At 63.9% G+C, this 54,930-nt stretch carries 58 protein-coding genes, 1 tRNA gene and 1 pseudogene (2 of these 60 only partly in view); 31 read left to right on the top strand and 29 right to left on the bottom strand.

Going from position 1 to position 54,930, the window contains the following annotated elements:
• Together rplM and rpsI are read left to right on the top strand one after the other, a co-directional pair.
• On the top strand, window positions 1-314 hold the 3' portion of the coding sequence (rplM, locus tag FJ988_RS20715; protein WP_140820201.1) for a 50S ribosomal protein L13. The gene continues 151 nt to the left of window position 1, outside the view; only the last 314 of its 465 coding nucleotides appear in the window; the start codon falls outside the window, past its left edge; it ends in the stop codon at window positions 312-314.
• On the top strand, window positions 314-796 hold the full coding sequence (gene rpsI, locus FJ988_RS20710; RefSeq protein ID WP_140820200.1) for a 30S ribosomal protein S9: 483 nt from the start codon (window positions 314-316) through the stop codon (window positions 794-796). Before rplM ends, rpsI begins: the two co-directional genes overlap by 1 nt.
• A gap of 78 nt (window positions 797-874) precedes the next feature.
• Here the strand turns inward: rpsI and FJ988_RS20705 are convergent, their stop codons facing one another.
• Window positions 875-1,783 (bottom strand): LysR family transcriptional regulator, encoded by a 909-nt coding sequence (locus FJ988_RS20705; protein WP_140820199.1) that lies wholly within the window; start codon window positions 1,781-1,783, stop codon window positions 875-877.
• A 95-nt stretch (window positions 1,784-1,878) separates the two neighbouring features.
• On the opposite strand from FJ988_RS20705, the gene FJ988_RS20700 reads away from it, so the two are divergent.
• Entirely contained in the window at window positions 1,879-2,748 is an 870-nt protein-coding gene (locus FJ988_RS20700; protein ID WP_140820198.1) for an aldo/keto reductase family oxidoreductase, read from the top strand.
• A 323-nt stretch (window positions 2,749-3,071) separates the two neighbouring features.
• Here the strand turns inward: FJ988_RS20700 and FJ988_RS20695 are convergent, their stop codons facing one another.
• Both FJ988_RS20695 and FJ988_RS20690 read right to left on the bottom strand, forming a co-directional pair.
• Window positions 3,072-4,130, bottom strand: a complete 1,059-nt coding sequence (locus FJ988_RS20695) for a glycerophosphodiester phosphodiesterase family protein (RefSeq protein WP_140820197.1) — start codon at window positions 4,128-4,130, stop codon at window positions 3,072-3,074.
• Between the two features lie 141 nt (window positions 4,131-4,271).
• A complete protein-coding gene (locus FJ988_RS20690) occupies window positions 4,272-5,486 on the bottom strand; it encodes an acyltransferase (protein WP_140820196.1) in 1,215 nt (404 codons plus the stop codon).
• 124 nt (window positions 5,487-5,610) lie between these two features.
• Between FJ988_RS20690 and speB the strand changes: the two genes are divergently transcribed.
• From speB to FJ988_RS20675, 3 genes are all read left to right on the top strand, one after another.
• Window positions 5,611-6,612, top strand: a complete 1,002-nt coding sequence (speB, locus tag FJ988_RS20685; protein ID WP_140820195.1) for an agmatinase — start codon at window positions 5,611-5,613, stop codon at window positions 6,610-6,612.
• Window positions 6,613-6,641: 29 nt separating this feature from the next.
• Window positions 6,642-7,574 (top strand): N-acetyl-gamma-glutamyl-phosphate reductase, encoded by a 933-nt coding sequence (gene argC / locus FJ988_RS20680; protein WP_140820194.1) that lies wholly within the window; start codon window positions 6,642-6,644, stop codon window positions 7,572-7,574.
• A 152-nt stretch (window positions 7,575-7,726) separates the two neighbouring features.
• Window positions 7,727-8,062 carry a hypothetical protein gene (locus FJ988_RS20675; RefSeq protein ID WP_140820193.1) on the top strand — a complete coding sequence of 112 codons (336 nt, stop codon included), beginning with the start codon at window positions 7,727-7,729 and terminating at the stop codon, window positions 8,060-8,062.
• A gap of 44 nt (window positions 8,063-8,106) precedes the next feature.
• On the opposite strand, the gene FJ988_RS20670 is transcribed toward FJ988_RS20675, so the two are convergent.
• Window positions 8,107-9,213 (bottom strand): COX15/CtaA family protein, encoded by a 1,107-nt coding sequence (locus FJ988_RS20670; protein ID WP_140820192.1) that lies wholly within the window; start codon window positions 9,211-9,213, stop codon window positions 8,107-8,109.
• Window positions 9,214-9,364: 151 nt separating this feature from the next.
• Here FJ988_RS20670 and FJ988_RS20665 point away from each other — a divergent pair, with 151 nt between their 5' ends.
• Together FJ988_RS20665 and FJ988_RS20660 are read left to right on the top strand one after the other, a co-directional pair.
• Window positions 9,365-9,580 (top strand): DUF2842 domain-containing protein, encoded by a 216-nt coding sequence (locus FJ988_RS20665; protein ID WP_140820191.1) that lies wholly within the window; start codon window positions 9,365-9,367, stop codon window positions 9,578-9,580.
• A gap of 106 nt (window positions 9,581-9,686) precedes the next feature.
• Window positions 9,687-10,091 carry a hypothetical protein gene (locus FJ988_RS20660; RefSeq protein WP_140820190.1) on the top strand — a complete coding sequence of 135 codons (405 nt, stop codon included), beginning with the start codon at window positions 9,687-9,689 and terminating at the stop codon, window positions 10,089-10,091.
• Window positions 10,092-10,104: 13 nt separating this feature from the next.
• Here FJ988_RS20660 and FJ988_RS20655 read toward each other — a convergent pair whose 3' ends face one another.
• Window positions 10,105-11,163, bottom strand: a complete 1,059-nt coding sequence (locus FJ988_RS20655) for a polysaccharide deacetylase family protein (protein WP_140820189.1) — start codon at window positions 11,161-11,163, stop codon at window positions 10,105-10,107.
• Window positions 11,164-11,253: 90 nt separating this feature from the next.
• On the opposite strand from FJ988_RS20655, the gene FJ988_RS20650 reads away from it, so the two are divergent.
• The gene (locus tag FJ988_RS20650; protein ID WP_140820188.1) at window positions 11,254-12,489 is read left to right on the top strand and encodes a GNAT family N-acetyltransferase; all 1,236 of its coding nucleotides are present in this window, start codon (window positions 11,254-11,256) and stop codon (window positions 12,487-12,489) included.
• A gap of 30 nt (window positions 12,490-12,519) precedes the next feature.
• Here FJ988_RS20650 and FJ988_RS20645 read toward each other — a convergent pair whose 3' ends face one another.
• Window positions 12,520-14,775 carry an exopolysaccharide transport family protein gene (locus tag FJ988_RS20645; protein ID WP_140820187.1) on the bottom strand — a complete coding sequence of 752 codons (2,256 nt, stop codon included), beginning with the start codon at window positions 14,773-14,775 and terminating at the stop codon, window positions 12,520-12,522.
• Between the two features lie 264 nt (window positions 14,776-15,039).
• Between FJ988_RS20645 and FJ988_RS20640 the strand changes: the two genes are divergently transcribed.
• Both FJ988_RS20640 and FJ988_RS20635 read left to right on the top strand, forming a co-directional pair.
• On the top strand, window positions 15,040-15,603 hold the full coding sequence (locus tag FJ988_RS20640; RefSeq protein WP_140820186.1) for a polysaccharide biosynthesis/export family protein: 564 nt from the start codon (window positions 15,040-15,042) through the stop codon (window positions 15,601-15,603).
• Window positions 15,604-15,614: 11 nt separating this feature from the next.
• Window positions 15,615-16,745, top strand: a complete 1,131-nt coding sequence (locus FJ988_RS20635) for a glycosyltransferase family 4 protein (RefSeq protein ID WP_140820185.1) — start codon at window positions 15,615-15,617, stop codon at window positions 16,743-16,745.
• 33 nt (window positions 16,746-16,778) lie between these two features.
• On the opposite strand, the pseudogene FJ988_RS20630 reads toward FJ988_RS20635, so the two are convergent.
• A pseudogene (locus FJ988_RS20630) lies at window positions 16,779-17,602 on the bottom strand (3-keto-5-aminohexanoate cleavage protein).
• A gap of 270 nt (window positions 17,603-17,872) precedes the next feature.
• Between FJ988_RS20630 and FJ988_RS20625 the strand changes: the two are divergent.
• The 3 genes from FJ988_RS20625 (at window position 17,873) to FJ988_RS20615 (ending at window position 20,804) form a co-directional block, all read left to right on the top strand.
• A complete protein-coding gene (locus FJ988_RS20625; RefSeq protein ID WP_140820184.1) occupies window positions 17,873-19,408 on the top strand; it encodes an undecaprenyl-phosphate glucose phosphotransferase in 1,536 nt (511 codons plus the stop codon).
• A complete protein-coding gene (locus FJ988_RS20620) occupies window positions 19,405-20,673 on the top strand; it encodes an O-antigen ligase (RefSeq protein WP_140820183.1) in 1,269 nt (422 codons plus the stop codon). Before FJ988_RS20625 ends, FJ988_RS20620 begins: the two co-directional genes overlap by 4 nt.
• Before the next feature lie 54 nt (window positions 20,674-20,727).
• Window positions 20,728-20,804, top strand: a tRNA-Pro gene (locus tag FJ988_RS20615).
• Window positions 20,805-20,869: 65 nt separating this feature from the next.
• Here FJ988_RS20615 and FJ988_RS20610 read toward each other — a convergent pair.
• A complete protein-coding gene (locus FJ988_RS20610; protein ID WP_140820182.1) occupies window positions 20,870-21,877 on the bottom strand; it encodes a sugar-binding transcriptional regulator in 1,008 nt (335 codons plus the stop codon).
• A gap of 139 nt (window positions 21,878-22,016) precedes the next feature.
• On the opposite strand from FJ988_RS20610, the gene FJ988_RS20605 reads away from it, so the two are divergent.
• Window positions 22,017-22,781, top strand: coding sequence for a hypothetical protein (locus FJ988_RS20605; RefSeq protein ID WP_140820181.1), 765 nt, complete (start codon window positions 22,017-22,019; stop codon window positions 22,779-22,781).
• A gap of 18 nt (window positions 22,782-22,799) precedes the next feature.
• On the opposite strand, the gene ptsP is transcribed toward FJ988_RS20605, so the two are convergent.
• The 5 genes from ptsP to FJ988_RS20580 form a co-directional block, all read right to left on the bottom strand.
• Window positions 22,800-24,779, bottom strand: a complete 1,980-nt coding sequence (ptsP, locus tag FJ988_RS20600; RefSeq protein WP_140820180.1) for a phosphoenolpyruvate--protein phosphotransferase — start codon at window positions 24,777-24,779, stop codon at window positions 22,800-22,802.
• Window positions 24,780-24,827: 48 nt separating this feature from the next.
• Window positions 24,828-25,208: a PTS glucitol/sorbitol transporter subunit IIA gene (locus FJ988_RS20595; RefSeq protein ID WP_140820179.1), complete on the bottom strand. Its 381-nt coding sequence runs from the start codon at window positions 25,206-25,208 to the stop codon at window positions 24,828-24,830.
• A gap of 123 nt (window positions 25,209-25,331) precedes the next feature.
• The gene (locus FJ988_RS20590; RefSeq protein WP_140820178.1) at window positions 25,332-26,339 is read right to left on the bottom strand and encodes a PTS glucitol/sorbitol transporter subunit IIB; all 1,008 of its coding nucleotides are present in this window, start codon (window positions 26,337-26,339) and stop codon (window positions 25,332-25,334) included.
• A gap of 16 nt (window positions 26,340-26,355) precedes the next feature.
• Window positions 26,356-27,123 carry a PTS glucitol/sorbitol transporter subunit IIC gene (locus FJ988_RS20585; protein ID WP_140820177.1) on the bottom strand — a complete coding sequence of 256 codons (768 nt, stop codon included), beginning with the start codon at window positions 27,121-27,123 and terminating at the stop codon, window positions 26,356-26,358.
• A 52-nt stretch (window positions 27,124-27,175) separates the two neighbouring features.
• Window positions 27,176-27,613 carry a transcriptional regulator GutM gene (locus FJ988_RS20580; protein ID WP_140820176.1) on the bottom strand — a complete coding sequence of 146 codons (438 nt, stop codon included), beginning with the start codon at window positions 27,611-27,613 and terminating at the stop codon, window positions 27,176-27,178.
• A gap of 190 nt (window positions 27,614-27,803) precedes the next feature.
• Here FJ988_RS20580 and FJ988_RS20575 point away from each other — a divergent pair, with 190 nt between their 5' ends.
• A complete protein-coding gene (locus FJ988_RS20575) occupies window positions 27,804-28,442 on the top strand; it encodes a hypothetical protein (RefSeq protein ID WP_140820175.1) in 639 nt (212 codons plus the stop codon).
• A gap of 108 nt (window positions 28,443-28,550) precedes the next feature.
• A complete protein-coding gene (locus FJ988_RS20570; protein ID WP_407067748.1) occupies window positions 28,551-29,207 on the top strand; it encodes an HAD family hydrolase in 657 nt (218 codons plus the stop codon).
• Between the two features lie 190 nt (window positions 29,208-29,397).
• Here the strand turns inward: FJ988_RS20570 and FJ988_RS20565 are convergent, their stop codons facing one another.
• From FJ988_RS20565 to FJ988_RS20535, 7 genes are all read right to left on the bottom strand, one after another.
• Window positions 29,398-30,561 (bottom strand): DUF930 domain-containing protein, encoded by a 1,164-nt coding sequence (locus FJ988_RS20565; RefSeq protein WP_140820173.1) that lies wholly within the window; start codon window positions 30,559-30,561, stop codon window positions 29,398-29,400.
• A 126-nt stretch (window positions 30,562-30,687) separates the two neighbouring features.
• Window positions 30,688-32,043: a pyruvate dehydrogenase complex dihydrolipoamide acetyltransferase gene (locus FJ988_RS20560; RefSeq protein WP_140820172.1), complete on the bottom strand. Its 1,356-nt coding sequence runs from the start codon at window positions 32,041-32,043 to the stop codon at window positions 30,688-30,690.
• A 3-nt stretch (window positions 32,044-32,046) separates the two neighbouring features.
• Window positions 32,047-33,045 (bottom strand): alpha-ketoacid dehydrogenase subunit beta, encoded by a 999-nt coding sequence (locus FJ988_RS20555; protein WP_140820171.1) that lies wholly within the window; start codon window positions 33,043-33,045, stop codon window positions 32,047-32,049.
• Window positions 33,045-34,073, bottom strand: coding sequence for a thiamine pyrophosphate-dependent dehydrogenase E1 component subunit alpha (locus tag FJ988_RS20550; RefSeq protein WP_140820170.1), 1,029 nt, complete (start codon window positions 34,071-34,073; stop codon window positions 33,045-33,047). The genes FJ988_RS20555 and FJ988_RS20550 overlap by 1 nt, the downstream gene beginning before the upstream one ends.
• Before the next feature lie 2 nt (window positions 34,074-34,075).
• The gene (locus FJ988_RS20545) at window positions 34,076-35,404 is read right to left on the bottom strand and encodes an NAD(P)H-dependent oxidoreductase (protein ID WP_140820169.1); all 1,329 of its coding nucleotides are present in this window, start codon (window positions 35,402-35,404) and stop codon (window positions 34,076-34,078) included.
• A gap of 260 nt (window positions 35,405-35,664) precedes the next feature.
• The gene (locus FJ988_RS20540) at window positions 35,665-36,123 is read right to left on the bottom strand and encodes a YbaK/EbsC family protein (RefSeq protein ID WP_140820168.1); all 459 of its coding nucleotides are present in this window, start codon (window positions 36,121-36,123) and stop codon (window positions 35,665-35,667) included.
• A 148-nt stretch (window positions 36,124-36,271) separates the two neighbouring features.
• Entirely contained in the window at window positions 36,272-36,538 is a 267-nt protein-coding gene (locus tag FJ988_RS20535; RefSeq protein WP_140820167.1) for a helix-turn-helix domain-containing protein, read from the bottom strand.
• 293 nt (window positions 36,539-36,831) lie between these two features.
• On the opposite strand from FJ988_RS20535, the gene FJ988_RS20530 reads away from it, so the two are divergent.
• Window positions 36,832-37,440: a hypothetical protein gene (locus FJ988_RS20530; RefSeq protein WP_181183619.1), complete on the top strand. Its 609-nt coding sequence runs from the start codon at window positions 36,832-36,834 to the stop codon at window positions 37,438-37,440.
• Window positions 37,441-37,582: 142 nt separating this feature from the next.
• Here FJ988_RS20530 and FJ988_RS30900 read toward each other — a convergent pair whose 3' ends face one another.
• Window positions 37,583-37,921, bottom strand: a complete 339-nt coding sequence (locus FJ988_RS30900) for a hypothetical protein (RefSeq protein ID WP_181183618.1) — start codon at window positions 37,919-37,921, stop codon at window positions 37,583-37,585.
• Between the two features lie 57 nt (window positions 37,922-37,978).
• Here FJ988_RS30900 and FJ988_RS20520 point away from each other — a divergent pair, with 57 nt between their 5' ends.
• From FJ988_RS20520 to FJ988_RS31415, 4 genes are all read left to right on the top strand, one after another.
• Window positions 37,979-38,965 carry an ATP-grasp fold amidoligase family protein gene (locus tag FJ988_RS20520; RefSeq protein ID WP_140820165.1) on the top strand — a complete coding sequence of 329 codons (987 nt, stop codon included), beginning with the start codon at window positions 37,979-37,981 and terminating at the stop codon, window positions 38,963-38,965.
• Window positions 38,966-39,126: 161 nt separating this feature from the next.
• Window positions 39,127-39,387, top strand: a complete 261-nt coding sequence (locus FJ988_RS20515) for a hypothetical protein (protein WP_140820164.1) — start codon at window positions 39,127-39,129, stop codon at window positions 39,385-39,387.
• A gap of 217 nt (window positions 39,388-39,604) precedes the next feature.
• Window positions 39,605-40,327 (top strand): ATP-grasp fold amidoligase family protein, encoded by a 723-nt coding sequence (locus FJ988_RS31420; protein ID WP_140820163.1) that lies wholly within the window; start codon window positions 39,605-39,607, stop codon window positions 40,325-40,327.
• On the top strand, window positions 40,324-40,617 hold the full coding sequence (locus FJ988_RS31415) for a hypothetical protein (protein ID WP_181183617.1): 294 nt from the start codon (window positions 40,324-40,326) through the stop codon (window positions 40,615-40,617). Before FJ988_RS31420 ends, FJ988_RS31415 begins: the two co-directional genes overlap by 4 nt.
• 40 nt (window positions 40,618-40,657) lie before the next feature.
• Here FJ988_RS31415 and FJ988_RS20500 read toward each other — a convergent pair whose 3' ends face one another.
• The 7 genes from FJ988_RS20500 to FJ988_RS20470 form a co-directional block, all read right to left on the bottom strand.
• On the bottom strand, window positions 40,658-40,960 hold the full coding sequence (locus tag FJ988_RS20500; protein ID WP_140820161.1) for a DUF883 family protein: 303 nt from the start codon (window positions 40,958-40,960) through the stop codon (window positions 40,658-40,660).
• A 78-nt stretch (window positions 40,961-41,038) separates the two neighbouring features.
• Window positions 41,039-41,578, bottom strand: coding sequence for a MerR family transcriptional regulator (locus tag FJ988_RS20495; protein ID WP_140820160.1), 540 nt, complete (start codon window positions 41,576-41,578; stop codon window positions 41,039-41,041).
• Between the two features lie 132 nt (window positions 41,579-41,710).
• Window positions 41,711-42,034, bottom strand: coding sequence for an integration host factor subunit alpha (locus FJ988_RS20490; RefSeq protein WP_140820159.1), 324 nt, complete (start codon window positions 42,032-42,034; stop codon window positions 41,711-41,713).
• Between the two features lie 106 nt (window positions 42,035-42,140).
• Window positions 42,141-43,112, bottom strand: coding sequence for a beta-ketoacyl-ACP synthase III (locus tag FJ988_RS20485; protein WP_140820158.1), 972 nt, complete (start codon window positions 43,110-43,112; stop codon window positions 42,141-42,143).
• A 9-nt stretch (window positions 43,113-43,121) separates the two neighbouring features.
• Complete coding sequence (plsX, locus tag FJ988_RS20480; protein ID WP_140820157.1) at window positions 43,122-44,192, bottom strand: phosphate acyltransferase PlsX; 1,071 nt, start codon at window positions 44,190-44,192, stop codon at window positions 43,122-43,124.
• 131 nt (window positions 44,193-44,323) lie between these two features.
• A complete protein-coding gene (locus tag FJ988_RS20475; RefSeq protein WP_140820156.1) occupies window positions 44,324-44,872 on the bottom strand; it encodes a DUF177 domain-containing protein in 549 nt (182 codons plus the stop codon).
• On the bottom strand, window positions 44,869-45,423 hold the full coding sequence (locus FJ988_RS20470; RefSeq protein ID WP_140820155.1) for a ubiquinol-cytochrome C chaperone family protein: 555 nt from the start codon (window positions 45,421-45,423) through the stop codon (window positions 44,869-44,871). The genes FJ988_RS20475 and FJ988_RS20470 overlap by 4 nt, the downstream gene beginning before the upstream one ends.
• Before the next feature lie 117 nt (window positions 45,424-45,540).
• Between FJ988_RS20470 and FJ988_RS20465 the strand changes: the two genes are divergently transcribed.
• The 9 genes from FJ988_RS20465 (at window position 45,541) to FJ988_RS20425 (ending at window position 54,330) form a co-directional block, all read left to right on the top strand.
• A complete protein-coding gene (locus tag FJ988_RS20465) occupies window positions 45,541-46,047 on the top strand; it encodes an outer membrane protein assembly factor BamE (RefSeq protein WP_140820154.1) in 507 nt (168 codons plus the stop codon).
• Between the two features lie 151 nt (window positions 46,048-46,198).
• Window positions 46,199-46,744, top strand: a complete 546-nt coding sequence (locus tag FJ988_RS20460) for a dTDP-4-dehydrorhamnose 3,5-epimerase family protein (RefSeq protein ID WP_246688619.1) — start codon at window positions 46,199-46,201, stop codon at window positions 46,742-46,744.
• A gap of 1 nt (window position 46,745) precedes the next feature.
• Window positions 46,746-47,729, top strand: coding sequence for a glycosyltransferase family 2 protein (locus tag FJ988_RS20455; RefSeq protein ID WP_140820153.1), 984 nt, complete (start codon window positions 46,746-46,748; stop codon window positions 47,727-47,729).
• A gap of 172 nt (window positions 47,730-47,901) precedes the next feature.
• Window positions 47,902-49,308 (top strand): LLM class flavin-dependent oxidoreductase, encoded by a 1,407-nt coding sequence (locus FJ988_RS20450; RefSeq protein ID WP_140820152.1) that lies wholly within the window; start codon window positions 47,902-47,904, stop codon window positions 49,306-49,308.
• A gap of 92 nt (window positions 49,309-49,400) precedes the next feature.
• Window positions 49,401-50,195 (top strand): ABC transporter ATP-binding protein, encoded by a 795-nt coding sequence (locus tag FJ988_RS20445; RefSeq protein ID WP_140820151.1) that lies wholly within the window; start codon window positions 49,401-49,403, stop codon window positions 50,193-50,195.
• Window positions 50,192-51,073, top strand: coding sequence for a branched-chain amino acid ABC transporter permease (locus tag FJ988_RS20440; protein WP_140820150.1), 882 nt, complete (start codon window positions 50,192-50,194; stop codon window positions 51,071-51,073). The genes FJ988_RS20445 and FJ988_RS20440 overlap by 4 nt, the downstream gene beginning before the upstream one ends.
• A 2-nt stretch (window positions 51,074-51,075) precedes the next feature.
• On the top strand, window positions 51,076-52,131 hold the full coding sequence (locus FJ988_RS20435; protein ID WP_140820149.1) for a branched-chain amino acid ABC transporter permease: 1,056 nt from the start codon (window positions 51,076-51,078) through the stop codon (window positions 52,129-52,131).
• 13 nt (window positions 52,132-52,144) lie between these two features.
• Window positions 52,145-53,473, top strand: coding sequence for an ABC transporter substrate-binding protein (locus tag FJ988_RS20430; RefSeq protein WP_140820148.1), 1,329 nt, complete (start codon window positions 52,145-52,147; stop codon window positions 53,471-53,473).
• A gap of 53 nt (window positions 53,474-53,526) precedes the next feature.
• Window positions 53,527-54,330, top strand: a complete 804-nt coding sequence (locus tag FJ988_RS20425) for an ABC transporter ATP-binding protein (RefSeq protein ID WP_140820147.1) — start codon at window positions 53,527-53,529, stop codon at window positions 54,328-54,330.
• 72 nt (window positions 54,331-54,402) lie between these two features.
• On the opposite strand, the gene FJ988_RS20420 is transcribed toward FJ988_RS20425, so the two are convergent.
• A protein-coding gene (locus FJ988_RS20420) for a sodium-translocating pyrophosphatase (RefSeq protein ID WP_140820146.1) crosses the window boundary here: on the bottom strand, window positions 54,403-54,930 show its 3' portion. The gene runs 1,614 nt beyond the window's last position; 528 of the gene's 2,142 nt are visible here — the last part of the coding sequence; the start codon falls outside the window, past its right edge; it ends in the stop codon at window positions 54,403-54,405.

The raw sequence follows: 54,930 nt of genomic DNA, 5'->3' as shown, positions 1-54,930 counted from the left end.
GCGACAACGTCATCGTCATCAATGCCGACAAGGTGGTGTTCACCGGCAAGAAGTACACCGACAAGGTCTACTACTGGCACACCGGCCACCCCGGCGGCATCAAGGAGCGCACCGCGCGCCAGCTGCTCGAGGGCCGCTTCCCCGAGCGCGTCGTCGAGAAGGCCGTCGAGCGCATGATCCCGCGCGGCCCGCTTGGCCGTCGCCAGATGAAGAATCTCCGCGTCTATGCAGGCGCCGAGCATCCGCACACCGCCCAGCAGCCCGTCTCGCTCGACGTGGCCAAGCTGAACTCCAAGAACAAGAGGGCTTCGTAATGGCTGAGCTTTCCTCGCTCGCAGAACTGGGCGCCGCCACCGGCAACACCAATGCCCAGGCCGCCGCGCCCGTGCATGTCCAGAAGCTCGACAAGTCGGGCCGCGCCTATGCCACCGGCAAGCGCAAGAACGCCATCGCGCGCGTCTGGGTGAAGCCGGGCTCCGGCAAGATCACCGTCAACGACAAGGAATTCGCGAACTATTTCGCGCGTCCGGTGCTGCAGATGATCCTCAACCAGCCGATCGTCGCCGCCAATCGCGCCGGCCAGTACGACATCGTCGCCACCGTCATCGGCGGCGGCCTGTCGGGCCAGGCGGGCGCCGTGCGTCACGGCATCTCCAAGGCGCTGACCTACTATGAGCCGGGCCTGCGTTCGGTGCTCAAGAAGGGCGGCTTCCTGACCCGCGACAGCCGCGTCGTCGAGCGTAAGAAGTACGGTAAGGCCAAGGCCCGCCGCAGCTTCCAGTTCTCCAAGCGCTAAGCTCTACGGCTTACGGATTTCTCGAAAGGCCGCCTCCGGGCGGCCTTTTTTGTTCCTGGCGTCGCTTTGCCCGGATTGTCACCACCGACCCGCCGGTGTCTTGATGTAGTCGATGAAAGCGCGCAGCGGCGCGGGTACCAGACGGCGCCCGGGGTAGTAGAGGAACGGCCCGGAGAATTCCTGCCACCACGGCTCCAGCACAGGTTCCAGCACGCCGGTCTCGAAGTGCGGGCGCACCCAGTCCTCGAAAAGCCAGAGAATGCCGACGCCGGCGATTGCCGCGTCAATGGCGAGATCGACGCCACCACCGATGCTGACGACCAATGGCCCCGTGGTATCGACCCGCACCACCTCGCCGTCGCGCTCGAATTCCCAAGGCGTCATGACCCCGCTGGGAAAGCGACCGCGCACGCATACATGGCCAAGCAGGTCGCGCGGATGTTGCGGCCGGCCGTGCCGATCGAGATAGGCCGGAGACGCGGAGGTGGTGAAGCGTTGCGCGCGCGGTCCGATCGGCACGGCGATCATGTCCTGCTCCAGCCGCTCGTCGTAGCGGATGCCGGCATCGCAGCCGGCCACCAGCAGGTCGACGAAGTTTTCCTCCGCGATCACCTCCAGCCGGATGGCCGGATAGGCGGCTAGAAATCCGGGCACGATCCTGGGCAACACCAGCCGCGAGGCGCTGATCGGCACATTGAGGCGTAGGGTCCCGGCCGGCCGGTCGCGAAAGCCGTTCACGACATCGAGCGCGGCCTCCACCTCACCCAGCGCGGGGCCAAGACGCGCCAGCAGGCCGGCGCCCGCCTCGGTCAGCGCGACACTACGCGTAGTGCGGTTGAAGAGCCGTACACCAAGCTGGGTTTCCAGACGGCGAATGGCTTCGCTGAGCACGGACGCGCTGCCCGCCGTCACGCGGGCCGCTTCGCGAAAGCCGCCGGCGCGCGCCACGGCCATAAATGCCTGGAGATCGTTGAGATCAGCTGCCATTGTTCTTAATTCCGCACAGGTCGTGCTGGTTATACCTGGTTATCGGGACAGCGGCCATGCCCTATCTCACTCGCCGACAGCGAAGGAGAACCACGATGTCCAGCAATAAATCCGGTACTTACAAACTCGGCGAGCGCTCGGTTCGCCGCCTCGGCTATGGCGCCATGCAACTGGCGGGCAAAGGCGTCTTCGGGCCGCCGAAGGACCATGACGCGGCGATCTCCGTTCTGCGCGAAGCGGTGGCGCAAGGCGTCAACCATATCGACACCAGCGATTATTACGGACCCTATGTCACCAACAAGCTGATCCGCGAGGCGCTGTCGCCCTACCCCGACGACCTCACCATCGTCACCAAGATCGGCGCCCGCCGCGGCGAAGACGGCTCCTGGCTGCCGGCCTTCACGGCGGATGAGCTCGAGCAGGCCGTGTACGACAACCTTCGCAATCTTGGCCTCGAGGCGATGGAGGTCGTCAATCTGCGCATCATGTTCGGGGTGCATGGTCCGGCGGAAGGCTCGATCGAGGCGCAGGTCACCAAGCTTGCCGAGCTGCAACACAAGGGCCTGGTGCGCCATATCGGCTTGAGCAACGTCACCCGCACCCAGATCGCGGAAGGCCGCAAGATCTGCGACATCGTCTGCGTGCAGAACCAGTACAATCTGGCGCATCGGGAGGACGATACGCTGATCGACGAACTGGCGCGCGCCGGCATCGCCTATGTGCCGTTCTTCCCGCTCGGCGGCTTCAACCCGCTGCAGTCCTCGACGCTGTCGGGCGTGGCCGAAAGGCTCGGCGCGACGCCGATGCAGGTGGCGCTGGCCTGGCTGCTGCAGCGTTCGCCCAATGTGCTGCTGATCCCCGGCACGTCCTCGGTCGGCCATTTGCGGGAGAATTTGGCGGCAGCGGAGCTGGAGCTGTCGGCGGATGTTTTGCGGGAGTTGGATGGGGTCGCGAAGGCGGCGTGATTGGCTAATCTCCCCCCTCGTGGGGGAGATGGCCGGCAGGCCAGAGGGGGGCGCTGTCCCGCCAACCCATCGCGTTCGTCATCCTCGGGCTTGACCCGAGGATCCATGCCGTGACCTCTGGCGCAGAGTGCAACGGTTCAGAATTCTGTAAATGTTTCAACGCCTTAGCGTCACGGCATGGATCCTAGGGTCTGCGCGCGTCGCTTCGCTCCTTGCTCCGCCCTAGGATGACGACGGCGATATGTCGGCATTCCTTCGCGCCCCCCTCTGCCCTGCCGGGCATCTCCCCACGAGGGGGGAGATTGGCAGCTTTCGCGCCGACTCTAATTAATACTCGCCGTATGCGCCGGCTCAGCTTGCTTGATATCCGTCGCATACGGCACCCGAAACCCATTGGCCGTCAGCCAGTCGATCGCCGCTTTCGGCTCGTCGGTCTGGATAATGGTGGCGCCGCGGTCGACCCAGAAACCCCAGGCTTCTCGCGGCAGGCTAGCGGCGACGGCCAATTCGTCGCCGCGGCCGCCGGCAAGGAAGCCGCCCGGCTTGTTGACGATGGCGTAGGTGTCGGCCCAGAGGTGCCAGTCGTCGCGCGCGGCTTGCACCCGCATGCGGGTGCTGAACAGCGGACCGCCGGTCGCGGTCAGCGTCTCGGCGCCGTTGCGCCAATTGATCAGTTCGATGGCGCGCGGCGCGAAGGCCTTGTCGACCTCACCGGCGAAGGCGGCGTCATGCACGGCATCGTCGGCGAGGATCGGCATGAACTGGAAGCCGCCGCCGGCCTTGGCAAGCGCGGCCCTCGCCGCGTCGATACGCTGGCTGTTCCAGAGGTTCTCCTTGACGATGACCTGATCGGCCATACCGAGATCGCGAGCCTCGGCGATCATGCCTGGCAGGTCCGTCACCTCCAGCTTGTTGTCGAGATTGATGAGGATCCTGTCCCGGGTCGCCAGCAGCATTTCGCGCAGTGTCGACACCGTCTCGTTGGTGACGGCACCGGTGCCCTCGACCACCAGCCGGCATTTCTTCAGCTCGGCCTGCGTGTAGTCCAGCACCTCGCCTTTGCAGGTGGTGGTGCGGTCGAGCCAGCTGTCATGCATGATGATGAATTGACCGTCCTTCGAACGCCGGACGTCGACCTCGACGATCTCGGCGCCGATGGCGATCGAGCCCTCGACAGCGGCCAGCGAATTCTCGGCGTAGAGCGTCTTGCCGGCCTGCATGCTGCCGGCGCGGTGGGCCGCGATCATCACATGGACGCGCCATTGGTTGGCGTGCTCGAAGCGGTCGAGAATCTGGCTCGCTCGGCTTTCACCGGCTAAGCCTTGGCCCATCGAGCCGGCAAGGGCAGCGGAAAACAGCAGGCTCAGCCAGAGTGTTCGCATCGGGAATCGCTCCGTTCCGGGTCGTGCCCCAGTTAGGCGATGCCCATGACATGCCGGTGAACGAAGCCGGCTAGCTGTCTCTCTGTTTGGCGCAATTCCGGACGGAAAACCGCTTCACACTTTTCCTGGAATTGCTCGGGCCTAAACCCGCTTGGCGAGGCGCCGGAACCAGGCCAACGCCGGCATTTCGACGACGCGCCAGGTGAACCAGGAAGTGACGATGACGGCGATCACCATTGCCATCATTGCCGCGAGACCGAGCCATGGCGAGCCGACGCCGAATCCGGTAGCGGGATAGCCGCGCAAGGTGAATTCGCCGACAAGGCCGAGACCGAGCTTGCGCTCGATCAGCCCGCCGACATTGATCATGCGCGCTTGCACGAAGATGTGGACCATATAGATCGAATAGGAGAGCGAGCCGAGCAGCAGCATCGGCCGGCTGCGCAGGATCGCGCTGACCCAGCCGCCCTCATGGGCGAAGAGGTAAAGCGCCAGTGCGAAGACGACCGGCGCGGCGATGCCGGCATTGCTGGTTCCCGCGACCGAAACGAACACGGCGATGACGGCGATCATCGCCAGCTCCGCCAGCGTCCAGGCAAGGCGCCCTGCCCCGCGGCTAAGCGCCTGTCGCGCCTCTGCAATGGAATCGTGCTGAAACCAGGCAAGCAGCGCGCCGAGCGAGAAGCCGTAGAGACAGCGGATGAAGCCGAAATCGAAAGACACGTCCATATGACGCGTCGAGACCGCCAGCAGGAAGAATGGCGCGGTGACAGCCGCGGCGACGAACCATATCCAGGCGCGCTGGCCGGCAGTGAAGACGACGGCGGCAAAGAAGAGATAGGTGAAGAACTCGGCCGAAATGCTCCAGCTCGGCGCGTTCCAGCTCAGATGATCCTCCACGCCCATGCCCTGCAGAAGGAACAGATTGGCGACGAGGCTCCTCAGGTCGAAGCCGCCGGTGAAGGGCGCAGGCCCGGTTCCGTGCAGCGCCGGCAGGACCAGGCGCAGCGCTTCGAAGCCGACGAAAGCGGCGAGCATCAAGAGATGCAGCGGATAGATGCGGCCGAAGCGCACCAGGGCGAAGCGGGCAAGGTCGTCCGGCTCGTTCAGCCGGCTGGCGTAGGCGCCGGCGATGACGAAGCCGGACAGCACGAGGAAGAAGTCGACGAACAGATAGGCGCCGCCGACAAAGGCGCTCTGCGAAATCATCGACGTGGTCGGGAAATGGAACAACGCCACCAGAAGCGCGCAAATGCCGCGCCAGGAATCGAGGACCTGGAACCGCTCGCCGGCTGCCGAGCCGACACGGGTCGCGGCCTGGGCCGGAGCGAGATTGAGCAAAGCGGTCTCAGCCATAATGATACAGATCCTGTGTTGCCATGGCACTCGCCAAGCGCCATTCCCTCTCCACAAGCTGTGACTGGCATGTTGCGTGCCGGTTCTGTAGTTGTGGCTGCCCGATGAAAACCGAGGACCCGTAATGGCGAACCAAGAGATCGACCACGCGTTTACCGCCCGCTCCAAGACGGGTGCGTCGTTCGAGCCGACCTATGCCGGCGCGCTGTCGTTCATGCGGCGCAAATACACCAAGGACGTGAAGGGTGCGGACGCGGTCGTGTGGGGCATTCCCTTTGATGCCGCCGTCACCAACCGGCCCGGCGCGCGCTTCGGGCCGCAGGCGATCCGCCGCGCCTCGGCGATCCTCGACAACGATCCGCAATACCCATTCTCGCGCGACCTGTTCGAGCATCTCTCGGTGGTCGACTATGGCGACTGCCTGCTCGACAGCGGCAACCACCAGAAGACGCCCGGCACGATCGAGCGCGAAGCGGCCAAGATCCTGAAATCAGGCGCGTTCCTGCTGACGCTCGGCGGCGACCATTTCGTCACCTGGCCGCTCCTGAAGGCCCATGCGGCGATCCATGGGCCGCTGGCGCTGGTGCAGTTCGACGCGCATCAGGACACCTGGCCGGACGACGGCAAGCGCATCGACCATGGTTCGTTCGTCGCCCGCGCGGCGAAGGAAGGCATCATCGACCCGGACCGCTCGATCCAGATCGGCATCCGCACGCATGCGCCCGACACGTTCGGCATCAAGATCCTCTATGGCCACGAGGTCGAGGAAATGCGCGCCTCCGATATCGCCTATGCGATCGTCGAGCGCACCGGCGGCAAGAAGACTTACCTCACCTTCGACATCGACTGCCTCGACCCGGCCTTCGCGCCCGGAACCGGCACTCCGGTGGCCGGCGGCCCGTCCTCGGCAAAAATTCTGTCGACGCTGCGCCAGCTTGGTCAGATCGATATCGTCGGTGCCGACATCGTCGAGGTTGCGCCGGCCTATGATCATGCCGATATAACGGCGATCGCCGGCTCGATCATTGCCATGCACTATCTCGGCCTGCTGGCGGAGCGAAAGGCCCGGGCCGAGGACTTGAACAATGGCAACCATGCCGCGATAAATCATGCGCACGGCATATAGACTTGAAATCGCAGGGAATTTGGCAAGAGATGAAACCGAAGATCTTCATTGACGGCGAGCACGGCACGACAGGATTGCAGATCAGGGCGCTGCTTGCCGATCGCAGCGACCTGGAGATCATCTCGATCCCGACGGAGCGCCGCAAGGAAGCGGCGGCCCGGGCAGAATTCCTCAATGCCGCCGATGTCGCGATCCTGTGCCTGCCCGATGCCGCTTCCAAGGAAAGTGTTTCGCTGATTGCGAACGACACCACCAAGGTGATCGACGCCTCGACGGCGCATCGCGTGGCCGAGGGCTGGGAATACGGCTTTGCCGAGATGGACAAGGACCAGGCGAAGAAGATCGCCAACGCGAAGCGCGTCGCCAATCCCGGCTGCTGGCCGCAAGGGCCAATCGCGACGCTGCGGCCGCTGGTGTCGGCCGGGCTTTTGCCGGCGGATTTCCCGATCGCCGTCAACGGCATTTCCGGTTATTCCGGCGGCGGCCGGCCGATGATCGAGGACTATGTCGGCAAGGGCGAGGACGCGCCCGAATTCCTGCCCTACGGGCTGACCTTGCAGCACAAGCATGTGCCGGAACTCAGGACCTATGCGAAGCTGTCGCATGACCCGATCATGCAGCCGGCGGTCGGCAATTTCGCCCAAGGCATGATCACGGTGGTGCCGCTGCAGCTTGGCGGGCTCGACCGCGTGCCGAACGGCGCCGAGCTTCATGCCGCGCTTGCCGACCATTTCGCGGCGATCGACGGCGGCGTGGTCGAGGTCGCGCCGTACACGCATATGGAGCGCGTACCGGAGATCGATCCGGAGGTGTTCAACGGCACGAACCGGATGAAGGTCTATGTTTTCGCCAATGACGAGCGGGCGCAGGCGCTGTTGCTTGCGGTCTACGACAATCTCGGCAAGGGCGCGTCGGGCGCCGCGGTGCAGAACCTCGACCTGATGCTCGGCATCAAGCACTGATCATCGATGCAGGCTTTTCCCGAGCGTTGGAAACTCAGCGCTCGGGAACTGGTTTGACAGCTGCGCGCGACTCCGATCGCTGAATTGTTGGGTAACCAGCGATTCACCATGACAGGCTATTGATGGAGCCGGCCCTCCACAAAGGATTCTCCATGGTCAGCGCGATCTCGAGCTCCGTCCAGTCGGTGCAATATTCCTCATCCACGTCGTCCGACAACGCATCTCAGGAAGCGGCGCTCGAAAGCCAGATCCAGACCCAGCAGGATCAGGCCGATGCCGCCAAGGATCAGGTCGAGGCGGCCCAGTTGCAGCAACAGATCGCCGCGCTGCAGGCGCAGCTCGATGCGCTCAAGGCGGCCGACGCGCAGAAAGCCGCCGAAAAGGCCAAGCAGGCCGACCAGAACCAGTCGGTGTCGCCGGCTGCCGCCGCGCGTCAGGCGGAGTTCGACGGTTCGTCGTCGACGCAAAAAGAACTGTTTCGGATTTGACGCCAGGCTCTGTCTTCCGACGCAATTCCGGACGGAAAACCGCTCTACACTTTTCCTGGAATTGCTCTGACGACGATCCCTGTCGGCAGCGGATAAGCGCCTTTGGTGCCGCGCCAATGCGCAGCGGCGAAGCCGAGAAGGATCAGCGCGAACCCCTGATGCGTCAGCGCAAGGTGCAGCGGCACCTGCATCAGGAGCGTGCTGATGCCGATCGAGGCCTGCACGACGACCAGCAGGAATAGCAGCGTGGCGCGGCGGGAGTGCGTGGTGCCCGGCAAGCGTCGCCGTGTGGCGATCATCTGCCACAACGCCACCAGGAAGATCGTATAGGCGCCGATGCGGTGCACGAACTGCACCGTCTTCGGGTTCTCGAAAAAGTTGCGCCAGGCGGGTTCAAGCAACAGAAGGTCGGACGGGACGAGCTTGCCGTCCATCAGCGGCCAGGTGTTGTAGGACAACCCTGCATCCAGGCCGGCGACCAGCCCGCCGAGATAGATCTGGATCAGCGCCAGAAGCACGATAAAGCCGGCGAGCCGCTGCGTCGACCGGTCTCCCGTCGGCTCGGAGTGCGGCGCAAGGCCTCGTGCGACCACCATCGTGGCGGTGAAGATGACCGAGGCAAGCGTCAGATGCGTGGCCAGCCGGTACTGGCTGACCGAAACGCGATCGACGAGGCCCGAAGCCACCATCCACCAGCCAATGGCACCTTGCAGGCCGCCGAGCAGGAGGATGCCGACGAGTTTCGGGCCAAGGCCGCTTTCGATACGGCGTGTTACCCAGAAAAAGATGAGCGGCAAGGCGAAGACGACGCCGACGCCCCGCGCAAGCAGGCGATGTGCCCACTCCCACCAGAAGATCGACTTAAAGGCCTCGAGGCTCATGCCCTTGTTGAGCTCGGTATATTGCGGGATCTGCTGGTAGCGCTGGAACTCTTCCTGCCATTCGGCGGCATTGAGCGGCGGGATGACGCCATGGATCGGCTGCCACTCGGTGATCGACAAGCCGGACTCGGTCAATCGCGTGGCGCCGCCGACCAGCACCAGCGCGAACAGAACCAGCAGCACGACATAGAGCCAGCCGCGCACCAGGGCACGGTTGGTAAGGTCGCGGTCGCGTGCGGCGTAAGGGGCCGTGGCGGTCATGGCAGCCATTGCGCTTTCCCGGCGGTTGAGACGCTGACGTGGTGGACCAAGGCTCGCGCCGTGGCAAGGCCGGACAGCGCGGCACGCCGTCGCGCCGGCCCGCGACGGTTGCGCGCGCGTCCCGTTCGGCCTAAGCGAAAGGCGTCAACGGGACCGCGACATGCCCCTTCGCCTGAAAAAGCTGATCGGAACAATCCTGCTGGTGGCGCTGGTCATCATCTATGCGCTGATCGCCTCGGCCATCGCCGTCACCAGGCTGGTCGAATACGGCCCGGTGGTGCATCTGTTGTTCTTCCTGTTCAGCGGGCTGTTGTGGGTGCTGCCGGCCATGGGCATCATCAAATGGCTGATCCTGGAGCCACGCCCGAAAAGCTGAGCGCCGTCGCGCCTGCTGAAATCCCTCCAAACGCTAACGTGATTCATAAGTGATCGCGCATGAGTTTATTTTGCCCGGCTTCATGGCTTGGCAGGGAGGGCTTGGCATGCGGAAGGCGCTGTTCTCGGCAATCACCCTGATTATCGCATCGCTCACCGTTTCGGTCGCGGCCGCGGAAACCATCAACGTCTCGGACGCTCACGGCGGCAGCGTCGCTGCTTACAGTCAACGCTGGAAGGCGCTTGCGGCGCGCGGCGTCGATGTTCGCATCGTCGGCAAATGCCAGTCGGCCTGCACCGTTCTGCTCGGCTATATTCCACGCAACCGCATCTGCGTGACGCCCGCGGCGAGCTTCGGCTTCCATCTGGCACACCGCACAGACGCGACCGGCATGCTGTGGAATGCCTATGCCTCGGATATCCGCGGCTGGATCAACGCGCATGGCGGACTGTCGGCCAACTTCAAATGGATGAGTGCGCCGGACACCTACCGCTATTTCCACAAATGCTGACCAAAGCGCAGGGCTAGATAGTCACAACCATCTTGCCTGCATTGGCGAGCGGCGTCGTCACGCCCGACAGCATCGTGCGGATGTGGGCGACGCTCTGGTAGCGGCCGTTGATCGAGATGCGCGGCAGCGCATGCAGGAAACCGGCATGCTCGGCCCGCAGAACACCGTGCCGTGTCGTCACCGCCGAGGCATAACCGGCGTCGCGCGCAAAACCCACCTCGCGGCAACCGACGGCGCTGGCATAGCCGTAGGGGTAGGCGAAATGGCGCGGCTCCACGCCGAGCTTTTCTTTCAGGATGCGCCGGACGTCGCCGATCTCGTGACGCGCATCGGTCTCCGACAGCCGCTTCAGATTGCGATGGTTCACGGTATGCGCGCCAAGGGTCACCAGCGGATGCGCCGCCATGGCGCCGAGTTCGTTCCAGCTCATCAATTTGCATGTGCGGCCCGAGCCGAACTCGTAGCCATTCGAGCGCGCCAGTTCGCGCAGCGCCGCGCCTTGCTCCTGCTCCGGCACCTCGAGCGTCAGCCAGCCGTTCAGCCTCACGATGGCCTGGATCTTGCGGGCCGGCGTCGAGCAATCGATGACCATCGACCCGGCCGCGCTCTTGAGGGTCAGGCGCGAACTGGTGTCGACGATATCCTCGATCACGTCCCACCACAGATCGGCAGCACCGTCGATCAGGCCGGGCGCGACATAGATGGTGATCGGCGCCCCGTGCTTCGCCAGCACCGGTAGCGCTTCCGTCATGTTGTCGCGATAGGCGTCGTCGGCGGTGATGGTCGCGAATTGGCCGCCCTTGCCGCCGGTCTTGATGCGCTCGATCGCTTCATCAAGGGAAACAAAGGCATAGCCCCTTCCCTTCATGTCCGCGATCAGCTTGTCGAGGAAGGCCGGGGCGATGTTGAGGTGGCGGTTGACGCTGTTCGGTTTCTCCGGAGTCGCGGTGACGCGGTGCAGCATCAGGATGGCGCCGATACCGCCGACGAACGGCTTCGCCAGCGGGGCAAGGCCGGTGTAGCGCGCGACGTTGAGCGCGAGCTTACGGATTGCCTCCCCCCCGTCGATCATTCCTTCACCTTTTGCGCCTAGGCTCATCCAAGCACGAAAAGCGCCCATGCGAACCCCAAGTTGCAACCAATACGTCTTAAGGATTGAGGTATGGTTGACGCCGCCGCGTCATTTGACGGCAACCGGATCGCGGCCAACGAGCCACCCACGGCGCGGACATTGCGGGCCGGCCACGGCCGGCTGACTGCCTCAGTGAGCGACAGTGCCGGTCTTGCGAATTACACGGAATTCTGCGGCTCGGCCTTGTTTGCGCCGGCGCAAAGCGCCTCCTGGGTGCGCAACTGGGACGCCAAGACGGTCGCCGATATGGTCGTCGCAACGCTGAGCGCCGAAGGCCGCCCGGCGCTTTCGCTGGCGCTGGAAGTGGTTCGCCGCGGTCCGTTCAAAACTGCCCGCTTCGCCGGCGGGCGCCACGCCAACGGCAATTTCGCCGCCGCCGATGCGCGGCTGCTGCCGGCAATCGACGCCGCGGCGATCGGCTCGCTGTTCGCCGCGATCCGCAAGGCGCGGCCGGATATCGACCTCATCGCATTGGAAAGGCTGCTGCCCGATCTCGACGGCGTCGCCAACCCGTTCGCAACGATGGTCAATTCGCCAAGTCCCAATCTTGCGCTAGCGGTCGATCTCGACGGCGGGTTCGACGCGTTGCTGTCGCGCTCGAGCGGCAAGCGCAAGCGCAAGAAGCACCGCTCGCAGACCCGCAAATTCGAGGCGGTCGGCCCCTTCCGCCGCATCGAGGCCCGCACCCGCGAGGAGGTCGATAGCTTGCTCGACGCCTTCTTCGAGATGAAGCAAGCGCGTTTTGCCAAGATGGGCATCGCCGACGTGTTCGGCGCGGCCGATATCCGTGCGTTCTTCCGTGCGCTGTTTGCCGATGCGCTCGCCGAGGAAAGACCGTCCTTCCTGCTGCACGGGCTGGAGGTGGCCGGCAAATTGCGCGCCGTCACCGGCTCCAGTTGCTCAGGCAAGCGGCTGATCTGCGAATTCGGAGCGATTGCGGAAGACGATCTGGCCTTCACCAGTCCCGGCGACTTCCTCTTCTTCGACAATATCCAGGAAGCATGCGAGCTCGGCTTCGCCGTCTATGACTTTTCGGTCGGCGACGAGCCCTACAAGCGACTGTGGTGCGATCTCGAGACCCAGCATTTCGAGGTGCTGGCGCCACTAACACTGAAGGGCCGCGCGTTGGCCGGGGCGATGCGGCAAGGCACGCGCGCCAAGGCCTTCATCAAGAACAACCCGACGGTGTGGAGGCTGACCAAGATGCTGCGCCGCAAGACCGCCGGTCAAGCGGTTGCGCCAGCAACCACCGAGGACGACAACTAGACCAGCTGTTACCGGCTATCGGCGGCGCGCTCAGGCCGCCGAGCGGCGTCCTGGGATCGGGGTTCCCGGCGTCTCGTGACCGACCGGCGTGACCAAAGTCAGGTCCGGATAGCCGTTCTCGATCAGCTTGACCGCGGCCTGCGTCACCTGATCGTCGGCCTCCAGCATCGACAGGAACACCTCGGTGCCGTCGCCGACGAGGCGGCCGATGCCGTGCGCGTCGGCCGGGCCGCATTCGACCACGACGAGGTCGTAGGCCGTGGTCAGCGACTGCATGATGATCGGCAAGCGATCGGCGGCGCGCATGGCGCGGACCGGATCGGAGGTGCCGACCGGAATGACATGCGCGTCCGAATAGAGGTCGGGGTGAATGACGTCGCTGAACTGCGCCTCGGAAGCGAGCAGGTTGGTGATGCCGGGGAACAGGCTCGAATCCAGCATCGGCCGCGACGCGGCGCCCGAAGCGGTGAGATCGAGCAGCAGCACGCGCAGGCCGGCATCCGAGACTTCGCGCGCAACCAGCACGGCCGAAGCGGCGGCTTCGTCGCCCTCGGGCGAGACAAAGATCGCCCGCGCCGCGCCGGACGCGATCAGCTTCTCGGCCGCTTTGTCGACGTCAATCTCGCCCAGCTTGGATTGCCTTGGCTCGGGTTCAGGCTCCGGCGCCGATTCACCTGGTCCAACAGGCGGCGGCGCGGCGGCAGCGTGGGCCTCCACCGGCTCGCTTCCAACCGGCTTCGGGAGTTCCGCCTCTGCAATCGACTGTCCGGCAGTCGGTTCCTGGTAAGGCGCAAAGGTGCGACCTTCTTCAGGAAGCTCAGCCACCACTGGCTCGGTCCTCGCTGCAGGCATCGGTACCTGCTCGATCTGCTCGAACCGTGCGCCCGGCGCCGGCCGCATGGCGCGACCGGAGAACAGTTCTCCAAGCAAGGTGGCGATCGCCATCAACAGCAGCGAGGCAGCCGCCGCAGCGCCCGTTATCGGGCCGATCTTCGGGAAATAAGGCTCGCTCGGCACCCGCGCTTCCGAAATGATGCGCGCGTCGACAGGGACATATCTGCGGTCGTTGCGCGAGGCGGCCTCGCGATAATTCGCCATATAGGATTCAAGCTGTTGGCGCTGGACGTTGGCGTCGCGCTGCAACGCGTCGAGCTCGACCTGCTGCTCGCCGGCCCGCGCCGAAGCGGCTTTCTGCGTGTTGACGTCAGCGACGAGCTGCGCCTCGCGAGCCTTGGCCGCGTCGGCCTGCGCCATCAGCCCGCGGATGATCTTCTGGGCCTCGTTGCGGATCTGGCCGTCGAGATCGGCGAGCTGCGACTTCAGCGCCCGGATGCGCGGATGGTTGTCCAGCAAGGTTGTCGACAGGTCGGCGATGTTGGTCCTGAGTTCCACCTGACGCTCACGCAGGCGCTGGATCAATTCGGACGACAAGACCTCCGGCACCGCGTCAAGCGAGCCGCCATTCTGCAGCGCCTTGCGCACCGCATCGGCGCTGCCCTCGGCTGCGGCGCGATTGGCGCGCACCCGCGAAAGCTCGCTCGACAGCTCCGACAACTGCTGAGTCGCCAGCACCGCATTGTTGCCGCCCATCAATAAGTCGGACTGGGCCCGGAATTCCGCGACCTTGGCATCGGCCTCCTTCACCCGGTTCTGCAGGTCGGTGATCTCCGGTCCGAGATAATCGGTCGCGGCCGAATTCGACTGCATCTTGGCGTTGCCCTTGGAGGCAAGATAGGCCTGCGCGATGGCGTTCGATATCTTGGCGGCGAGCGTGGGGTCCTTCGAGGAGAACTCGATGGCGATCGCGCGGGTCTTTTCGACGGCATAGACGTTAAGCTTGTCGTGCATGGCGGTCAGCACGAGCTCTTCCGGCGGAATCTCGCGAGGGTCGCTCTTCAAGCCGAACACGACAAGCGCGTTGCTCAGTGCAGACATATTGCGCGCCGTGTTGAATTCGGGGTTGGCTTCCAGATCGAGGTCGGCAGCCACCTTCTTGAGGATGTCGGGCGAGGAAATGATCTGGACTTCGGTGGCCACCGCGCTGTCATCGATCGCAGGCCTGTCGTCGTTGGCCGTGCCGGGCGGCCGGGTGAAGACCGATTCGCGCGGCCCGATCTCCAAAGTCGCCACCGCCTTGTAGCGTGGCGTGGCGAGCCAGGCGAAAGCAAAGGCCAAACCTGTGACCAGAAGCGTGACGACGACGATGCGCAGCCAGTTTCGCCCCAGGCTGGCGAAGAGCTGTCTCAGATCGACATCGACATCTGCGGCCGCGGGTTGAACGGACATGCATCCTGCTCCGAACTTTGAGTCGAGGATGGACCGTAAACAACTATGGTAACCCAGCCGTTAAGATTACAACCAAGCGCCACCCGGCGCGCAGTGGCAAAGCACTTGGCGAAAGCACTCTAAAGACTCTGTTTTTTGCCGATCGCCGCCCGTTCAGGTTGCCGTCCTTTACCGCCCATTAACCCTAACAGGATGATAACGAGCCATGTCCTTGGGTTGGCCGCGGCGGCTTGCGGCGAGAGCGATGAAGGTACCTGACCGGTCATGAAAAGCAGAGCTTCCCTTTTTCGCGCTTTCATTGCCCTGTCGCTGCTGACCGGCTGCTCCAGCTACCGGCCGACGCCTGCCGCCTTCCACGAAGTGCTCGACCAACCCTATCGTCTGGGCGCCGGCGACCGGATCCGCGTCACGGTGTTCGAGCAGGACGGGCTGACCAACACTTACAGCGTTGATCAATCCGGTTACATCTCCTTCCCGCTCGTCGGCGCCATCCCGGCGCGCGGCCACACCGCACAGCAGTTGGAGAAGGAGATCGCCGACAAGTTGCGGCAGGGTTATCTGCGCGATCCAGACGTTTCGGTGGAGATCGACCGCTACCGGCCGATTTTCGTCATGGGCGAAGTCGGCGCCGGCGGTCAGTATTCCTACGTTCCGGGCCTCACGGTGCAGAAGGCGATCGCGATCGCCGGCGGCTTCACGCCGCGTGCCAACCAGGAGAGTGTCGACATCACCCGCGACATCAACGGCAAGGTGATGACCGGCCGGGTGCTGACATCCGACCCGCTGCTGCCCGGCGACACCGTCTACGTGCGCGAACGCCTGTTCTGAAAATCATCGACGTGGCGGCGAACCTCAGGATCGTCCACTGTTTTCGCTCACCTGTCGGAGGTATCTTCCGGCATGTGCGCGACCTGACCGAGGCGCAGGTCGCGGCCGGCCATTCGGTCGGCATCGTCTGCGATTCGACCACCGGCGGCGACTATGAGGAGCGCCTGTTCGACGGCATGAAAGGCAGCCTCGTGCTCGGCATCCATCGCACGCCGATGCAGCGCCATGTCGGCCCCGGCGACCTCGCCGCCGCCTGGCGCACCTACAAAATCATCAAGGAATTGCGGCCGGACGTGCTGCATGGGCATGGCGCCAAGGGTGGCGCCTATGCCCGGCTGTTCGGCTCATTGTTGCGGGTATCAAGGTCTCGCGTTGCCCGCCTTTATTCGCCGCATGGCGGCTCATTGCACTATGACGAAACCACAGTGACGGGGAAGCTGTTCTTCGCGCTGGAGCGCTCCATGACGCGCTTCACCGACTGCCTCCTGTTCGTCTCCGACTATGAGCGCAGGACCTACCGCCGCAAGGTCGGCGAGCCGCCTATTCCCAACAGGCTTGTCTATAATGGCCTGCGGGCCGCGGAGTTCGAGCCGGTGACGACGGCGCAGGATGCCGCCGATCTCTTGTACATCGGCATGATGCGCGACCTCAAAGGCCCCGACATCTTCATCGATGCGCTGGCCTCGGCCGGCACCGAGATGGGCCGAGCGTTGAATGCGGTGATGGTCGGCGACGGCGACGACCTGCCCCGCTACCATGCGCAGGTCGAGCGTCTGGGACTGAAGAGCAACGTCCGCTTCCTGCCGCCGATGCCGGCCAGACAGGCCTTCGCGCTGGCCGAGCTGGTCGTGGTTCCGTCCCGCGCCGAGGCGATGCCTTACATCGTGCTCGAATCGCTCGCCGCCGGCCGGCCGATGATCGCGACCGCGGTCGGCGGCATTCCGGAGATTTTCGGCGAAACCTCCCCTGCCCTGATCCGGCCGGATCCCGCCCAGCTCGCCGACAAGATCGGTCTGGCGCTCAAGGACCTCGACGCCTACCGGAAAGCCATGCCGCAGACCGACGAACTCAAGGCGCGATTCGGCGCCGACGTGATGGCCGCCGAGATCGAAAAGGCTTATTTCGCGGCGCAGAGTAAATAGTCTCGAGGCGCCGACCTCCAGCAGCCTATTGTCCTACGTCAATTGCCAGTCGGCGCGCAGCTCATCCGCGACTGCCGGCCGATAGCCCAGACGCATAGTGCTATCCCTGGCCAAGCCGACCAGTTCCTCATTGCCGCTCGCTATCCGTCCGTCGGGCATGAGCAGATTGTTCTCGAAGCCGACGCGGATGTTCCCGCCAAGCAATGCGCCGGCGAGGACGCACGCCGCCTCCTTGCCGCCGAAGGCGCATGTCGACCAATGCGCGAAACGCGGCATGGCTTCACCGAGAAAAGGCAAAAGGTCGGCGGGATCGGATGTCTGGCCGACGGTATAGCGTCCCAGCACGTAGAGCACCGAAAGCCGCTCGAACGAACGACGCCGCGGGCTTGCAACGCAGCCAGTTGCAACGCTTCAGACGGCGTATAGAGGATGAATTGCGGCGCGACGTGTTCCCGGCGCAGCCAAAGAAGGAAAGCGCCGAAGTCGCCTTCGCCGCCGGCATCCGGCAACAGCTCGCGCAAGGCGAGCGAAACCGCTTCGGGTCGTACTTCGCGGACCACCCGCATCTGCTGGGCGGGCGTATAGATACCGAGCGATTCGCTGGTGATTTGTGCGACCAGCCTGTCACGGACGACTTCCCGTATCGCGCTCAGAGCTTGGCGATAAGCGTCGGCATCAAGAAGGTGGCCGCAGTCACGGTCGCGCACATGCACATGTATCATGCTGGCGCCGGCGTCGAGGCAAAGGCCTGCGACGCGCGCGAGTTCGGACGCCGTCATGGGCAAAGCAGGATGATCCGCTTGCGTCTTTCTGCCGCCGTTCGGTGCAACGGCGATCGAAACAGAACGGGGCGTCATAGCAACTCCATTCGATCCATGGGCATTGCTATCGACCCTTCCGCAAGGAGAAACAAGGCACTTCGCCGATATGGTCTAGACGCTCCAGTCGATCGACTTTGCGCCTGGTCTAGTCGCCGCCCCCGCGCACCTGACGACCCCTCCGATCCCTGACGCGCCGCGCCGCAACCCGCATCGCAACGGCACAGACCGGTCTAAAACCACCGGTTGTTTCAAGGCTTTATTAGCTCTCTTTTGCTATGCAGTTCCGGTAGCTGGCGGACCAGTCCCATGAACGAGATCGATCCCGCGCGCCGCTTTTCCATGGATGCGGTGCGCAATTTCGACACCCCTGCCGACGGCGAGAAGCCCAGCGGCATGAACGACGTTGCGCGCAATGTCGCCTCGCAATACCGGCGCGATACGATGTCGCCGATCATGGTCAGCGGCGTGCTGCGCATGGTCGAGTTCGCGCTGCTGTTTTTGTCGGGGCTCTGCGTCTACTTCTACTATGTCGGCTTCTTCAACTATCTGGCCTGGCAGTATCCGCTGACGATCGCCGCATCTTCGTTCCTGGCCGTGGTGCTGCTCGACGTCTCCGACTGCTACCAGATCGCGGCGCTGATGCGCCCGTTCGCCAATTTCGGCCGGGTGCTGCTGGTCTGGGCCGGCACCTTCGCGCTGATGGCGCTGACCGCCTTCGCCATGAAGGCCTCGGAAGACTATTCGCGCCTTTTGTTCGGCACCTGGTTCGTGGTCGGCTTCCTTTTGATCTTCGGCCTCAGGGTGGTGATGTCGCGACTGATCCGGCGCTGGGCGCGCGACGGCCGCATGGAGCGGCGCGCCGTCATCGTCGGCGGCGGCAAAGCGGCGGAGCAGCTGATCCGTTCCGTCGAGAAGCAGCCCTACAACGATATCCGGATCTGCGGCATCTTCGACGACCGCGGCGACAAGCGCTCGCCGCCGATCGTTGCCGGCTATCCGAAGCTCGGCACCATATCCGAACTGATCGAATTCGCCCGTATCGCGCGCATCGACATGCTGATCGTGTCGCTGCCGCTGACCGCGGAGTCGCGCGTGCTGCAGCTTCTGAAGAAGCTCTGGGTGCTGCCGGTCGACATCCGGCTGTCGGCGCATTCCAACGCGCTGCAGTTCCGCCCGCGCGCCTATTCCTACATCGGCTCGGTGCCGATGCTCGACATCTTCGACAAGCCGATCAACGACTGGGACTCTGTCGCCAAGCGCGCCTTCGACATCGTCTTTTCGCTGATCGGCATCGTCGTCTTCTCGCCGGTGATGCTCGCGACCGCGATCGCCATCAAGCTCGACAGCAAGGGTCCGGTTCTGTTCAAGCAGAAGCGGCATGGCTTCAACAACGAAATCATCGAGGTCTACAAGTTCCGCTCGATGTTCACCGACCGGTCCGACCCGACGGCAAAACAGACGGTGACCAAGAACGACCCTCGCGTCACCCGCGTCGGCCGTTTCATCCGCAAGACCTCGATCGACGAACTGCCGCAATTCTTCAACGCGCTGCTCGGCTCGCTGTCGCTGGTCGGGCCGCGCCCGCACGCGATCGCCGCGCAGTCGCACAACCTGCTCTACAACGAAGTGGTCGACGGCTATTTCGCGCGCCACAAGGTCAAGCCTGGCGTCACCGGCTGGGCGCAGATCAATGGCTGGCGCGGCGAGATGGACACCAACGAAAAGATCCGCATGCGCACCGAATACGACCTCTACTACATCGAGAACTGGTCGATGCTGTTCGACCTGCGCATCCTGTTCCTGACGCCGATCCGCCTGCTCAACACGGAAAACGCCTATTGAGCGCCGTCGTCCATGAGGTGCCGGCTTCGGCGGTCAACGCCAAGCTGATCGCGCTGATCGCGTCGGCGGCGATAGGCATCGGCATTCTTCTCTCCGGCTTCGTCATCAGCGAGCCCGCGCCCTACGAAATCTACATGGCCGGGCTGATCGCGGTGTGGGCGCTGTTCGGCCTCAGGATCTCGCGCGCGATCCTGCCGCTGCTGATCCTTTTGGTGACGATGAACATCGGCGGCATGATCGCCATGACGCAGATGGAAGACCTCGCCAACACGCCGCTCTATCTCGCGGTGTCGCTGTTCCTGGCGTTCAGCGCCGTGTTCTTCGCCTCGGTGACCTCGACCCAGCCCAGCCTCTACCGGCTGATCTTCATCGCCTATGTGGTATCGGCTGTGGCGACGTCGCTGCTCGGCATCGCCGGTTATTTCCACGCCTTTCCTGGCGCCGAGATATTCACCAAATACGACCGCGCCGCCGGCGCGTTCCAGGACCCGAACGTGTTCGGGCCGTTCCTGGTGCTGCCCGGCACCTATCTGCTCTATTTGCTTTTGACCGGGCCGGTGTCGCGCATGCCGCTATTGGCGGTGCCCCTGCTCGCCATCACCGCCGGCATCTTCTTTTCCTTCTCGCGCGGTGCCTGGGGCATGTTCGCGGTCTCGGCGGTGTTGCTGACCGCATGCCTGTTCCTGCAGAGCGCCAGCGGCAAGTTCCGGCTGCGGGTCGTGGTGATGACGATCGCGGCCGTGGCGCTGCTGGTCATCGCCTTCGTCGTCATCCTGCAACTGCCTGGCGTGTCGGACATGTTCACCCAGCGCGCGCAGCTCGAGCAGAGCTACGATTCGGCGCGGCTCGGCCGTTTCGCCCGCTATACGATCGGCTTCCAGCTGGCGATGGAGCATCCTTTCGGCATCGGCCCGCTGGTCTTCGGCACGATCTATGGCGAGGACACGCACGATATCTGGCTTAAGGCGCTGATGGATTATGGCTGGCTGGGGTTCGTCTCGTTCCTGACGCTGACTTTGTGGACGATCGGCGCCGGCTTCCGCATTCTTTTGCGCGACCGGCCGTGGCAGCCCTATCTGCTCTGCGCCTATGTCGCCTATCTCGGCAATATCGGCCTCGGCACCTTCATCGACATCGACCACTGGCGCCATCTCTATCTGCTGATGGGCCTGGTCTGGGGTGCGATCGCGCTTGAGTACCGGCACCAGCGAGAATTGCGGCTGGAGAGGCCGGCATCCCTGCTCTCGATTTCACCTGCAAGATAGCAGCCGAATTCGGTTGACCCGCACGGGGTTATCACGATACATCGCCACCCGGTCCGGAGTGTAGCGCAGCCCGGTAGCGCACTTGACTGGGGGTCAAGGGGTCGTCGGTTCGAATCCGGCCACTCCGACCATTCTAATCCTTGAAATCCCCCGCGAAGGCAGCGTGAAGCGTTAGCGGCGAGTTTGCGCCAACCGCCTATGCCCCATGCGCCGCCAACATCCGTCGCGCGCTTTCCTCGTCAGTGATCAGGATGGTCGGCGCGATCAGGTTCATGGCGCCGAGCAGCGCCTGGGTCTTTTCCGCGCCACCAGAGGTGAGGATGCGGATCGGCGCCTTGCGCAGGCGGTCGACATCCACCGACATCACATGGCCGTTCACGGGATGGTCGACCAGATCGCCATTGCGGTCGTAGAAATGGAACAGAAGATCGCCGACCGCGCCGCGCGCCAGCAGGGCTTCGCGGTCCGCTTCCTTGAGGAAGCCGCCGCGCGAGAAGGTGGTGGCCGAGGCGATGCCGCCGACGCTGAGCAGCACGGCGTCGAGCGCGTCGGCCATCTCGAAGATCTCCTGCAGGCCGCAACGCTCGACCAGCGCGATCTTGGTTTCGACGCTGTCGACGACGGCCGGCGTCGGCATCAGATAGCCGTCGCCCTGGAAAATCTGGGCAAAGCGCCAGGCGAACTCGGCCGGGTTGACCCGGCGCGCGATGCCGACGCCGCCGAGCAGCGAAATCACGCTGAAATCGGTCAGCGATTTGGCGCTGATGAACGGCAAGGAGTGGAACAGCGTCACGCCCCAGCCGACGCCGACGCGCATGCCGGATTTCATCGCGTCGGACAGGAACATGCCGGTCTTGGCGGCGATGGCCGGGATCGGATCGGCATTGGGGTCGGTGAGCGGCGCGACCAGCGCCTGCTGCAGGCCGAAGGTGCGTTCCAGCGCCCGCTCCAGCCGTACGATCTCCAGAAGCTCGCTCTCAATGGTGATCTTCACCTCGTTGCGCGCCCTCGCGTCGGCCAGCATGCGCACGATGGTGACGCGGCCGACGCCGAGCACGTCGGCGATTTCGTTCTGCGTCATCTGCTCGACGAAATACATCCAGGCGGCGCGGATTCTCAGGCGATCGCTGCGGCTTTCATTGACGACCTGCTCGGACGCTTCCGCCCGGCCGCTTTCAGATTCGCCTTGATGCCGCCTGCCCAAATTCCCCTCCACGATCGAACGCCGATTCTGCACGCTGGTTAATTATCGTCTATTGATCTACCAATCGACACGAACAATCTAGAGAGGGCGACTGGCGCCCTAAGCCGTAACCGGCTTCAGCATTTCGAGGCAATTGGCAATGCTGCGACAAATCTCCGAGGATGTCCGCGTCAACCTGAAGGACCGGCTCAGGGAACTGCGCGACGTCATCCGCCAGAGCCGGCATGACAGCACCGGCGAGCCGCCGCGCGAAATCGCCAATCTGCCGCCGTTCCCAGGCAAGAGCCTGCTCGGCCACGCGGCGAGCGCCGTCGACGAGGCGCTGACGATCGCCGAATCCTTCGTTCCGCATTCGCGGCCGCTCAAGATCGACGGTACCACGGTCAAAAGCCTGAGAACCTATTTTCCCGAAGGCAATGAGGACCGGCAGATCGACGGCGAGCGCCAGTTCCGGCGCGATATGTACTACCTGACGCGCGCAGTGCTCGCCGGCTATGGCGTCGACAATCCGCGCGTGCATGAGGCGAGTTTTTCCGCCGTCCAAGCCGCGATGCGCAAGCGCTATGCGGACCTTCTCGCCGTAGCGACCGCGGAGGCGGCCGCCACCGATCAGGTCGCGGCGGCGTGCTCGGCGCTGCTTGTCGAAAGCCTCGGCCATCACCCTGTGCAATCCGGCGAGACCGCAAGCGGCGACCGCTCGTTGAACATAAAATGCCTTGCGCCGCTGGCGCTTGCCTGCGGACTGGCGAGCAAGGCCGAGGGCGCGCCCGAGCCCGATATTCTGGAGATCGCGGTGCTGGCGGCCGAAGTGCGGGAGGATCGCATCCGCCAGGCCTGCGCGCAGCCCGATGCGGTCAAGGAACTGACCCCGGTTTTCGCCACCCTGCTTGCGCATCTGACGTAACCGGCGGTTCGACATCGGTTATTTTTCGGCCGCCATGGCGGCGATGGTCTTCTTGGCACGCTGGATCGAGGCCGGGCTCATGCTGAGCTCGGTCAGGCCCATCTTGACGAAGATCGGTATCAAATCCGGACGGCCCGCAGCCTCGCCGCACATGCCGACCATGATGCCGGCGGCGACGCCCGCTTTGGCCGTCAGCTCTATCGCCGACATCACCGCCGGATTGGCGACGTCGTTGAGCTTGGCGACGGTCGGATTGAGGCGATCGGCGGCCATGATGTACTGGGTGAGATCATTGGTGCCGATGGAGAAGAACGCCACTTCCCTGGCCAGCGCCGGCGCGATCAGCACGGCGGCCGGCGTCTCGATCATGACGCCGAGATCGAAGGCCGCATGCGGCACGCCTTCGGCCTTCAGTTCGGCCGCGCATTCTTCGACCAGCGCACGCGTGCGGGTGACTTCGGCGATTTCCGAGACCATCGGCAGCATCACCTTGATGTTGCCGTGGACGGCGGCCCTGAGCAGCGCCCGCAGTTGCTTCTTGAAGATGTCGGGGCGGTCGAGGCACATGCGGATGCCGCGCCAGCCGAGGAAAGGGTTTTCCTCGTCTGGGAATTCGATGCCGGCGATCGGCTTGTCGCCGCCGATGTCCAGCGTGCGCACGATGACGGAATGCGGCGCGAAGGCCTTGGCCAAGGCGCTGTAGGTCTCTGCCTGCATGTCCTCGGACGGCAGATGCATGTGGCGCATGAAGAGCAGTTCGGTGCGGAACAGCCCGACGCCCATGGCGCCGGCTTCCTGCGCCGCCTCGATCTCCTCCAGCGAACCGATATTGGCCGCGACCTCGATGACCGTGCCGTCGGCGCGTTTCGGTGTCACGCTCTTGAAGACGGTCAGACCCGCCCGCTCCTGCGCAGCGGCCTCGACGCGCCGCGTGAAATCGCTGCGCACGGCCTCGTCCGGATCGACGATGACATGCCCGGCATTGCCGTCGATCGCGACCTCCTTAGCGGCGCGCAGCGCGTTTACCTTCTCGCCGAGACCCAACACCGCCGGGATGCCGTGCGAGCGGGCGATGATGGCGATGTGCGAGGTGGCGCCGCCATGGCCGCAGACCACGCCGCCGATGCGCTTCAACGGCGCGCGCGCCAGGTCCCAGGCGCCGATATCGTCGGCAATCAGGATCGCGCCTTGCGGGATCGACTCGAGGCTGACCTCGTCCTGGCCGAGCAGAACGAGGCAGATCTGTCGGCCGACGGCGTGGACGTCGTCGGCGCGGGCATTGAGGTAGTGGTCGTCGACGGCGCTGAAATCGGCCGCGATGGTGGAAGCCGCGCCAATGACGGCCGACACCGCGTCATCGCCCTCGCCGATCAGCTTTTCGACCTCGCCGGTCAGGCTGTCGTCGGCGGCGATGTCGCGCAGGGCGGCGACGATGCCGCGGTCGCCGGCCGATAGGCTGTCCTCGGCAAGCGTGCGGTCCATGCGCGCCTGCACCGTCGCTATGGCGCTGCGAAAGCGTTCGATCTCGCCGTCGATCTCTTCGGCTCGCAGGCGCCTGCCCGGCCCTTCGATCTCGGCGGGGAAATGTGCGAAGGCCGGTCCAATGGCCACGCCCTCACTGGCGGCAACGCCCTGGAGCTTCGGCGTTGCATCTCCTGGCGGAGCGTCGGCGGGCGATGCGACTTCAGGAGCGGCAGTGGCCGGCGCCTCCGCAGCGGCTTCGCCCGGCTCTTCCTCGAGACCGGCGCGCGGGTTCTCCAGGTAGCCGATCAGCGCCTCGATCGCCTCGATCGCGTCGGCGCCATTGGCGCGCACGGTGACTTCCTGGTTTTCCTTGACCGCCAGGAGCATCAGCTTGACCGAGCTCTTGGCGCTGACCGCCTTGCCGTCCTTGACCAGCTCGACGTCGGATTCGAAGCCCTTGGCGAGCTTGACGAACCGCGTGGCGGGACGGGCGTGCAAACCTTCATGCACTCTGACGATGGTCGAGCGTTCCATGACTATACTCTAGCTTGTAGCGCCATCTTCGCGACGGCGGAAATCCTATCAGGCGGCGATGGTGATGACAGCGCCCGGCGTCAGCGCGCTCACCAGCGCAGCGGTGTCGATCTCGGACGCGCATAATTCGCCCGGCCTTTCGGCCTCGGTCGCGCCGTTGAAGGAGATGACGACATGGCCCATTTCGCGGACCTTGCTCCAGGCCGTTTCGCCGACGGCCGTTATCGTTGCCGAAACCGCTCCGAGCGTGATCGACGCGCCTTTCGCCGGCCCGTCGTCGCTCGGGCCTTCCTCCGTCTTGTGCAGCACGGAGACTTCGGCCAGTTCGGGAGGCGAGCCATCCGCGAACAGGATGACCACGCCGCCCTCGGCGAGGTCCGCCACTTCGGGTCCGATAGAAGTGACCCGTGTCTTGAGAAGAACCGACATATGGCGAACCTCGTTTTGTTACTGATACCTTAGAGCAGTTCAGCGTTCCGCTAACCTGCTCTAACTATTTGTCTCTACGCAATTCCGAACGGAAAACCGCAACGCACCTTTCCTGGAATTGCTTCAGAACACGATCAGGGACACGACCCACGCGATCAGCACGGAGACCGGGCCCATGATCTGGCGGCTGATCAGCACCGCCGGCACACCGATTTCGATCGTCTTCGGCTTGGCTTCACCCAGCGCCAGGCCGACCGGGACGAAGTCGCAGCCGACCTGGGTGTTGTAGGCAAACAGCGCCGGCAGCGCCATTGCCGGGGAGATGGTGCCGTTGGCGATCTGCGGTCCGATGATGGCGACGCCGATGACCTGCGCGATGACCGCGCCCGGTCCCAGGATGGGCGACAGGAACGGCAGGCCGCAGATGGCCGAGATGATCAGCAGGCCGACGATGTTGTTGGCCAGCGGTCCCATCGGCTGGGCCAGCACGTCACCGATGCCGGTATAGAGGATCAGGCCGATCAGCATGGTCACGAAGGCCATGAAGGGCAGCACGTTGCGCACGACCTGGTCGATGGTGCGGCGGCCGGAGTTGAAGAAGATGCCGACCACGCGGCCCATGACGCGGCCGATCGAGCTGATCAGGCCGATCAGCCCGCCTTCGCTCGGCAGCGGCTCGGCCGCCCGGGTTGCTGTGTTGTTGTTGCTCGAACTCATCGATGCTGCTCCCCCCGCAGTGGTGACCGCCTCGGATCCGTCGGCCATTGTGACATTGGCCGGCTTCACGCCCGAAACGTAGATGTCTTCCGTGATGAACTGGGCGAGCGGACCCGCCTGGCCGACCGGCGTCAAATTGACGGTCGGGATACGCTTGCGCGGGTAGACGCCGCAGCGCGCGGTGCCGCCGCAGTCGACGACGACGACAGCCATCTCGCTTTCGATCGGCGGCGCCTTGAACCCGTCGACGGCCGTGGCGCCGGTCATATCGGCAATGAGCTGCGCCACCGGATGGATGCCGCCGCCGGTGACGGAGACGACCTTGTCACGCTGCGCGGTCGGCTCGATGACGAGCGGACCGCCCCAGCCTGTGTTGCCCCGGGAGATCTTTACGGCTTTGAATGTCTTGGCCATGATGTCCTCCCCGCCCTTAGAGCTCGACGCCCTGGCGGCGCGCCATGATGGCGGTGATGCGCTCGGTCAGCATGCCCTTGAGCAGGATGACGACCAGGCCGACGATGGCGTACCAGATGGCCACCTTGACGTGGTAGCCGTTGGCGATGACACCGCGCTTCTCGAGATCGAGCAGCGCCACCAGCATGCCGCCCCAGACGAAATATTCACCGGGGTTGATATGCGGGAACAGGCCGAGCGGCGGATGCACGTAGGACACTGCCGCATCGTAGAAGGCGGGCTTGTGCTTTTCTTCCAGGAACGAGCCGAAGGTGTAGGCCATCGGGTTGGTGAGGAAGAACACCGAGAGCACCGGCAGCACCGTATAACGGGTCAACGCGATGCGGCCGGCGCCGCGAGCCAGACCGTGGACGCGCTCTTCGCCGACCAGTTCGGTGACGGCGTAGAAGGCCGTCATCAGCACGACCAGCGTCGGGATGATGCCGGTGACGAAGCCGGCGAAGACCTCGCCGCCCTTCTGGAAGATGCCGATGAAGTATTTGCCGATCGCGGTCAGCCAGCCAAGCTGTTCTTCCTGCTGGACGTTCTTCAGCTGTTCCTTCAGCTGATCGGCGGTGACCGGCGCGCTGTCGGTCGTCGCCTGTGCCAGGACCACGAGATGATCGGTGGCGTGCTCGACGCCGAGCTTGCCGTGCCAGGCAGCATCCGAGACCATGGTGCCCGCGACATGCATATTATGCACCGCGAGGTCCGCATGCTGCGCCAATAACGATATTACAGACATTTCTCCTCCTTATGACCCCTGCCGGTCATTCCCAGCCGGCTGACGGCGTCGCTTAAGCCCTTGCTACGTTCAAGCCGGCCAGGCCCGGCTTCTTCCCCGGCTCCGACCGCGCGCGGTCGATCTGCTCGATCGCACGTTTGACGGCCTCGGCCACACCGGGTTCCCCCTCCCCCATGATTGCAGGGTTGGACCGGAGTCGATCGAGGGGGATGCCCTCGAATTCTTCATGTCGTTTGAACTTGGTCAGCACCGAGCGGCCGCTCATGACCATCATGCGGCGCACGATCAGATCCGGCGTCACGACGATGAGCGCAATGGTTCCCTTGGCCAGCCTGCCGCGGAAATTCCCGGCGCCGACGTAGCCATCCTTGTACTCTGCGGTGACGCCTTTGAAGACGTCCGAATAATGCCGCATCTGCAGCCAGACGCCCAGCGATTGCAGCGCCCAGACAACAAACAGCAGAAGCAGTGCCCACTGCCAGATCGCCATTCGGTATTCCTCCCGACTCTCGTTGCTCCGGCGCATATTGGACGGAGGCGAGATGACCCGAAAGTGAGAACATTTGTTTCCTCGGATGTCAACATGTATTATATTAGCCGCCACAGCGCTCCACAGCTAAGCCGCCGATTTCGGCATCGGCACCGCCTGTGCTAGCCTGCCGCCAAACGGGAAATGAGATATGGACCTGCCTTTCAGGCACGAACTCGCGCTGATGCCGGACTTGCGCCACCGGTTGCGGCAGTTGCGCTGGTTCCGTGCCACCTTCCGCAGCAGCGCCAAGGTCGTGTCGGAGACGTTCGGCGTGCGCTTCGAGATCGACGAGGCCAAGCTGACGCGCGCCTTTCTCGACTGGATCGAGGTGATGGAAGCGCAGAAGCGATTCGCCGATGTCGATCGCGGCGACTTCATCGTCTTCGCTGCAGGGCTGGTGCTGCGCGAACTGATCCGGCAGGCGCCGGCGCGCGAAATCTCTGGCCTGGGCGAAATGATCGAGACGGAGGCTAATGCCGGGACGGCGGAGATCGTACGCTTCTGGCCGGAGGGCTTCCTCTATACCAACTATTGCGTGTCGGCGATCCTGGCCGTGCACGAGCAGGAGTTCGGCACCGCGCCAAGCATCGACCAATGCGCCGACGATTTGCGCACCTGGTGGTCCTATCGCGAGAACGCGACCGAGATGCCGGCCTATGCGGTTGCTTTCCTCGACCGCTTCCTCGGCGCCGAACCCAACTGGATCACGCCCGACCGCGCCCAGTCGCGCCAGGCCATGCAGCGCGCGCTAGGGGCCTCGCCGAGCGAGGCGCTGCGCCAGCTTTGATGCGTAGGGGATGCATTCGCCTCACTATTGAACATCTGACTTTTTATCGATAGCGATGTGCAGCATTGATATCGAAGCCGGGGGAAGTGCGTGGCGCGATCCAAACTAATGATTTTCGACTGCGACGGCGTGCTCGTCGATAGCGAGCCACTGGCCGCCAAGGCTTACGAACGCGTCTACGACAAGCACGGCATGCCGGGCGTTCATGGCGGCATCATCGCGCAGTGCATCGGCATGAAGCAGTCGGATATCATCGCCAAGATCAAGACACTGACCGGCCATCAGTTCCCGCCCGCCGCCGAAGCCGACATCTGGGCCGAGACCAAGCTTTTGTTCTCCGAGGAGCTTCAATCCACGCCGGGCATCGTGCCGTTTCTCGAGGCGCTGGCAGGCGAGCGCTGCGTCGCCTCGTCGTCCTCGGTCGAGCGCATCAACCACAGCCTGTCGGTGACCGGGCTGTCGCGCTTCTTCGGCGAAGCGATCTTTTCCTCCTCGATGGTGAAGAACGGCAAGCCGGCGCCCGACATTTTCCTCTACGCGGCCGAGAAGATGGGCGCAAAGCCAGCCGACTGCATCGTCATCGAGGATTCTCCCTTCGGCATCCAGGGCGCGGTTGCAGCCGGCATGATTGCGATAGGGTACACTGGCGGCGGCCACACCTATCCCGAGCATGCTGCGCGGTTGAAGGCCGCAGGCGCCGATTTCGTCTGTGCCGACTGGCATGAGGTCGGCCGGCAATTGGCCGGGCTCGGCGTGCCGGCCTGATCCAGAGCGGTTCGCCATTTCAAACCGCTCTATCTCTTTGTTTTACGCAATTCCGGACGGAAAACCGCTCACACTTTTCCTAAAGCGCGTCGCGTTGAAACGGAGTCAGGCGACGCGCTTTAGGTCTTTGTTTTATGCATGTCGTTCTCCCAAAACCGAGATCACTTTTGGGCGACATGCATTAGAATTGCTAACGAAGACTTGGGAATTTGCGCCGTGTCCAGTCGCCGGGCGGGACCAATCCGCCGACACGGTAGTTGAAGGACAGAACCCTCGTCGCGTCGGGGTCGACCTCGCAGCGGAAGCTTAGATCATACCATTGGGTCGTCGTGCTGAAGGCAGCCTGCGTCGGGCTAAGAACATTGCCCGTCTTCAGCGGAATGGTCGGCAGCCATTTCGGCGAATAGTCCGCGCTTTGCAGTTCCTGGTTGAGAATGTTGGCGCACAGGTTTGCCACGCGCTGATCGCGCGGCACATTTTCCATGGAGCTTGTGGCAAAGACATTGCCGGTTGCCCCCTGCGAATAAAGCTTTCTGACGCCCGGAAGACCGGAAAAGATCGGCGATCCCGCGACGTCATTGTTCGTGGGATTCGACAACGCCATGCCCGCGCTGGGGGCCTTCAAGGCTCTCGCGGATTTGAACTTCATCGGCTTTGCAGGCTTGGGCTTCGCCTTTTCGGTTGAAGACGGAGGAGCAGGCTTGACGCCGTCCTCGGCCGCCAATGGCTTTGGCGCGACCAGCGCTTGCTTCTCTTCGGTTTGCGGCGCCGCCTCCTGCTTGTCAGGCTGCTGTTTATCGGTGTCCTCGGTCGCCGGCTTCTCCTCGCTCGGCGTGGGCTTGGGTTCCGGCTGGACGGGTGCGGACTTCTCGTCGGCCTTGGCGGAATCTGCCGTTTGCTCGGAACCCGCGGGCGGTGGGTTCTGCGCCGGCTTCGGCTCTACAGGCGGCGTTGCAGCCTGCTCCTTGGCCGGTTGCGGCGTATTGGCCGGAGCGCTGCCGCCATCAAGAGATTTCTCCGGCCCGGTATCCTTCTGGCCATATTGAAAGACGCGCTTCAGAACCTGGTCGTCCGGCAGCTTCGGCTTCGTCGGTTCGGGAGGCGGTTTCTGTTCAGGCGGCTTTTCGACCTTCTGTCCAGGCTTCGGTTCCGGCGGCTTTGGAGTGGGCTTCGGCTTAGGCTGCTCGGGCGGCGGCACGATCGCGACATTCACCGGCTGTTCCTGCTGGTCCGGCAATTGCTCGGGCCTCGGCAGGCCAAAGAACAGGAACGCTGCGGTCGCGACGTGCAGGAACAGCGATGCGGCCAGGGCCCATCGCCAATTCCGAAACCAATCCTGCAACTTGCCATTCATACCGCCCGATGTGGAACGAAATAACGGCGGCTTCAAGCATACGAAGCAAATCGCTGCTGGCTATCCGCCTGACAAGTCGGTGATCCGACGCCCTCTTGGGGAAGGTTCGGAGCCGCCGGGGACGGCCTAAACCAGCATGCCCATCGGGTTTTCGATCAGGCGCTTGAAGGCGCCAAGCAGCTCGGCGCCCAACGCGCCGTCGACGGCCCGGTGATCGGTCGACAGCGTCACCGACATCACGGTCGCTATTCTGATCTCGCCCTTCTTGACCACCGCCCGCTCCTCGCCGGCGCCGACCGCCAGGATCGTCGCATGCGGCGGGTTGATGACGGCGGCAAAGTCCTTGATGCCGAACATGCCGAGATTGGAAACGGCCGTGGTGCCGCCCTGATACTCTTCGGGCTTCAGCTTGCGGCTGCGGGCGCGGCTGGCCAGGTCCTTCATCTCGTTGGAGATGGTGGACAGCGTCTTTTCATCCGCATGGCGGATGATCGGCGTGATCAGGCCGCCGGGAATGGAGACCGCGACGCCGACATCGGCATGCCGGTGCTTGACCATGGCGCTGTCGGTCCAGGACGCATTGGCATCCGGCACCGCCATCAGCGCCATCGCCATCGCCTTGATCACCATGTCGTTGACCGAGAGCTTGTAGGCGGGAACCTCGCCCTTGTCGGTCTTCTTCACGGGTGCCGCCGCATTGAGCTGCGTGCGCAGCGCCAGCAGAGCGTCCAATTCGCAATCCAGCGTCAGGTAGAAATGCGGGATGGTGCTCTTCGCCTCGACCAGGCGGCGCGCAATGGTCTTGCGCATGTTGTCGTGCGGGACGAGCTCGTAAGAGCCTTCGGCGAACAGTTTTAGCACCTGGTCGTCCGACATCGGCTTGGCTGCGGGTGCCGGCGGGACTTCAGCCTGGGCAGGCGAAGCGATCCCGGCGGTCGGCTGCGCAGGGGCAGCAGAGCCTTTCGCTGAAACCGCGGCCTCCACATCGGCGCGCGTGACGCGACCGCGCGGACCGCTGCCTGTTATGCCGGCAATCGAAAGACCTGCCTCGCGCGCCAAGCGGCGCGCCAGCGGCGTTGCGCGCCCGGCGGTCGGCGATTGGCTGATCTCCCCCCTTGTGGGGGAGATGGCCGGCAGGCCAGAGGGGGGAGCCTCGCGCTGAGAGGTCGGCGGGACAGCGCCCCCCTCTGTCGACTTCGTCGACATCTCCCCCACGAGGGGGGAGATTGGCGCGTAAACTTCATCGTCGGCATAGATCCAGGCAACGGGCTCGCCGACGGGAATGTCGACACGCTCCTTGCCGGTAACGTTGCGCAGTGTGCCGCTGGCCGGCGCGTCGATCTCCATCGCAGCCTTGTCGGTCTCGATCTCGAAGAGCACGTCGCCCTTCTTGACCTTGGCACCCTCTTCGGCGAACCAGCGTGAGATTTGGCCGGTCGCCATGTCCATGTCGACCTTGGGAAGAATGACCTCTGTCGGCATCGCTCAGCGGACCCCTTTCACCAGGTCGCGCGCGGCGGCGATGATGTCGGCGACCTGCGGCACGGTGGCCTTTTCGAGGTCCGGATTGTAGGGGATGGGCGTCTCGGCGCCGCCGAGGCGCACGATCGGCGCGTCGAGATAGTCGAAGGCTTCGCTCTCGGCGACCATGGCGCTCACCTCGGCGCCGATGCCCAGCGTCTTCACGGCCTCGTAGACGCAGAGCAGGCGCGAGGTCTTCTTCACGCTGGCGATGACGGTCTGCCGGTCTATCGGCCTTATCGTGCGCAGATCGACCACTTCGATATCGATGCCCTCGCCTTCCAACGCGGCCGCTGCGTCGAGCGCCTTCTGCACCATGATCGAGGTGGCGACGATGGTGAGGTCGCGGCCCTCGCGCCGGATTTCGGCCTTGCCGATCGGTACGGTGTAGTGGCCTTCCGGCACGTGGCCCTTCATCTTGTAGAGCAGCTTGTGCTCGAAGATCATGACCGGGTCGGGATCGGCGACCGCAGCAAGCAGCATGCCCTTGGCGTCGTGCGGGGTCGCCGGCTGGATGACCTTGAGACCAGGCACGTGGCCGAGCCAGGCTTCGAGGCTCTGGCTGTGCTGCGCGGCGGCACCGGTGCCGGAGCCGGCCGGAAAACGCATCACCAGCGGCACCGAAACCTCGCCGCCCAGCATGAACCGCATCTTGGCCGCCTGGTTGACGATCTGCTCCATGCCGAGCGTGGCGAAATCCGAGAACTGAAACTCGAAGATCGGCCGCATGCCGGTGACTGCGGCGCCCACCGCAACGCCCGCGCCGCCCAGTTCCGAAATCGGTGTGTCGATGACGCGGTCGGCGCCGTAGCGCTCGACGAGGTCGCCCGTCACCTGGAAGGCGCCGCCATAGACGCCGATGTCCTCGCCCATCAGGAAGACGCGCTCGTCCATGTCCATGGCGATCGCCATGGCTTCCTGGATCGCCTGGGCATAGCTCAGTTCACGCACCGCGATGTCCATCACGCATGCTCCGTGTAGACATAGTCCTCGAGGGTGGCGATCTCCGGCGCCGGGCTTGCCTTGGCGAATTCGATGCCGTCGGCGATCTCCTTGGCGACCGCATCGCGGATCGCCTGGATGCCTTGGTCGTCGATGAAGCCGAAATCGCGCAGTTCGGTCTCGAACAGCGTGATCGGATCGCGGTTCGCCATCCAGTCCTCGATCTCTTCCTTGGTGCGGTAGCGGTTGCGGTCGCTCTTGGAATGGCCGCGATGGCGGTAGGTTTTGGACTCGATCAGCGTCGGCCCCTCGCCCGCGCGTGCCCGCTCGACGGCCTTGAAGGACGCCTCAGCGACCTCCGAGAAGATGTTGCCGTTGACGATCACGCCCGGCATCGCATAGGCGGCCGCGCGCTCGGCGATGTTCTTCACCGCGGTGGAGCGGGCCGTCGAGGTCGACATGCCGTAGCCGTTGTTCTCGCACACGAAGATCACCGGCAGTTTCCAGATCGCCGCCATGTTCAGCGCCTCGTGGAAGGCGCCTTCATTGTTGGCGCCGTCGCCGAAGAAGGAGACCACGACCTTGCCGGTCTTCATCCGCTTGGCGGAAAGGGCGGCGCCCACCGCGATCGGAATGCCGCCGGCAACGATGCCGTTAGCGCCGAGATTGCCCTTGGCGACGTCGGCGATGTGCATGGAGCCGCCGCGGCCCTTACAGTAGCCGGTGGTCTTGCCGAAGAACTCGGCGAACATGCGGCTGACCTCGGCGCCCTTGGCGATGCAATGGCCATGGCCGCGATGCGTCGAGGTGATCTGGTCATCCTCGGCAAGCGGCATGCAGATGCCCATGGCGCTGGCTTCCTGGCCGATCGACAAATGCATCGTGCCGTGGATCAGGCCGCGCATGTAGCACTCTTCCGCGCCCTCCTCGAAACGGCGGATGAGGTACATCTTGTGGAGCACCTGCTTCAGCTGCTCCTGGCTGTAGTGGCGGTAGACGAAGGGCAGGTTGGCGCGGCTGTCCGCGACGGCTTTGCGGGCTGTGGCCATGGTCACGCCTCCACGGCGCCGTAAACGAGCCTGTCCTGGCGGGCGCGCAGCTCGGCGATGCGCGAGCCCGGCGCGGGTGCTGCATTGGCATAGGTGATGAGCTCGCCCTTCTTGATCGGCTGGGTGACCGAGCCGCCCTGCAAGAGGCCGCAGGGAACGGCTCGCGCCGCATGCGCTTCGGGCGCCGTCATGATCCAGGCGCGGTAGCAGAACTCGCCGATGGCATCGAGCTTGTCGCCGGGCTTCAGATCCTTCTTGGCGACGGCGCAGACCTCGGCTACCGGCTTGGCCAGCGGCACCATGTCGGCCTTGCCGTAAAGCACGACGCGGGCGCAGGTCAGCGGCACTTCGAGGGAGGTCAGGTGATAGGGGCGGTGGAAGGTGAAGTACGGGCCCTTGCCCATCTTCAGGTCTTCCATGCGCTCTGAAACGCGCGGATGCGACATGTCGGCAACGACGAAGACGCCGGGCGCGACGCCCTTGCCAATGGAATAATCGACGACGCCGACCTTGGAGAGCACTCCGCCGTCCTTCTGCGGCACCAGCACCTTGTTCAATTCGCCGAGCGTCGCGGCTGGGCCATGCATGCCCGGCTTGTCGGGCACCAGTCCGGTGGCGTTGGCGATCGCCGCCATCTCGACCATGGTCTTAGAGCCGTCGACGAATTCGACCAGCATGCGCACGTTCATATGCCGGCGCTTAGCTTCCTCCTCGTAGTCGGGAGGCGTGGCGTCGATGTTGAGCGGGTTGTTCTTGCCCTTGCCGGCGGCAACGATCGGATGGCCCATGGCCGACACGAATTCGATCAGCTCCATGCAGGACGACGGCTCGTCGCCGGCGCCCAGCGAATAGGTGACGCCGAGGCGGTCGGCCTCGTTCTTCAGATAGGCACCGATGGTGACGTCGGCCTCGACATTCATCATCACCAGATGCTTGCCATGCTCCATGGCACGCAGGCCGATCTCGGCGCCGACAGCCGGAACACCGGTGGCGTCGATGACGACATCGATGAGGTCATTGCCGATGACCAGGCTGGAATCATTGGTGACGGCGACCTTGCCGGCCTCCATGGCAGCGGTCATCGCCGAGGCGTTCGACACTTCCTTCGCGTGACCGGTTTCCTGGAAGGCGATATCGACGGCCTTGCTCGCCGCCGGAAGGTTCAGTTCGGAGATGGCGCCGATCTCGATGCCGGACATATGGGCGACGCGGGTGACGATGTCGGTGCCCATCTCGCCGGAGCCGATCAGGCCGATGCGAATGGGCTTGCCGGACTTGGCGCGTTCCTCGAGATCGCGGGCAAGGCCCGTCAACGAAACGTTGGATGCCATACCGTGTATTCCTCCCATATCGCATGCTGTTCGGTTGCTTGACCGGTATTGAACATATGTATTTCTGTCAAGACTAATGTCCATAATTTGGGCGCTCGCTACTGCTTTTCGAATTGGTCCAAGCGCAATGGCGACAAGCCGCACGCATCAAGGCGCGCACGCCAATTCCGGCAGCGGTTGCTCGGTACGTCGCCGAAAGCCGATTTCAGACACTGGCTGGCGCTTCGGCCGACGTCTCGAAGATATCTAGGTGGGAATTGTTACTGGCAAACGTCGACCCATTCGGCACCGACCAGCTCGGCCATGCGCTGCGGAGCGATGTGCACGGCAGCATTAGTAGCGCCGGCGGCGGGAACGACCATGTCGAAAGCCTTGAGCGAGAGATCGCAATAGATGGGCAGCGGCCCCGGCAGGCCGAACGGGCAGACGCCGCCCGGCGGATGGCTGGTCGCCGCCAGCACCTCGTCGCCGCCCAACATACGCGGCTTGCCGCCCATCCTGTCCTTGAACTTCCGGTTGTCGAGCCGGGCGGTACCGCTGGTGACGACCAGCATGGTTTGCTCGCCGATGCGCAGGCAGATCGTCTTGGCGATCTGCGCCGGCGTCACGCCATGCGCTTCGGCGGCAAGCGCGACCGTGGCCGAACTCTCCTCGGTGACGATGACCTTCACGTCCGGCGCGTGCTCGGCAAAAAAGGCGCGAACCGATTCCAAGCTCATGGAGACCCCTCGTCAGACTAGTTCGAACAACCGCGAATCGCACGGGGGCTCGATGATTGGCAAGAGCCACGCCGCCCGTGTGCAGCAAACTAAAAAGCCCGCCGGGCTGGTTGGCCGGCGGGCCTTCGCATGGGCGCTTGTCGCGCCTCTATTGCTGGACGGGGCGGTCCTCGGCGGCCGGCACCCGGATCAATTCCTCTTCAGGCACCTGCAATGCCGTGGCAATGCGCCGGAGCTTGGCGGGATCGGCATCCTTGCCGTCCTCGATGTCGACGATCTCGCCGACGGCCAGGCCGCAGGTCAATGAGAGTTCCTCGAGCGTATATCCCCTGGTTTCGCGGGCGGCCCTGAACGGATTGAGGCCGGACGCAGCAATGATGTCGTTGGAAACAGCGTTCCGTACGGTGTTGGGCATGGCAACTCCTTGAGATGAAACAGGGTCGGATAAAATGGCGTTGCCTGAGACGGGCGGGAGAATGCTCGTTAACGAATGATTTGCCAAGAGCTTAAGCCGTCACGCCATCGTGAAGCGGCATTGCGGCCGGGTATCGCAGGCTTCGTACATGTAAGATGGCGCGGCGCTCGATCAAGTTCTTTTGAAGCTCCGCGATCGGATTCGCAGGGCATTTTCGCCGCCTCGATTCGTTAGCTTGCCGTCACCGGCCGCCGGCAAATGGCGCCGGGCATTTTACGGAAGGATCGGAAGCGATGAATCTGAAATCACTCGCAATTGTGCTTGGCACAGTATCAAGCCTCGTCGGCGCGGCGGCAGCCCAGGCGGCGGACGCGACGCGCGTGCGCGGCACGGTGGTCAGCTTTGCCGGATCGACGCTGACGGTGAAGGACCGCGACGGCAAGACGGATGCCATCACCCTGGCCGACGGCTGGAAAATCTCCGGGGTCGCCAAGGCGTCGGCCGCCGACATCAAGCAGGGCGACTTCCTAGGCATCGCCTCGGTTTCCAAGGCCGATGGCGGCAGTGGCGCGCTGGAGGTCGTGGTCTTTCCGGCTGCGCTCAAAGGCACCGGCGAAGGCGATCGCGATTGGGACTTGCAACCCAACAGCCGCATGACCAACGGCACCGTCGCCGACGTCACCGAGATCAACGGCCGCACCGTGACGCTCACTTATGATAATGGCCAGAAGAAGCAGATAGCGATCCCGCAGACGACGCCGATCGTGACCTTCGCGGAGGCCACGCCGGCGGACCTGACGCCGGGCATGGCCGTATTCGTCAACGCGCAACGCGGCAGCGACGGCAAGCTGGTCTCGAATCGCGTCGTTGTCGGCAATCACGGCATCGCGCCGCCCATGTAAGGCGAGCGCATTCGCTTCCTGGCGCTATTGGCCCACGCGTTGCGCCGCAGACAACACGTGTGCGGAAACGTGTCCCAGAAACAATCCAGAAACAAAAATCTACAGTTGGGAAAAAGTGTCGAAAAAATCCGGGAGGATAGTTTCAACGCGGGGCTTGGGTCACCGATTTGATCCGGTGAGTCTCGGAACGCCCGCGTAAAAAGGAAACGAAATCATGAAGAAGTCCCTCCTCACCGCGTCCGGGCTTGCTCTGGCCCTGGCGTTCAGCATGGCCTCTCTCGGCGTGACGAGCGCTGATGCGGCTCCGGCCAAGAAGCACCACCATCATCACCATCATCATCATCACCACAAGCATCATCATCACCATCACCACCATCATCATCACCACCACAAGAAGATGGCTCCGAAGAAGGCCTGATCCTTCCCAACTACCGATGGGAAGGATCAGGCCTTCGCCGTTTGAGCGGACCGGCCTTCCCATCGGACCTCCTAGCATCCGCCATCCGGTACTGCCGCACAGCGCTCCGGACCGTATCCGATGGGAACAAGCGTCGACCTGCCGACCAGACACCGCCTGGTGCTGACTGCCGCGCGCATTGCCCTTACCCTTCGTCATCCATTGCTCATTGCCCGCTTCGCTCGACGAATGGGCTATCTGCCCAATCCGGCCGCGCCGACGCGCTACAACGAGTTGATGCTGTGGCGGAAGATCGTCGACCGTAACCCGCTGTTCGTGACGCTGACCGACAAGCTGGCGGCAAAGGCCCATATCCGGGCCGCCTGCCCCGAATTGCCGATACCCGAAACGCTTTGGTCCGGCCCGGACCCGAGCGACATCCCGACGGAACTGCTTGCCGGCCAAGTCGTCGTGAAGGTCAATCACGGCTGCGAAATGAACATCTTCGTTTCCGACGGCCGGCCCGATCGGGAGCAGATCGTGCGCAAGACGAAGCGGTGGCTCAAAAGGCGCTTCGGGCGGCGTAACGGCGAGTGGGCCTATTGGCCGATCGTCCCAATGGTTCTCGTCGAGGAGCGGCTGCAACTCAGCGGCGGAACGATCGCCACCGACATCAAGGTCCATGTCTGCGCCGGCGAGATCAGCCATGTCTGGGCCGAGGACAAGCTCGCCAAGCGCTCGCATCTGTTCGACGGCAACGGCCAGCCGTTACCGGGACGCGATCCCGATTATCCGCGTGAGGATCAATCGATGCCGGTTGGCCACGCCCTGCTCGACCTTGTCCGCCAAGCGATAGCATTGGCGCCCCGCATCGCCGGCGATCTCGACCATGTCAGGGTCGATTTCCTGGTGACGGACAAGGGTCTCCATGCCGGCGAGATTTGCATCTATTCCGCGGCCGGTTACGGCACCTGGACAAACCCCGTCATCGCCGGCAGCCTCGAATGCCTGTGGCATCTCGAAAACTCCGCCTATCTCAGGCGGCCGCATCGCGGCCTTGGCCGCGTTTACGCCGAGGCATTGCGCGCCAGATGTGCCGGCGCGAGGGCAAAAGAAATCCGCGCCTAGAGCTTCCATTGCTTGGGCAGCGCCGTCCCGAAAAATCGCGCCCATATGAACCATTCCGCTGGTTGCGGCACTCAACGGTCATGGACGCCACGAAGGCGCTCCCAAACCTGGAAGGACGCCAAAGAGGCGATCCTCGCAAACCAATGGAAGGAAATGCTCAAATGACCAACTTCAAGCGTATCACCCTCGCCGCGGCTCTCGTCGTTTCGGCTTTCAGCTCGGTTTCGGCGCCGGCTTTTGCCGGCACGCATCCGACCGGCGACGGCGGCGCCGTCTGTAAGGGCTCGGGTTCGTGTCTGGTGCTGCAGATCGACTGCAAGGGCACCTACACCGACGCCACCGACAAGAACGGCACCGTCTACGGCAAGTGCAGCCAGGTCATGAAGGTCGACCCGAAAACCCGGCTCAAGGCCGCGAACTGATCGCCAAAAGCGGGGTATGAAGATGGTGGCCGCGATCTGCGGCCGCCATTTTTGATTTGCCGCTCTATCCGCGACAGCCTTTCCCCGGCTTTTTCGCGTGATACGCGCCTCGCCAATGAGGGATGACAAGTTCTTTATGATTTGTGCTACGGAATAGTCGCGGGTCGATCGGCCCTCCTTCTCGGCCTGACAGGGGCTTTCCCGGAATGTATCCCGCATGAAGGCCAATCTCGCGACCAGACACCGTCTCATTCTGGCTATTGCGCGCCTGCTGCTCACGCTTCGTCATCCGGTCCTGCTCGTTCGATTTGCCATGAAACTGGGCTACCTGCCCAATCCGGCCGCGCCTGAGAGCTATCATGAGAGGGTGCTCTGGCGAAAAATCTTCGACCGGAACCCACTGTTCGTGACACTGACCGACAAGCTCGCCGCGAAGGCTTATATCCGCAGCGTCTGCCCCGAACTTGCCGTGCCGCGAACGATGTGGTCCGGGGGCGACCCTGCGGACATTCCTGTCGACCTTTTGGCCGGCGATGTCGTTGTCAAGGCGAACCACGGCTGCGCGATGAACATATTCATTGCCGGTGGCGAACCGAGCCGCGACCACATCATTGCCAAGGCCAGGCGCTGGTTGCGAAAAATCTATGGCCGCCGCGATGGCGAATGGGCTTATTGGTCGATTGTTCCCCCCGTCTTCGTGGAAGAGCGGCTGCCGCTCTCCGGCGAAACGATAGCAACCGACATCAAAGTGCATGTTTGCGGCGGAACGGTCACACACGCCTGGGTCGAGGATAAGGCCGCACTGCGTTCTTTGCTTCTGGATCGGGAAGCCGCCCCATTGCGGGGCGCGATCCTGACTATCCCCGCGAGGATCAGGCGGTGCCTGTCAACGCGCGGCTTCTCGACTATGTCCGCCAAGCGATATCGATTGCACCCGTGATCGCCGGCGACCTCGATTACATCCGTGTCGACTTCCTGGTGACCGACCGGTGTCTCTACGCCGGCGAGGTCGTCGTCTATCCCGCAGCAGGCTATGGCATCTGCGCCAATCCGGCGTTCGCCGGCGAAATCGAGCGGCTATGGCGACTCAATCGATCGCACTATCTGCAGCGGGAACAGAAAGGCCTGGCGCGCTTATACGCCAGTGCACTTCGGGCCAAGTGCGGATCGACGCCAGACGTTCCCGCCAGGCAATGGAAGGCCGACATCAGCATCGAGCAAACGCCTTGATGTCTGCCGCCAAACGTTCTGAAAACGGCGCGTGGATCTTTCACCGCCGGGAGAAAAGCAGACCAGCGAGCAGCCCGACCACGACCAAGCCGACGGCTGCGGTCGCCGCTGGATTGTCGCGGGCGGTGCGCTCGAGCGCCCTGCCCCTGCGCCGGATGGCCGGCAGCGCCTCGTGGAGGCGTTCGCCGAGCTGCGCATAGTAGTCGGATGCCGCCTCGCGGCCGTCTTCGACATAGGCGTCGCCGTGTTTGGTCAATGCCTTCTTGAGATCGTCGAGCTGACGCGAAAGCGAGGCGACCTTCCGGTCGAGGTCGAGGTCAGAGAGCGTCGAGAACGATGCCATGCGAAATGTCCTTCTCTTCGAGAGAAGGGCTAACGCGCCGGCATCGCGGCAGTTCCGTTGCCGAACAGCGGCGCTGCGTCAGCGCACCTGGTCGAGCAACCGCTTGCATTCCAGGAGGTCGAACAGCGCTTCCTGCAGCAAAGCGCGATTGTCGCGCGACAATTTCGAGGAATCGGGCTGTACAGGACCTTCCTCGTCGCCCTTGCCGAGACCGAAGAAGCGGCGGCTGGGTTTCACCTTGGGCTGCCCGACCAGCGCATCCTCGTCACCGCGCGGCTGGGCGCCGGCGGTCAGCGGCACCTGCTCGGCCTGTCGGCGCTGCGCAATTGCCTCGACGGCCGCCATGTCGCCATTGCCGATGGCGACCAAAAAATGGTTGCCGTTCTCACGCAACAGCTTCTGCACGCCCTTGATCGTGTAGCCCTGGTCGTAGAGCATGTGACGGATGCCCTTGATCAGCTCGACATCCTGCGGCCGGTAGTAGCGGCGGCCGCCGCCGCGCTTCATCGGCTTGATCTGGTTGAAGCGCGTCTCCCAGAAACGCAGCACGTGCTGCGGCAGATCGAGATCTTCCGCGACTTCGCTGATGGTGCGGAACGCATCGGGGCTCTTGTCCATAGGCGGAACCTCACGCTGGACGGCGATCGGGTCAGTTCATCCCGAATCGAGGCTTATTTCAGCGGCTTATGAAACAATATTCAAGCCCGACGTCAAAGGAGCCGGCGGTTTTCAACCGTATTGGCCGGCGATCTATTTGCCGCTCTTGGTCTTGCTGTTCTGGTGCGAGCGCAGGATGCGGCTCTTCAACACGTTCGACGATTTGAACGTCATCACCCGGCGCGGCAGGATCGGCACCTCCTCGCCGGTCTTGGGATTGCGGCCGATGCGCTCGTTCTTGGAGCGGACATGGAAGGTGGCGAAGGACGACAGCTTCACCGTCTCGCCGCGAACGATGGCTTCGCAAATCTCATCGAGAACCGCTTCGACGAGCTCCGCCGATTCCGTGCGCGACAAGCCGACCTTTCGGTAGACGGCTTCGGCAAGGTCGGCACGCGTCAGTGTCTTTCCCCCCATGCGACCGTCCCATCAGCTCGCGCAAAACGTAAATCGATACAGATAAAGGCCGAGCCTAAGTAATTGATCCGGCAAGGTCAAGAACCGAAACTGGACTGTTCGGCACTTACCAGCGGACCAACACCGCGCCCCAGGTGAAGCCTCCACCCATCGCCTCGAGCAACACCAGATCGCCCTTCTTGATGCGGCCGTCGGCGACGGCCACCGAGAGCGCCAGCGGTACGGAGGCAGCCGAGGTGTTACCGTGTAAATCGACGGTGACCACCACTTTCTCTTCGGCGATCCCGAGCTTCCTGGCCGAAGCGTCAATAATTCGTTTATTGGCCTGGTGCGGCACGAACCAGTCGAGATCGTCGGCCGTGATGCCAGCCTGCGAGAAGGTCGCCTCGATGACGTCGGTGATCATGCCGACGGCATGCTTGAACACTTCGCGACCTTCCATCCTGAGATGGCCGACCGTTCCCGTGGTCGACGGTCCGCCATCGACGAAGAGCTTGTCCTTGTGGACGCCGTCGGAGCGCAGGCTGGCCGCCAGCACGCCGCGATCGGCGATGGCGCCCGCTCCCTCTTGCGCCTCGAGGATCAGCGCGCCGGCGCCGTCGCCGAAGAGCACGCAGGTCGAGCGGTCGTTCCAGTCAAGAATGCGTGAAAAGGTTTCGGAGCCGATCACCAACACGCGTTTGGCCTGGCCGCCGCGGATGTAGAGATCAGCGGTGGCGACGGCGTAGACGAAGCCCGAGCACACCGCCTGCATGTCGAAGGCGAAGCCGTGATGCATGCCGAGCCGGTTCTGGATCTCGACGGCGGTCGCCGGAAACGTGTTGTTGGGCGTCGAGGTCGCCAGCACGATCAGGTCGATGTCGGCCGGCGTCAGGCCGGCGCTGGCTAGCGCGGCGCGCGCAGCCGCCTCGCCGAGCGAGGCCGTCGTCTCGTCATCGGCCGCGACATGGCGCTGGCGGATGCCGGTGCGCTGGACGATCCACTCGTCGGAGGTCTCGACCATGCCTTCGAAGTCGGCATTCTTCATGATGCGGCGGGGCAGCGCGGCACCATTGCCGCGCACGACTGATCTGATCAAGGCTCTTTCCTATTCCTCGGCGTCGGCGGTGGCGCCGGATTTCCTGTTTGCCTGCGCATTCGGGTTGCGCGCATGGAACAGATCGAGGTCGGCCTCGATCCGGTCAAGCAAATTGTTGCGGACCATATCATAACCGAGCTCGATCGCCGCCGCGAAGCCATCCGAATCGGTGCCGCCATGGCTCTTCACCACGATGCCCTTCAACCCCAGGAAGACGCCGCCATTGGAGCGGCCGACATCCATCTTCTCGCGCAACCGATCGAAGGCGCCCTTGGCGAAAACATAGCCGATCTTGGCCATCAGCGTGCGGCTCATGGCGGCGCGCAGGTAGCCGGCGATCTGCCTTGCCGTGCCCTCGGCGGTCTTCAGCGCGATGTTGCCGGCAAAACCCTCGGTGACGACAACGTCGACCGTGCCCTTGCCGATGTCGTCGCCTTCGACGAAACCGCGATAATTCATCGAGGCCATGTTGGCCTCGCGCAGCATGCGGCCAGCCTCTTTGACCTCTTCCTGGCCCTTGATCTCCTCGACGCCGACATTGAGCAAGCCGACGCTCGGCCGCTCGATGCCGAACACCGAGCGCGCCATGCCGGTGCCGAGAATGGCGAAGTCGACAAGCTGATGCGCGTCGGCTCCGATGGTGGCGCCGACATCGAGCACCACGCTTTCGCCGCGAGTCGTCGGCCAAAGCGCCGCGATCGCCGGCCGCTCAATGGTGGCCATGGTGCGCAGGCAGAATTTCGACATCGCCATCAGCGCGCCGGTGTTGCCGGCGGAGACGCAAGCCTGCGCAGTGCCGCTCTTCACCGCCTCGACTGCCTTCCACATCGACGATTTCCAGCGGCCGTGGCGCAGCGCCTGGCTGGGCTTGTCGTCCATGCGGACCGCAATCTCGCAATGGACGAACTCGCTCACCTCGGCCAGCTTGGGGAATTTGGCAAGTTCGGGACGCACGGCGTCCTCGCGGCCATAGATGACGAAGCGGATGTCGGGGCGGCGGATGGCGACCGTCATCAGCGCCGGGATGACCACGCTCGGTCCGTGATCGCCGCCCATGGCATCGATGGAAATCCTGATCACGTAGTGTTTTTCTCACGGTTTGCCTGGCTTGCGGCGGATGCTTGCCAGGATATTGGGGGCTCGCGAAGGTTCGGCGAAAATAGCGGTTTTGCGCCTGCGCACAACCAACTTTTCCAAAATCGGAGGCGCTTTCAGGATTTTCCGAGCAGCGAACGCAGCTTTTTCTGGAATTCGCTTTCCTCCGCCTGATCGTCGCCGGCGACGTCCACCGCGGCGCCGGGCTTGCGCGGATAAGGGTCAATCGCCAAGCCGAAAAACTGCTCGGCCAGAGCCCCGACGTCGATGAAGTCGCCGGAGAAGGTCTCTGGGCTGTCGGGCCCGTCGGCGTCGAGGACGATCTCGCCGCCGCCTTCGAAACCTTCGCGCCCGAGCTTCGAGTCTTCCGGAAGGAATAGCGCCTCGACAGGCTCGTCGATATGGGCTGCGACGGGATCGAGGGTGACGATGCAGGCCTGGGTGATGTCGGCTTCGACGCGTCCGCTCACCTTGACGCCGTTGCGCTTCCAGCGCGTGACCAGAAGCTCGGCGCGATAGCGTTCGACCGAAAGCAGGTCGTATTCGGCGGCCAGAGCCGTGCGCTGCCGTTCATCGGCTTCGACGACGACAGGCAGGCCCTTCTGCGGCAGGCGCGCGACATTGGCAACGAAGGAGACAGGGCTTTTCGGCTCAGCGTGTTTCATGCCGGCCTCTCGGCCTGCCCGGCGACCGGAAACATCACCTTGCCGGCGACGATCGATTCGCTCGGCTGTGCGGCGAGTTGCCGGGACGCCTGCGCAACATAGTCCGCCAGCAGCGGCGCCTCGGGCCATGCGCCGGCATCGGGCCTGATGTTGCGGGCAAGTGCGGCGGCAAGTGCGGCGCGGTCGTCCGCGCGCAAGGCGTCGTCATAGGCGGCGGTGCGGCCATAGAACATCTTTGCCAGCTTCTTCATGCGTTTCGGCACGCCGACATCGCTGATGCCGAGTTCCCGCAGCGAATGGTCGACGTCGAGGAAAAACTCGTCGATCAGCACCTGCGCGACTTCGGCGGCAGCACCTTCCTGGCCCCGCAGCCGGTGCTGGAACAGGAACATATGCAAGGACAGCATCTCGAAGCGGCCGAGCGGCGTGTCCGGCACATTCCAGTCGGAATAAAACAATGTTTGCCGCGCCGCCGCCACGATTTGTGCGTAGAGCGCGTCGGTGATAGCGCGGTTGGCATGGCGTTCACGGCCAAAAAGGCGCTGGAACATTGAGGGCGGTCTCCCGGGGACCTTTTGTTTGATTTGGCCTTGTTGCATCGGCATGCAAGCTGGTTTACCGGTTTTGCGGCCCAGCGCAAGTTGCGGGGATGTGATGGAGAATTGTTGTTGGGTGCGCTGAAATTCAAGTCGATTCTCACGCCTGTGCCGATGGGCGTGGCTTCCCTGCTGGTCGCCGTAACCGCGCTTTCGGCCTGCAATTCGTCCAAGATGTTCGGCGACCTCCACCCGAGCGAGACGCTGACGCAAGGCTATGTCATCGACCAGGCGGCCATCGACTCGGTGCCGGTGGGATCGAGCCGTGAACAGGTGCTCCTGGCGCTGGGCACGCCGTCGACCACCGCGACCTTCGACAACGAGGCCTTCTATTACATCTCGCAGACGCGCAAGCGCTACGTCGCCTTCGACAAGCCGCACATCGTCGACCAGCATGTGCTGGCGGTCTATTTCGGCGCGGACGGGCGCGTCACGCAGATCGCCAATTACGGCCTCAAGGACGGCAAGATCTTCGACTTCATCTCGCGAACCACGCCGACCGGGGGCAAGGACCAGAACTTCCTCAGCCAGGTCATCAAGGGCGCGAGCAAGATGGCGCTGCCCACCCCGGGCACTTAAGACCGTAGCAGCGACATTTCAGACAGGCAGAAGACCCGCCGAAGCGATTCGGCGGGTCTTTGTTCGACAGCTTGGCCGCGGCCGGACGCCGGCTTGTTGCCAAGGCCGGGACGTACCCCTATCACTTTGCAGGCATTTCCGGGGACTGGGCATGGGCAACGACAATCGCACCGCACCACAAGGCTGGATGGCGACCGGCTCGCCGGATCGGCAGACCGTGACGCCGGACTGGCAGATTGTCGATCCTCCGGGGATCGACGGCGTGACATTCAAGGAGATCCGGCCGGTTGCAACGTCGACGGGTTATCTCACCGAAATCTTCCGCGAGGAATGGGGGCTGGACGCGCTGCCGATAGGACAGGTCTTCCAGCGCACCTTGTACCCGGGCGCAGTGACCGGCTGGCACGCGCATGCGGTGACGCAGGACAGGCTGTTCTGCTCTGTCGGCAGCGTGCGCATATCCTTGTTCGACGGCCGCAAGGCCTCGCCTACTTTCGGCGCCGTCTGGCATAAGATCGTCGGCGCACTGAGGCCGGCGATCGTCATCATTCCGCCCGGCGTGTGGCACGGCGTCACCTCGCTCGGACCGGAGACCGCCCTGCTGCTCAACCTTGTCGACAAGGCCTACGCCTTCGACAGCCCCGACCACTGGCGTCTGCCGCCCGACACCGAACAGATCCCCTACAAGCTGGTGTAGCGTGAAGCCCTCCAGCCAGCCGGCTCCGACCGCAGAGCCCCTCGTCTCAGTCGTCATCGCGACTCACAACCGCCCGGCGGTCCTGCGTCAGGCGCTGAAGAGCCTCATCGGTCAGACTTTGCAGGACTGGGAGGCCATCGTCGTCGGCGATGCCTGCCGGCCTGATACGGCAGCAACTGTCTCAGCTTTCTGTGACTCGCGGATTTCCTACATCGATCTTCCGGTGAATTTCGGCGAACAATCGGGACCGAACAGTATCGGCTTTGCCCGGGCCCGCGGCCGCTTCATCGCCATCTTGAACCATGACGACCTCTGGTTTCCCGACCATCTGGCGTCGATGAGCGGCTGGATCGAGGCCACCGGCGCCGATGTGGTGATCGCGCGAGGTGCGGTGGTCGAGTCAGCGGCAAGTAGGGAGTCTCTGCATTCGGTCGTCGGGATGGGACGGGACGGCTTCTACGATCCGGTCATCACGGTGGGATTCGGCTCGGCGCAAATGTTCAGGCGGACGTCACTGCCAATTCTTGGACCATGGCGCCCGGCCGCCCAGTGCGTTTGCGAAAGCTCCCAGGACTGGCTGTTCCGGGCTTGGCGCAAGGGCGCGGTGATCGCGACGATGCCGCATCTCACAGTGCTGATGCTGCATTCAGGCAAGCGCGAAGGCAGCTACGCGGGCGATACGGCGCGCGAGCAGGAAGACTTGATGGACGCCATGAGTGCGCCGGATGCATTGCGTTTGAAGATACTCGGCAACGTCGAAGAACCTCGGGTTCCCACGCGCTTCCGCTATCTCAAACGCAGGCTGCTGGCTGCGCTTGGCGTGCACCCGAGAGCCCGGGAATTCCGCCGCAGATTTGCGCGTGGTGCGTTCATCGCCATGCTGCGCAAGAAGCGCGGCTTGCCGCCGATGCCCGGGCGCGAACCGACCGTGGACGAGCTAAAGGCTCGCTACAGCAAAGGCCATGACAAACCAGAGGACAACTAAGCGTCCCGGAGAGATGTGGCTGGCGTGGTCAAGGCCGGCAGCGATGGATTGTCATTCCCCGACAGCGCGCAATGCCTTTTCCATATTAAGTCTATAAAAAAGATATAATTTCTGTAGCTGGACGATTTGGCCCCTTAGTGTCCCGCCCATATCAGCGGGGACACGACGCCTCATGGCAAAGACGATACGATTCAATGCTTTCGAGATGAACTGCGTGGGGCACCAGTCACCTGGTCTATGGCGGCACCCGCGCGACCGGTCATGGCAGTACAAGGATCTCGAGTACTGGACCGATCTCGCCAAGCTTCTGGAAAGCGGCTTCTTCGAGTCGGTCTTCATAGCCGACGTCGTCGGTTACTACGACGTCTACAAGGGCAATCTCGACAACGCGCTGCTTCAAGGCGTCCAGATCCCCGTGAACGACCCGCTGCAGCTCGCCAATCCGATCGCGCTGGCGACTAAGCATCTCGGCATTGGCATCACCGCATCGACCAGCTTCGAGCATCCCTACACGTTCGCCCGCCGGCTCTCGACTGCCGACCACCATACCAAGGGCCGCGTCGGCTGGAACATCGTGACGTCGTATCTGGAGAGCGGCGCCAAGAATGTCGGCCAAGGCGGCCTGCGTTCGCACGACAACCGCTACGACGTGGCGACCGAATATGTCGAGATTCTCTACAAGCTCTTCGAAGGAAGCTGGGAGGAAGGCGCCGTCGTCCGCGACAAGGAGCGCGGCATCTTCGCCGATCCGTCCAAGATCCACGAGATCGGCCACAGAGGCAAATATTTCGACGTCCCCGGCTATCATCTCAGCGAACCGTCACCGCAGCGCACGCCGGTGCTGTTTCAGGCTGGCGCATCCGGCCCCGGCAAGCAGTTCGCCGCCGGGCATGCCGAATGCGTCTTCATCTCGACGCCGCTCAAGGATGCGACGCGCGCCTATGTGTCGGACATCCGCCAGCGCGCCGCCGCGCAAGGCCGCGATCCGAACAAGGTGCTGGTTTACGCGATGGCGACCATCATCGTCGACGAGACGGACGAGAAGGCCCGCGCCAAATACGAAGACTATGCCAAATACGCCTCCTATGACGGGGCGCTGGTGCTGATGTCCGGCTGGACCGGGATCGACTTCGGCCACTACAAGCCGACCGACACCGTCAAGAAGGTCAAGACCAACGCCATCATCTCCGCGGTCGAGCATCTGGCGGAGGGCGACAAGGTCTGGACTATCGAGGAACTGGCCAAGTGGGGCGGCATCGGTGGTCTTGGCCCGCTCTTCGTCGGCTCGCCGTCGACGATTGCCGACCTTCTGCAAGAATGGGTCGAGGAAACCGACATCGATGGTTTCAACCTAGCCTATGCGCTGGCGCATGACAGCTTCGCCGACGTGATCGGCTATGTCGTCCCTGAGCTCCAGAAACGCGGCGTCTACGCGACGGCCTATCGCGACGGCACGCTGCGCGAAAAACTGTTCGGCGAAGGACCTTACCTGCCGGCAAACCACCCTGCCCACCGGTTCCGCGACATCGAGCGCGTGAAGCGCGAGCAGAACGCTGCCGCATCCGGCGAGGCTGCCTGAGCGCGGCCAGCCGCCGACACGCACCGGCGCGCATCCCCGAAAGCCTGCCTTCCCGGACCTTGCCGCGCGCCAGAACAATGGAATGAAAGTCGATGACCACGCCCACACGGCCCGCACTCGAACTGAAGAACGTTTCGCTGTCGTTCAAAGGCGTCAAGGCGATTTCGGAGCTTAGCTTCCGTGTCGAGGCCGGGGAGATTTGCGCGCTGATCGGACCGAACGGCGCCGGCAAGAGCTCGTTGCTCAACATCCTGAACGGCGTTTATGTGCCTGACGCCGGCGAGATCATCCTAGAGGGCGAGCATTTTTCCCGCATGCAGCCGCTCGAGGCGGCGCGGCGCGGCATCGGGCGCGGTTTCCAGAACAACGCGCTGTTTTCCGGCATGAGCGTCATCGACAATGCCATAACCGGGCTCTCCCGGCATTCCCGGCTTACGCTTGTAGAGGAAATGTTCCGGCTGCCGCGTGCACGCCATGAAGAGCGCCGCTTTCGCGAACGGGCACATGAGGTGCTGCGCCTGTTCGGGCTGGACCGTCATGCCGCGACCGTCGTCGGCACCCTGCCCTATGGCGTGCAGAAGAAGGTCGAACTGGCCCGCGCCATCGTCGCGGAACCGCGCCTGGTGCTGCTGGATGAGCCGCTCGCCGGGATGAATGCATCCGAAAAGCAGGAGATCGCCGCCGTTATCGCGCGTCTCAACCGCGAGCTCAAGCTGACGATCGTGCTGATCGAGCACGACATCGGCATCGTGCTGGAACTCGCCCATCACGTTGTGGTGCTCGACTACGGCCGCAAGCTCGCCGACGGACCTCCGGAAACGATCCGCGACAACCCCGATGTCATCGCGGCCTATCTCGGCTCCGAACGCGCGGAGATCGCCGCATGAGCATGTTCCTCGAAACCCTGATCGGCGGCTTGCTTGCAGGCACCATGTACTCGATGGTCGCGATTGGCTTCGTGCTGATCTACAAGGCATCCGGCGTCTTCAACTACGCGCAGGGCTCGATCCTGCTGTTTGCGGCGCTCACCTTCGTCTCGCTGACGGATCAGGGCGTGCCGGCCTTCGGCGCCATCGCTCTGACGATTGCTTTGCTCGTGCTGATGGCAATCACCATCGAGCGGCTTCTGCTTCGGCCGCTGACGAACCGCAGCCCGATGACGCTTTTCATGGCGACGCTTGGCCTGTCCTATCTCGTCGAGGCGGTGGCGCAGGGCACGATGGGCTCCCAGGTTCGCGCCCTCGACCTCGGCATAGACGACCTGCCGATCTTCCTCGGCGACATCATGATCAGCCAGTTCGACCTGGTGGCCGCGGGCGTGGCGCTGACCCTCGGCATCGCGCTCTCGCTGCTGTTCAACCGCACCCGCATCGGCATCCAGTTGCGTGGCGTCGCCGACGATACGCGGGCAGCACTTTCGCTCGGCATCGACATCAACCGCATCTGGCAGATCGTCTGGGCGGTCGCCGGCATCGTAGGGCTGGTCGCCGGCCTGCTGTGGGGCGCCCGCCAGGGCGTGCAGTTCTCGCTTTCGCTCGTGGTGCTGAAGGCTTTGCCGGTCCTCATCATCGGCGGATTCACCTCGATTGCCGGGGCCATTCTCGGCGGCCTCATCGTCGGCGCCAGCGAGAGCCTAGCCGAGACCTATATCGGCCCCTTCCTCGGCGGTGGCATCACGCCCTGGTTCGCCTATGCGCTCGCGCTGGTCTTCCTGTTCATCCGCCCCGCCGGGCTTTTCGGCGAACGCCAGATCGAGAGGGTTTGAAGATGTCCGAGATCGATCTGCCCATCGCCGCGCCGACGATCGACAAGGTCGGCTTGCGCGCCGTGGGACTGGCCGCCATCGCCCTCCCGGTACTCGCCGGGCCGTTTCTCGCCTCCGAATACTGGATCAACGCCATCATCGTGCCGTTCCTGATCCTGTCGCTCGCGGGACTCGGCCTCAACCTTCTGACCGGTTATGCGGGCCAGCTGTCGCTCGGCGCCGGAGCCTTCATGATGGTCGGCGCCTACGCCACCTTCTCGCTGCAGCTTCGCGTGCCGGACCTGCCATTGCCGCTCGCCCTTGTCGTCTCCGGGCTGATCGCTGCCGCCCTGGGACTGGCGTTCGGCATCCCCTCGACGCGCATCAAGGGCTTTTACCTGATCGTCAGCACGCTGGCCGCACAGTTCTTCTTCGAGTGGCTGTTCCTCAAATTCCCATGGTTCTATGACGGCAACTCGTCGGCGACCATCGCCCTGCCCCGCGGCCTCACCGTCTTCGGCCTGAACGCCGAAACGCCGCATGGACGCTACTATCTGACACTCGGCACGGTGCTGCTGGTCACCCTGTTGTCATTCAACCTGGTGCGCAGCCAGACCGGCCGGAACTGGATGGCGACCCGCGACATGGACACCGCGGCTGCGGTGATCGGCGTGCCGGTGGTGCGCGCGAAACTCCAGGCCTTCGCCGTATCGAGCTTCATATTGGGCATCGCCGGGGCGCTCTGGGCTTTCGCCTATCTCGGCTCGGCCAGCGTGCAGAGCTTCGGCCTGTCGCGATCCTACCAGATCCTTTTCATCATCATCATCGGCGGACTCGGCACCATTCGCGGCGCCTATCTCGGCGCGGCCTTCGTCAGCCTGCTGCCGCTGGCGCTGGACTGGCTGTTCCAGCACCTCTTCAGCGGGCATGTCGATGCCGGCCTGCTGCAGAACATCCAGAAAGGCATCTTCGGACTGCTCATCATGTGGTTCCTGATCAAGGAACCCGAAGGTCTTGCGCGCCTGCTCGGCGTCAAGCTGCCGGCGCGCCGGCGACTGTTTCCATCCTCCCAAACCTAGGAGCCTAAAACCAATGAAAAGACTGCTTCTCGCCGCGCTTCTTGCCGGCACCGTGTTTTCCGCCACATCGGCGGCGCTGGCCGCCGATGTCAGCCAATACATACCGCTGCCGACCTACCGCGTCGGCGCCTATGCCTCGTCCGGCGAGCTCTGGTGGGCCGGCGAGCGGGACTATTTCCGCTATATCAACGAGGTCGAAGGCGGCGTCGAGGGCGTGAAGCTCAACTACGAGGAATTCGAAACCGAGTGGAGCCCGGACCGCACGGTGGAAGTCTACGAGCGGGTCAAGGCTGGCAAGGACGGCTCGCCGCTCGCCTTCTTCTTCACCCATGGCACGCCGGCCACCTATGCGCTCTTGGAAAAGGCGGCGGCGGACAAGATCCCGCTGATCGACCCGGCAGGCGGCAAGACCGAGACCGTCGACGGAACGGTATTCCCCTATGCCTTCCCGCTGCTCTTCAGCTACTACAGCCAGGCTTCGACGGGCATCAATTACATCGCTTCCAAGGTCGGCGGCTTCGACAAGCTGAAAGGCCTGAAGATCGCAACCGTCTATCACGACAGCGCCTACGGCCGCGCCAGCCAGCCGGCCATCGACCTGCTCGCAAAAAAGTACGGCTTCGAGAACATCCAGATCCCGGTCGCCGACCCCGGCAACGAGCAGTCGCCGCAATGGCGCCAGGTTCGCGAACAGAAGCCGGACTGGGTCTTCCTGCGCACCTGGGGCGTCTCGACGGTGGTCGCCATCAAGACGGCGCAGCGCTTCGGCTTCCCGGCCGACCACATCATCGGCGACGTCTGGGCAGGCTCCGAGTCCGACGTCATACCGGCCGGCAAGGCGGCGATCGGCTATTCGGCGCTGGCGCCCTATCCGGGCGGCACGGATTTCGACATTCACAAGCGCCTGAAGGCCGAGATCCTCGACAAGGGCAAATCGGATCTCAGGGACCAGAAACTGTTCGGCGCGGTGAACTACAATGTCGGCCTGGTCAACGCCGCTCTCGCCGTCGAGGCGTTGCGGACCGGCTACAAGCATTTCGGCGCCCGGCCGCTGAATGGCGAGGAAGGACGCTGGGCCTTCGAGCACCTGACGATCGACGACGCCAGGCTGAAGCAGATCGGCTTCGAGGGCCTGCTGCAGCCGATCAAGATCACGCCGTTCGACCATGAAGGCGGCGGCGCGGCCCGCATCCAGAGCTGGGACGGGCAGAAATGGGTGCTCAAGACCGACTGGATCAAGGCGGATCATGAGCTCCTCAACCCGCTGATCAAGGACGGCGCGGCGGCCTATGCCAAGGAACACGGCATCACGCCGCGCACCCCGGAAGCCGAAACCAACTGATTGCGTTCGGCGAGGCGCGGCATCCGCCGCCCCTCGCCATAAGGAAAACGACGATGACGACAGCGCCTCACCTCGCCGATCCGAATGCCGCCGGCCGCAAGCTGCTCGATGTGTCGGGTATCGAAGTCGTCTATGGCGGCGCGATCCTGGCGGTGGCGGATGTCTCGCTGACGATCAGCGGCGGCGAAATCGTCGCGTTGCTCGGCGCGAACGGCGCCGGCAAGAGCACGGTGCTGAAGGCGATTTCCGGTCTCGCCGCAGCCGACCGCGCCAGTGTGCGTCGCGGCCATATCCGTTTCGACGGCGAAGACATCGTCGGCACGCCGGCGAACCGGCTGGCGGCGCGTGGCATCGTCCATGTGCTGGAAGGACGTCATGTCTTCGCGCATCTGACCGTTGAGGAGAACCTGCTCGCCGGCGCCTTCCTGCACCGGCCGGACCGCGCCGAAATCAAGCGGCAACTTGACGACATCTATGCCTGGTTTCCACGACTGAGGGAGAAGCGCCGAACGCTGGCCGGCCTGACGTCGGGCGGCGAACAGCAGATGCTCGCGATCGGCCGTGCTCTGCTGACGCGGCCTCGCCTTGTCCTGCTCGACGAACCGTCGATGGGGCTTGCCCCGCGCATCGTCCAAGAAATCTTCGAGATCATCGTCAGGCTCAACCGGGAAAAAGGCACCGCCTTCATGCTCGCCGAGCAGAACGCCGCCCTCTCGCTCGCCCACGCCTCGCGTGCCTATGTGCTCGAAGGCGGGCGCGTGGCGCTCGAGGGCAATGCCTCCGACCTCGCCGCGCGCGATGACCTTCACCGGTTCTACCTCGGCTACGGCGCGCCAGCGGCGATCCAGGCCGGGTAGGATAATCCGAGGCGCCAACAAAAAACCCGCGGGATCGCTCCCGCGGGTTTTGTCTTGGAACGTGTGCTGCGATCAGCCGTGCGCGAGCACGGCGAGCAGCAGGAGCGCCACGATGTTGGTGATCTTGATCGCCGGGTTGACGGCCGGGCCGGCGGTATCCTTGTAGGGATCGCCGACGGTGTCGCCGGTCACCGAGGCCTTGTGCGCATCGGAGCCCTTCAGGTGCTTGACGCCGTCCTTGTCGGTGAAGCCGTCTTCGAACGACTTCTTGGCGTTGTCCCAGGCGCCGCCGCCGGAGGTCATCGAGATGGCGACGAACAGGCCGTTGACGATGACGCCGAGCAGCGAGGCGCCGAGCGCCGCGAAGGCCGAGGCCTTCGAGCCGGAGATCAAAAGCACGCCGAAATAGACGACGAGCGGCGCCAGCACCGGCAGCAGCGAGGGGATGATCATTTCCCGGATCGCCGCCCTGGTCAGGATGTCGACGGCGCGGGCATAGTTCGGCTTCGAGGTGCCGGCCATGATGCCCTTGTCCTCGCGGAACTGCTTGCGCACTTCCTCGACGATCGAGCCGGCGGCGCGACCGACGGCGGTCATGGC

Source organism: Mesorhizobium sp. CU3, from assembly GCF_006442965.1.
Lineage (GTDB): Bacteria > Pseudomonadota > Alphaproteobacteria > Rhizobiales > Rhizobiaceae > Mesorhizobium.
The sequence above is the reverse complement of the archived record's forward strand: the minus strand, read 5'-3'. Positions and strand labels throughout refer to the sequence as shown.

Bases quoted from the DNA above. Each gene is read 5' to 3' on its own strand.
- FJ988_RS20545 (WP_140820169.1), bottom strand. From the start codon at position 35,404: ATGGCATCCAACGTTTCGTTGACGGGCCTTGCCCGCGATCTCGAGGAA.
- FJ988_RS20430 (WP_140820148.1), top strand. From the start codon at position 52,145: ATGAAAAGACTGCTTCTCGCCGCGCTTCTTGCCGGCACCGTGTTTTCC.
- FJ988_RS20705 (WP_140820199.1), bottom strand. From the start codon at position 1,783: ATGGCAGCTGATCTCAACGATCTCCAGGCATTTATGGCCGTGGCGCGC.
- FJ988_RS20475 (WP_140820156.1), bottom strand. From the start codon at position 44,872: ATGAAACACGCTGAGCCGAAAAGCCCTGTCTCCTTCGTTGCCAATGTC.
- FJ988_RS20425 (WP_140820147.1), top strand. From the start codon at position 53,527: ATGACGACAGCGCCTCACCTCGCCGATCCGAATGCCGCCGGCCGCAAG.
- FJ988_RS31420 (WP_140820163.1), top strand. From the start codon at position 39,605: ATGAAGGCCAATCTCGCGACCAGACACCGTCTCATTCTGGCTATTGCG.
- FJ988_RS20655 (WP_140820189.1), bottom strand. From the start codon at position 11,163: ATGATCGACGGGGGGGAGGCAATCCGTAAGCTCGCGCTCAACGTCGCG.
- FJ988_RS20470 (WP_140820155.1), bottom strand. From the start codon at position 45,423: ATGTTCCAGCGCCTTTTTGGCCGTGAACGCCATGCCAACCGCGCTATC.
- FJ988_RS20695 (WP_140820197.1), bottom strand. From the start codon at position 4,130: ATGCGAACACTCTGGCTGAGCCTGCTGTTTTCCGCTGCCCTTGCCGGC.
- FJ988_RS20530 (WP_181183619.1), top strand. From the start codon at position 36,832: ATGAATCTGAAATCACTCGCAATTGTGCTTGGCACAGTATCAAGCCTC.
- FJ988_RS20650 (WP_140820188.1), top strand. From the start codon at position 11,254: ATGGTTGACGCCGCCGCGTCATTTGACGGCAACCGGATCGCGGCCAAC.
- FJ988_RS30900 (WP_181183618.1), bottom strand. From the start codon at position 37,921: ATGGGAAGGCCGGTCCGCTCAAACGGCGAAGGCCTGATCCTTCCCATC.
- FJ988_RS20540 (WP_140820168.1), bottom strand. From the start codon at position 36,123: ATGAGCTTGGAATCGGTTCGCGCCTTTTTTGCCGAGCACGCGCCGGAC.
- FJ988_RS20665 (WP_140820191.1), top strand. From the start codon at position 9,365: ATGCCCCTTCGCCTGAAAAAGCTGATCGGAACAATCCTGCTGGTGGCG.
- FJ988_RS20700 (WP_140820198.1), top strand. From the start codon at position 1,879: ATGTCCAGCAATAAATCCGGTACTTACAAACTCGGCGAGCGCTCGGTT.
- FJ988_RS20570 (WP_407067748.1), top strand. From the start codon at position 28,551: ATGATTTTCGACTGCGACGGCGTGCTCGTCGATAGCGAGCCACTGGCC.
- FJ988_RS20605 (WP_140820181.1), top strand. From the start codon at position 22,017: ATGCTGCGACAAATCTCCGAGGATGTCCGCGTCAACCTGAAGGACCGG.
- speB (WP_140820195.1), top strand. From the start codon at position 5,611: ATGGCGAACCAAGAGATCGACCACGCGTTTACCGCCCGCTCCAAGACG.
- FJ988_RS20445 (WP_140820151.1), top strand. From the start codon at position 49,401: ATGACCACGCCCACACGGCCCGCACTCGAACTGAAGAACGTTTCGCTG.
- FJ988_RS20580 (WP_140820176.1), bottom strand. From the start codon at position 27,613: ATGGCGATCTGGCAGTGGGCACTGCTTCTGCTGTTTGTTGTCTGGGCG.
- FJ988_RS20490 (WP_140820159.1), bottom strand. From the start codon at position 42,034: ATGGGGGGAAAGACACTGACGCGTGCCGACCTTGCCGAAGCCGTCTAC.
- FJ988_RS20640 (WP_140820186.1), top strand. From the start codon at position 15,040: ATGAAAAGCAGAGCTTCCCTTTTTCGCGCTTTCATTGCCCTGTCGCTG.
- FJ988_RS20460 (WP_246688619.1), top strand. From the start codon at position 46,199: ATGGGCAACGACAATCGCACCGCACCACAAGGCTGGATGGCGACCGGC.
- FJ988_RS20440 (WP_140820150.1), top strand. From the start codon at position 50,192: ATGAGCATGTTCCTCGAAACCCTGATCGGCGGCTTGCTTGCAGGCACC.
- ptsP (WP_140820180.1), bottom strand. From the start codon at position 24,779: ATGGAACGCTCGACCATCGTCAGAGTGCATGAAGGTTTGCACGCCCGT.
- FJ988_RS20555 (WP_140820171.1), bottom strand. From the start codon at position 33,045: ATGGACATCGCGGTGCGTGAACTGAGCTATGCCCAGGCGATCCAGGAA.
- FJ988_RS20595 (WP_140820179.1), bottom strand. From the start codon at position 25,208: ATGTCGGTTCTTCTCAAGACACGGGTCACTTCTATCGGACCCGAAGTG.
- FJ988_RS20435 (WP_140820149.1), top strand. From the start codon at position 51,076: ATGTCCGAGATCGATCTGCCCATCGCCGCGCCGACGATCGACAAGGTC.
- FJ988_RS20515 (WP_140820164.1), top strand. From the start codon at position 39,127: ATGACCAACTTCAAGCGTATCACCCTCGCCGCGGCTCTCGTCGTTTCG.
- argC (WP_140820194.1), top strand. From the start codon at position 6,642: ATGAAACCGAAGATCTTCATTGACGGCGAGCACGGCACGACAGGATTG.
- FJ988_RS20575 (WP_140820175.1), top strand. From the start codon at position 27,804: ATGGACCTGCCTTTCAGGCACGAACTCGCGCTGATGCCGGACTTGCGC.
- FJ988_RS20590 (WP_140820178.1), bottom strand. From the start codon at position 26,339: ATGGCCAAGACATTCAAAGCCGTAAAGATCTCCCGGGGCAACACAGGC.
- FJ988_RS20450 (WP_140820152.1), top strand. From the start codon at position 47,902: ATGGCAAAGACGATACGATTCAATGCTTTCGAGATGAACTGCGTGGGG.
- FJ988_RS20500 (WP_140820161.1), bottom strand. From the start codon at position 40,960: ATGGCATCGTTCTCGACGCTCTCTGACCTCGACCTCGACCGGAAGGTC.
- FJ988_RS20690 (WP_140820196.1), bottom strand. From the start codon at position 5,486: ATGGCTGAGACCGCTTTGCTCAATCTCGCTCCGGCCCAGGCCGCGACC.
- FJ988_RS20645 (WP_140820187.1), bottom strand. From the start codon at position 14,775: ATGTCCGTTCAACCCGCGGCCGCAGATGTCGATGTCGATCTGAGACAG.
- rpsI (WP_140820200.1), top strand. From the start codon at position 314: ATGGCTGAGCTTTCCTCGCTCGCAGAACTGGGCGCCGCCACCGGCAAC.
- FJ988_RS20520 (WP_140820165.1), top strand. From the start codon at position 37,979: ATGGGAACAAGCGTCGACCTGCCGACCAGACACCGCCTGGTGCTGACT.
- FJ988_RS20660 (WP_140820190.1), top strand. From the start codon at position 9,687: ATGCGGAAGGCGCTGTTCTCGGCAATCACCCTGATTATCGCATCGCTC.
- FJ988_RS20535 (WP_140820167.1), bottom strand. From the start codon at position 36,538: ATGCCCAACACCGTACGGAACGCTGTTTCCAACGACATCATTGCTGCG.
- FJ988_RS20560 (WP_140820172.1), bottom strand. From the start codon at position 32,043: ATGCCGACAGAGGTCATTCTTCCCAAGGTCGACATGGACATGGCGACC.
- FJ988_RS20670 (WP_140820192.1), bottom strand. From the start codon at position 9,213: ATGGCTGCCATGACCGCCACGGCCCCTTACGCCGCACGCGACCGCGAC.
- FJ988_RS20675 (WP_140820193.1), top strand. From the start codon at position 7,727: ATGGTCAGCGCGATCTCGAGCTCCGTCCAGTCGGTGCAATATTCCTCA.
- FJ988_RS20550 (WP_140820170.1), bottom strand. From the start codon at position 34,073: ATGGCCACAGCCCGCAAAGCCGTCGCGGACAGCCGCGCCAACCTGCCC.
- FJ988_RS20495 (WP_140820160.1), bottom strand. From the start codon at position 41,578: ATGGACAAGAGCCCCGATGCGTTCCGCACCATCAGCGAAGTCGCGGAA.
- FJ988_RS20625 (WP_140820184.1), top strand. From the start codon at position 17,873: ATGAACGAGATCGATCCCGCGCGCCGCTTTTCCATGGATGCGGTGCGC.
- FJ988_RS20565 (WP_140820173.1), bottom strand. From the start codon at position 30,561: ATGAATGGCAAGTTGCAGGATTGGTTTCGGAATTGGCGATGGGCCCTG.
- FJ988_RS20585 (WP_140820177.1), bottom strand. From the start codon at position 27,123: ATGTCTGTAATATCGTTATTGGCGCAGCATGCGGACCTCGCGGTGCAT.